At 72.9% G+C, this 57,205-nt stretch carries 52 protein-coding genes and 1 riboswitch (2 of these 53 running past the window's edge); of the genes, 18 read left to right on the plus strand and 34 right to left on the minus strand.

Translation table 11 applies throughout. The annotated features are described in order from the left end of the window. On the plus strand, positions 1–19 hold the end of the coding sequence (ileS, locus tag BUE44_RS12455; protein WP_073497261.1) for an isoleucine--tRNA ligase. The gene continues 3,152 nt to the left of window position 1, outside the view; 19 of the gene's 3,171 nt are visible here — the last part of the coding sequence; its start codon lies off the left edge, out of view; its stop codon occupies positions 17–19. A 76-nt stretch (positions 20–95) separates the two neighbouring features. Here ileS and BUE44_RS12460 read toward each other — a convergent pair whose 3' ends face one another. From BUE44_RS12460 to mraZ, 17 genes are all read right to left on the minus strand, one after another. Beyond that, positions 96–1,328 (minus strand): DivIVA domain-containing protein, encoded by a 1,233-nt coding sequence (locus tag BUE44_RS12460; RefSeq protein ID WP_073497263.1) that lies wholly within the window; start codon positions 1,326–1,328, stop codon positions 96–98. 46 nt (positions 1,329–1,374) lie between these two features. Beyond that, the gene (locus tag BUE44_RS12465; protein WP_073497265.1) at positions 1,375–1,662 is read right to left on the minus strand and encodes a YggT family protein; all 288 of its coding nucleotides are present in this window, start codon (positions 1,660–1,662) and stop codon (positions 1,375–1,377) included. Positions 1,663–1,721: 59 nt separating this feature from the next. Further along, entirely contained in the window at positions 1,722–2,339 is a 618-nt protein-coding gene (locus BUE44_RS12470; RefSeq protein ID WP_073497267.1) for a cell division protein SepF, read from the minus strand. A 95-nt stretch (positions 2,340–2,434) separates the two neighbouring features. Continuing rightward, on the minus strand, positions 2,435–3,169 hold the full coding sequence (locus BUE44_RS12475; protein ID WP_073497269.1) for a YggS family pyridoxal phosphate-dependent enzyme: 735 nt from the start codon (positions 3,167–3,169) through the stop codon (positions 2,435–2,437). Next, a complete protein-coding gene (gene pgeF / locus BUE44_RS12480; RefSeq protein ID WP_073497271.1) occupies positions 3,166–3,903 on the minus strand; it encodes a peptidoglycan editing factor PgeF in 738 nt (245 codons plus the stop codon). Before pgeF ends, BUE44_RS12475 begins: the two co-directional genes overlap by 4 nt. A 10-nt stretch (positions 3,904–3,913) precedes the next feature. Further along, positions 3,914–5,146, minus strand: coding sequence for a cell division protein FtsZ (gene ftsZ / locus BUE44_RS12485; protein WP_073497274.1), 1,233 nt, complete (start codon positions 5,144–5,146; stop codon positions 3,914–3,916). Positions 5,147–5,408: 262 nt separating this feature from the next. Beyond that, positions 5,409–6,236, minus strand: coding sequence for a cell division protein FtsQ/DivIB (locus tag BUE44_RS12490; RefSeq protein ID WP_073497276.1), 828 nt, complete (start codon positions 6,234–6,236; stop codon positions 5,409–5,411). A gap of 33 nt (positions 6,237–6,269) precedes the next feature. After that, a complete protein-coding gene (gene murG, locus BUE44_RS12495) occupies positions 6,270–7,364 on the minus strand; it encodes an undecaprenyldiphospho-muramoylpentapeptide beta-N-acetylglucosaminyltransferase (RefSeq protein WP_073497278.1) in 1,095 nt (364 codons plus the stop codon). Positions 7,365–7,370: 6 nt separating this feature from the next. Continuing rightward, entirely contained in the window at positions 7,371–8,684 is a 1,314-nt protein-coding gene (ftsW, locus tag BUE44_RS12500) for a putative lipid II flippase FtsW (protein ID WP_073497280.1), read from the minus strand. Between the two features lie 54 nt (positions 8,685–8,738). Next, positions 8,739–10,184 carry a UDP-N-acetylmuramoyl-L-alanine--D-glutamate ligase gene (gene murD, locus BUE44_RS12505; RefSeq protein ID WP_073497541.1) on the minus strand — a complete coding sequence of 482 codons (1,446 nt, stop codon included), beginning with the start codon at positions 10,182–10,184 and terminating at the stop codon, positions 8,739–8,741. Next, on the minus strand, positions 10,181–11,245 hold the full coding sequence (mraY, locus tag BUE44_RS12510) for a phospho-N-acetylmuramoyl-pentapeptide-transferase (RefSeq protein ID WP_073497282.1): 1,065 nt from the start codon (positions 11,243–11,245) through the stop codon (positions 10,181–10,183). Before mraY ends, murD begins: the two co-directional genes overlap by 4 nt. Next, complete coding sequence (locus tag BUE44_RS12515) at positions 11,242–12,684, minus strand: UDP-N-acetylmuramoyl-tripeptide--D-alanyl-D-alanine ligase (protein ID WP_073497284.1); 1,443 nt, start codon at positions 12,682–12,684, stop codon at positions 11,242–11,244. Before BUE44_RS12515 ends, mraY begins: the two co-directional genes overlap by 4 nt. Then, positions 12,681–14,459, minus strand: coding sequence for a UDP-N-acetylmuramoyl-L-alanyl-D-glutamate--2,6-diaminopimelate ligase (locus BUE44_RS12520; protein WP_235002077.1), 1,779 nt, complete (start codon positions 14,457–14,459; stop codon positions 12,681–12,683). Before BUE44_RS12520 ends, BUE44_RS12515 begins: the two co-directional genes overlap by 4 nt. Before the next feature lie 2 nt (positions 14,460–14,461). After that, the gene (locus tag BUE44_RS12525; protein ID WP_322939982.1) at positions 14,462–16,261 is read right to left on the minus strand and encodes a peptidoglycan D,D-transpeptidase FtsI family protein; all 1,800 of its coding nucleotides are present in this window, start codon (positions 16,259–16,261) and stop codon (positions 14,462–14,464) included. Between the two features lie 287 nt (positions 16,262–16,548). Continuing rightward, on the minus strand, positions 16,549–16,965 hold the full coding sequence (locus BUE44_RS12530; RefSeq protein ID WP_079189681.1) for a hypothetical protein: 417 nt from the start codon (positions 16,963–16,965) through the stop codon (positions 16,549–16,551). After that, positions 16,962–17,939 carry a 16S rRNA (cytosine(1402)-N(4))-methyltransferase RsmH gene (gene rsmH / locus BUE44_RS12535; protein WP_073497289.1) on the minus strand — a complete coding sequence of 326 codons (978 nt, stop codon included), beginning with the start codon at positions 17,937–17,939 and terminating at the stop codon, positions 16,962–16,964. Before rsmH ends, BUE44_RS12530 begins: the two co-directional genes overlap by 4 nt. A gap of 213 nt (positions 17,940–18,152) precedes the next feature. Beyond that, entirely contained in the window at positions 18,153–18,584 is a 432-nt protein-coding gene (mraZ, locus tag BUE44_RS12540; RefSeq protein ID WP_073497291.1) for a division/cell wall cluster transcriptional repressor MraZ, read from the minus strand. A 230-nt stretch (positions 18,585–18,814) separates the two neighbouring features. On the opposite strand from mraZ, the gene BUE44_RS12545 reads away from it, so the two are divergent. The 4 genes from BUE44_RS12545 to BUE44_RS12560 all read left to right on the plus strand — a co-directional run bounded on the left by BUE44_RS12545 (position 18,815) and on the right by BUE44_RS12560 (position 24,405). After that, entirely contained in the window at positions 18,815–19,357 is a 543-nt protein-coding gene (locus BUE44_RS12545) for a beta-class carbonic anhydrase (protein WP_073497293.1), read from the plus strand. Positions 19,358–19,505: 148 nt separating this feature from the next. Beyond that, positions 19,506–20,513 carry an AAA family ATPase gene (locus BUE44_RS12550; RefSeq protein ID WP_073497295.1) on the plus strand — a complete coding sequence of 336 codons (1,008 nt, stop codon included), beginning with the start codon at positions 19,506–19,508 and terminating at the stop codon, positions 20,511–20,513. After that, positions 20,513–21,997, plus strand: coding sequence for a DUF58 domain-containing protein (locus BUE44_RS12555; protein ID WP_073497297.1), 1,485 nt, complete (start codon positions 20,513–20,515; stop codon positions 21,995–21,997). The genes BUE44_RS12550 and BUE44_RS12555 overlap by 1 nt, the downstream gene beginning before the upstream one ends. After that, positions 21,994–24,405, plus strand: coding sequence for a transglutaminase TgpA family protein (locus BUE44_RS12560; protein WP_073497299.1), 2,412 nt, complete (start codon positions 21,994–21,996; stop codon positions 24,403–24,405). The genes BUE44_RS12555 and BUE44_RS12560 overlap by 4 nt, the downstream gene beginning before the upstream one ends. 220 nt (positions 24,406–24,625) lie before the next feature. On the opposite strand, the gene BUE44_RS12565 is transcribed toward BUE44_RS12560, so the two are convergent. The 3 genes from BUE44_RS12565 to BUE44_RS12575 all read right to left on the minus strand — a co-directional run bounded on the left by BUE44_RS12565 (position 24,626) and on the right by BUE44_RS12575 (position 26,829). Further along, positions 24,626–25,036: a DUF3040 domain-containing protein gene (locus BUE44_RS12565; RefSeq protein WP_073497301.1), complete on the minus strand. Its 411-nt coding sequence runs from the start codon at positions 25,034–25,036 to the stop codon at positions 24,626–24,628. A gap of 257 nt (positions 25,037–25,293) precedes the next feature. Beyond that, positions 25,294–26,064, minus strand: coding sequence for a class I SAM-dependent methyltransferase (locus BUE44_RS12570; RefSeq protein WP_073497303.1), 771 nt, complete (start codon positions 26,062–26,064; stop codon positions 25,294–25,296). A gap of 291 nt (positions 26,065–26,355) precedes the next feature. Continuing rightward, positions 26,356–26,829, minus strand: coding sequence for an SAV_6107 family HEPN domain-containing protein (locus BUE44_RS12575; RefSeq protein WP_407640020.1), 474 nt, complete (start codon positions 26,827–26,829; stop codon positions 26,356–26,358). 143 nt (positions 26,830–26,972) lie between these two features. On the opposite strand from BUE44_RS12575, the gene BUE44_RS12580 reads away from it, so the two are divergent. From BUE44_RS12580 to BUE44_RS12595, 4 genes are all read left to right on the plus strand, one after another. Beyond that, positions 26,973–27,602, plus strand: coding sequence for a TetR/AcrR family transcriptional regulator (locus BUE44_RS12580; RefSeq protein WP_073497305.1), 630 nt, complete (start codon positions 26,973–26,975; stop codon positions 27,600–27,602). Between the two features lie 342 nt (positions 27,603–27,944). Then, on the plus strand, positions 27,945–28,553 hold the full coding sequence (locus tag BUE44_RS12585; protein ID WP_073497307.1) for a DUF4126 domain-containing protein: 609 nt from the start codon (positions 27,945–27,947) through the stop codon (positions 28,551–28,553). A 28-nt stretch (positions 28,554–28,581) separates the two neighbouring features. Continuing rightward, complete coding sequence (locus tag BUE44_RS12590) at positions 28,582–30,117, plus strand: phytoene desaturase family protein (protein ID WP_073497309.1); 1,536 nt, start codon at positions 28,582–28,584, stop codon at positions 30,115–30,117. Positions 30,118–30,280: 163 nt separating this feature from the next. Continuing rightward, positions 30,281–32,554, plus strand: coding sequence for a terpene synthase family protein (locus tag BUE44_RS12595; RefSeq protein WP_073497311.1), 2,274 nt, complete (start codon positions 30,281–30,283; stop codon positions 32,552–32,554). A gap of 22 nt (positions 32,555–32,576) precedes the next feature. On the opposite strand, the gene BUE44_RS12600 is transcribed toward BUE44_RS12595, so the two are convergent. The 5 genes from BUE44_RS12600 to BUE44_RS12620 all read right to left on the minus strand — a co-directional run bounded on the left by BUE44_RS12600 (position 32,577) and on the right by BUE44_RS12620 (position 37,116). Beyond that, positions 32,577–33,584 carry a hypothetical protein gene (locus BUE44_RS12600; RefSeq protein WP_073497313.1) on the minus strand — a complete coding sequence of 336 codons (1,008 nt, stop codon included), beginning with the start codon at positions 33,582–33,584 and terminating at the stop codon, positions 32,577–32,579. A gap of 35 nt (positions 33,585–33,619) precedes the next feature. Beyond that, positions 33,620–34,537: a methylenetetrahydrofolate reductase [NAD(P)H] gene (gene metF / locus BUE44_RS12605; RefSeq protein WP_073497315.1), complete on the minus strand. Its 918-nt coding sequence runs from the start codon at positions 34,535–34,537 to the stop codon at positions 33,620–33,622. Between the two features lie 149 nt (positions 34,538–34,686). Further along, entirely contained in the window at positions 34,687–35,343 is a 657-nt protein-coding gene (gene thiE / locus BUE44_RS12610; protein ID WP_073497317.1) for a thiamine phosphate synthase, read from the minus strand. A 47-nt stretch (positions 35,344–35,390) separates the two neighbouring features. Further along, the gene (locus BUE44_RS12615; protein ID WP_073497319.1) at positions 35,391–35,765 is read right to left on the minus strand and encodes an Rv2175c family DNA-binding protein; all 375 of its coding nucleotides are present in this window, start codon (positions 35,763–35,765) and stop codon (positions 35,391–35,393) included. Positions 35,766–35,895: 130 nt separating this feature from the next. Beyond that, a complete protein-coding gene (locus BUE44_RS12620) occupies positions 35,896–37,116 on the minus strand; it encodes an NAD(P)/FAD-dependent oxidoreductase (RefSeq protein WP_073497321.1) in 1,221 nt (406 codons plus the stop codon). Between the two features lie 391 nt (positions 37,117–37,507). Then, a riboswitch (TPP riboswitch) is annotated at positions 37,508–37,617 on the plus strand. Between BUE44_RS12620 and thiO the strand changes: the two genes are divergently transcribed. The 4 genes from thiO (at position 37,615) to pknB (ending at position 41,893) form a co-directional block, all read left to right on the plus strand. After that, a complete protein-coding gene (gene thiO, locus BUE44_RS12625; RefSeq protein ID WP_073497323.1) occupies positions 37,615–38,781 on the plus strand; it encodes a glycine oxidase ThiO in 1,167 nt (388 codons plus the stop codon). (Overlaps the previous riboswitch by 3 nt.) Next, entirely contained in the window at positions 38,778–38,984 is a 207-nt protein-coding gene (gene thiS, locus BUE44_RS12630; RefSeq protein ID WP_407640021.1) for a sulfur carrier protein ThiS, read from the plus strand. The genes thiO and thiS overlap by 4 nt, the downstream gene beginning before the upstream one ends. Positions 38,985–38,987: 3 nt before the next feature. Next, a complete protein-coding gene (locus BUE44_RS12635; RefSeq protein WP_073497325.1) occupies positions 38,988–39,782 on the plus strand; it encodes a thiazole synthase in 795 nt (264 codons plus the stop codon). Between the two features lie 176 nt (positions 39,783–39,958). Next, the gene (gene pknB, locus BUE44_RS12640) at positions 39,959–41,893 is read left to right on the plus strand and encodes a Stk1 family PASTA domain-containing Ser/Thr kinase (RefSeq protein WP_073497327.1); all 1,935 of its coding nucleotides are present in this window, start codon (positions 39,959–39,961) and stop codon (positions 41,891–41,893) included. Positions 41,894–41,933: 40 nt separating this feature from the next. Here the strand turns inward: pknB and BUE44_RS12645 are convergent, their stop codons facing one another. Then, complete coding sequence (locus BUE44_RS12645; RefSeq protein WP_073497329.1) at positions 41,934–42,548, minus strand: sulfite oxidase-like oxidoreductase; 615 nt, start codon at positions 42,546–42,548, stop codon at positions 41,934–41,936. A 145-nt stretch (positions 42,549–42,693) separates the two neighbouring features. On the opposite strand from BUE44_RS12645, the gene bfr reads away from it, so the two are divergent. Then, positions 42,694–43,173, plus strand: coding sequence for a bacterioferritin (gene bfr, locus BUE44_RS12650; protein WP_073497331.1), 480 nt, complete (start codon positions 42,694–42,696; stop codon positions 43,171–43,173). A gap of 32 nt (positions 43,174–43,205) precedes the next feature. Here the strand turns inward: bfr and BUE44_RS12655 are convergent, their stop codons facing one another. Further along, positions 43,206–43,463, minus strand: a complete 258-nt coding sequence (locus tag BUE44_RS12655) for a (2Fe-2S)-binding protein (protein ID WP_073497548.1) — start codon at positions 43,461–43,463, stop codon at positions 43,206–43,208. A gap of 164 nt (positions 43,464–43,627) precedes the next feature. Beyond that, positions 43,628–44,977, minus strand: coding sequence for a class II 3-deoxy-7-phosphoheptulonate synthase (locus BUE44_RS12660; RefSeq protein WP_073497333.1), 1,350 nt, complete (start codon positions 44,975–44,977; stop codon positions 43,628–43,630). A 191-nt stretch (positions 44,978–45,168) separates the two neighbouring features. Here BUE44_RS12660 and BUE44_RS12665 point away from each other — a divergent pair, with 191 nt between their 5' ends. Together BUE44_RS12665 and BUE44_RS12670 are read left to right on the plus strand one after the other, a co-directional pair. Continuing rightward, positions 45,169–47,232, plus strand: coding sequence for an N-acetylmuramoyl-L-alanine amidase (locus tag BUE44_RS12665; protein WP_235002081.1), 2,064 nt, complete (start codon positions 45,169–45,171; stop codon positions 47,230–47,232). Between the two features lie 188 nt (positions 47,233–47,420). Next, on the plus strand, positions 47,421–49,343 hold the full coding sequence (locus BUE44_RS12670) for an anthranilate synthase family protein (RefSeq protein ID WP_073497337.1): 1,923 nt from the start codon (positions 47,421–47,423) through the stop codon (positions 49,341–49,343). 50 nt (positions 49,344–49,393) lie between these two features. On the opposite strand, the gene BUE44_RS12675 is transcribed toward BUE44_RS12670, so the two are convergent. The 5 genes from BUE44_RS12675 to BUE44_RS12695 all read right to left on the minus strand — a co-directional run bounded on the left by BUE44_RS12675 (position 49,394) and on the right by BUE44_RS12695 (position 54,071). Continuing rightward, the gene (locus BUE44_RS12675; RefSeq protein WP_073497340.1) at positions 49,394–50,068 is read right to left on the minus strand and encodes a uridine kinase family protein; all 675 of its coding nucleotides are present in this window, start codon (positions 50,066–50,068) and stop codon (positions 49,394–49,396) included. Positions 50,069–50,282: 214 nt separating this feature from the next. Beyond that, complete coding sequence (locus BUE44_RS12680; RefSeq protein ID WP_073497341.1) at positions 50,283–51,311, minus strand: 6-phosphofructokinase; 1,029 nt, start codon at positions 51,309–51,311, stop codon at positions 50,283–50,285. A 70-nt stretch (positions 51,312–51,381) separates the two neighbouring features. Continuing rightward, positions 51,382–52,098, minus strand: coding sequence for a response regulator (locus BUE44_RS12685; protein ID WP_073497343.1), 717 nt, complete (start codon positions 52,096–52,098; stop codon positions 51,382–51,384). Further along, complete coding sequence (macS, locus tag BUE44_RS12690) at positions 52,095–53,279, minus strand: MacS family sensor histidine kinase (protein WP_407640022.1); 1,185 nt, start codon at positions 53,277–53,279, stop codon at positions 52,095–52,097. Before macS ends, BUE44_RS12685 begins: the two co-directional genes overlap by 4 nt. 93 nt (positions 53,280–53,372) lie before the next feature. Beyond that, complete coding sequence (locus tag BUE44_RS12695) at positions 53,373–54,071, minus strand: lysophospholipid acyltransferase family protein (protein ID WP_073497551.1); 699 nt, start codon at positions 54,069–54,071, stop codon at positions 53,373–53,375. A 185-nt stretch (positions 54,072–54,256) separates the two neighbouring features. Between BUE44_RS12695 and BUE44_RS12700 the strand changes: the two genes are divergently transcribed. Both BUE44_RS12700 and BUE44_RS12705 read left to right on the plus strand, forming a co-directional pair. Continuing rightward, positions 54,257–55,051 carry an alpha/beta hydrolase gene (locus BUE44_RS12700; RefSeq protein ID WP_073497346.1) on the plus strand — a complete coding sequence of 265 codons (795 nt, stop codon included), beginning with the start codon at positions 54,257–54,259 and terminating at the stop codon, positions 55,049–55,051. After that, positions 55,044–55,586, plus strand: a complete 543-nt coding sequence (locus tag BUE44_RS12705; RefSeq protein ID WP_073497349.1) for a hypothetical protein — start codon at positions 55,044–55,046, stop codon at positions 55,584–55,586. The genes BUE44_RS12700 and BUE44_RS12705 overlap by 8 nt, the downstream gene beginning before the upstream one ends. Positions 55,587–55,642: 56 nt before the next feature. Here BUE44_RS12705 and BUE44_RS12710 read toward each other — a convergent pair whose 3' ends face one another. Further along, on the minus strand, positions 55,643–57,205 hold the 3' portion of the coding sequence (locus tag BUE44_RS12710; protein WP_073497351.1) for an AMP-dependent synthetase/ligase. Its footprint extends 234 nt past the window's final position; the window shows 1,563 of its 1,797 coding nt (coding positions 235–1,797); its start codon lies beyond the right edge, outside the window; its stop codon occupies positions 55,643–55,645.

Raw genomic sequence — 57,205 nt, forward strand, 5'->3', positions numbered from 1 at the left:
CCACCTGCGCAAGGCCTAGGGCAGCCAAAAGGGCCGGGCCTCGCCGGGGGAAGGAATCCCCGGGAGGCCCGGCCCTACTAGCGTGCCGTCAGCGGCTAGTTGTCGTCCTCGTCGATGAGGAAGCCGCGCATCGGCGTCGGAGCCTGCTGGAGCGGCGAGGGGCCGCCCTGCGGGCGGACCGGAGCCATCGGCTGGGTCATCGCGGGCTGCATCTGCTGCTGGCCGCCGTACGTCGGGCCGGGGGTGTGGCCGCCCATGCCCTGGCCGCCGCCGTAGGAGGGCGCGGAGGCGTTGTGCCCCATCGCCCCGGCGCCGGCGGGAGCCATACCGCTCATGCCGTTGCTCATCGAGCCGTTACCCATGGACCCGTTGCCCATGGACCCGTTGCCCATCGACCCGTTGCCCATGGAGCTGCCCATCCCGGAGGAGGACGGCAGGGACGGCGCCGGCGGGGTGGTGCGCGGCGGGGCGAGCGAGTCGTCCGCCTGGTTCTCCAGCTGGCGCAGCTGGGACTCCAGGTAGGACTTCAGCCGCGTGCGGTACTCCCGCTCGAAGCCGCGCAGGTCCTCGACCTTGCGCTCCAGCGTGGCGCGGGCGGACTCCAGCGAGCCCATCGCCACGCGGTGCTTCTCCTGGGCGTCCCGCTCCAGCGCGTCGGCCTTGGCGCGGGCGTCCCGCTCCAGACCCTCGGCGCGGCTGCGGGCCTCACCGACGATCTTGTTGGCCTCGGACCGCGCCTCGGCGATGGCCTGGTCGGCGGTCTGCTGGGCGAGCGAGAGCACGCGGGCGGCACTGTCGCCGCCGGGGCCCTGCTGCTGCATCGGGTGCCCCTGCTGCTGCATCGGGTGCTGGCCCATCGGGCCGGGACCCTGCTGCTGCATCGGGTGCTGGCCCATCGGGCCGGGACCCTGCTGCTGCATCGGGTGCTGCCCCATCGGGCCGGGACCCTGCTGCTGCATCGGATGCTGGCCGGGACCGGGGCCGTGCTGCTGCGAGCTGGGGCCGGGCGGCAGCTGCGGCATGCCGCCCTGCTGCTGCGGCGGGCCCATCTGCTGCGGCATCTGCTGCTGCACCGGCTGCGGTCCCGATATGGCCGCGGGGACCGGCCGGTCCTGCGGTTCCTGCTTGCGCATGCCCTGCTGGTTCTGGGCGGCGGCACGAGTGGCTGCGGCCAGCTTGGCCCGCAGGTCCTCGTTCTCGCGGAGCAGTCGGGTCAGCTCCGACTCCACCTCGTCGAGGAAGGCGTCGACCTCATCCTCGTCATAGCCCTCTCGGAGGCGGACGGTCGTGAACTGCTTGTTCCGAACGTCCTCGGGGGTCAACGGCATCTCTTCACCTCAACGTGATCGTCGACATATCGGGAGCTGGCACCGTTCACATGAAGCTCCCAACAACGTAGATCAGGATGTAAACGATGATCATCAATACGAAGAAGGACAGGTCGAGCGCCACGCCCCCGAGGCGCAGCGGCGGGATGAACCGCCGCAGAAGCTTGAGTGGCGGATCGGTGACAGTGTAGGTGCCCTCCAGAACCACCACCATCGGCTTCCCAGGGTGCCACGAACGGGCGAACTGGAAGACGTAATCCATCACCAATCGGAAGATCAGCACGAAGAGGAAGCAGTACAACGCGATGTACAGCACCTGGAGTGCGACACTCATCGCGCTTCCCTCTCCCCTGCTCCTCGGCCTGTTGGCCGGTCCCTACGGTTGCGTTTCGCTCAGCTCTGGTTGAAGAACCCGCCCTCGGCGATCCGGGCCTTGTCCTCCGCCGTGACATCGACGTTAGCAGGCGAGAGCAGAAAGACCTTCTGCGTCACCCGCTCGATGCTCCCGTGGAGGCCGAAGACGAGACCGGCGGCGAAGTCGACAAGTCGCTTCGCATCCGTGTCGTCCATCTCCGTCAAGTTCATGATCACCGGGGTGCCTTCGCGGAAGTGTTCCCCGATCGTACGGGCTTCGTTGTAGGTCCGGGGGTGAAGTGTCGTGATCCGGTAGGGCTCGCGCTCTGACACGACCTTGGGCATGATCACCGCTGCGTTCTTCTCCAGGCTGTGACGTTCGGGTGTGATGGACGCCACGGGGGCGATCCGCGGTTCGCGGGGTGCCGGGGCGTGCACGAGCCGCGGCGGCTCGACCTGCTGCGGCTGGTGCTGGCTCGGTGGCACGTGCTGGCTGGGCGGGCGGCGGGGGGCGCGCTCCTGCTCGGTGACGGCGCGCGCGGGCGGCGCGGCCATCTCCGGCTCGAACTCGTCATCCGGGTCGAAGCCCGGGCCGTCGTATCCGTCGTCCTCCACGAGGCCGAGGTAGACCGCCATCTTGCGCATCGCGCCGGCCATGCTCTGCGTCCTCTCAGCGGGGTTGCGGTCCTCGGCCGCCGTCGGGGACGACCGCCACACCATATTTATGCTGTGGTCCGACTTGTTTGGTGACGTTACCGGAGCCCGGGACGGACTCCGAGTACCGCCGTTCCGACGCGTACATGTGTCGCTCCGGCCGTCACCGCGTCATCGAGGTCCTGGCTCATCCCCGCCGAGACCATGGTGGCAGCCGGATGAGTCTCGCGCAGGCGGGATGAGATTTCCATCAACCGGTCGAAGGCGGCACGGGGTTGGCCCGCGTATGCTCCGGCCAGCGGCGCCACCGTCATCAGCCCGTCGAGCCGCAGCCCGGGAGCCGCCGCGAGAGCGTCGGCCAGCGCGGGCACCGCGTCGGGTGCCACCCCGCCGCGCTCCCCGCGATCCCCCGCCTCCGCGTCCAGGGCGACCTGGACGAGGCAACCGACCTGCCGCTGAACGGCGGTGGCCGCCGAGGACAGTGCGGTGACCAGCCGGAGCCGGTCGACGGAGTGCACATGATCAGCGTAACCGACCACGGAACGGGCCTTGTTGGTCTGCAACTGGCCCACGAAGTGCCAGCTGAGCGGCAGATCGGCCGACTCGGCGGCCTTCGCGGCGGCCTCCTGGTCGCGGTTCTCGGCGACCTCGCGCACGCCGAGCCCGGCCAACAGCCTTACGTCGCTTGCCGGGTAGGTCTTGGTGACCACGATCAGGGTCACCTCCCCGCGGTCCCGCCCCGCGGCCCGGCAGGCGTCGGCGATGCGCTGCTCGACCCGGGCGAGGTTCGCCGCGAGCTGCTCGCCACGGCCGGTTTGCTGCGAGCCGCTCACTCGGTGCCGTCCAGCCACACGTAGCCGGCCAGCCGGCCGGTGAGCCGGTCGCGCCGGTAGGAGAAGTGGTCGGCGGACTCCAGGGTGCAGGCCACCGGTCCCTCGACCGTGCGCACCCCGGCGCGCAGCAGCTGGGCGCGCACTCCGGCGGCCACGTCGACCGCCGGAGTGCCCCAACTCGTCTCGGCGTACGCCGCCGCTTCGACCGCGGCGACCTCGTCCCGCAGCGCGGCGGGCACTTCATAGCATTTGCCGCAGATCGACGGGCCGAGTACGGCCGTCGTCCTGGCCGGGTCCGCACCGAGTGTGATCATCGTCTCAATGGTGGCGGTGGCGATCCCGGCGACCATGCCGGGCCGCCCGGCGTGGGCGGCGGCGGCCACCCCGGCGACCGGATCGGCGAGCAGCACCGGGACGCAGTCCGCGGTGAGCACGCCAAGGGTGAGGTCGGCGCGGTCGGTGACCAGCGCGTCGACCCGCGGTGCGGGGGCGGCGCCCCACGGTTCGCGCACGACGGCGACCTCGCTGCCGTGCACCTGGTCCATCCACACCGCCCGGCCGGGGTCGCGGCCGAGCGCGCGGGCGGCCAGGTCGCGGTTGCCGCGGACGGCGTCCGGGTCGTCGCCCACCGCCCCGCCGAGGTTGAGGCTGTCGTACGGAACGGCGCTCACCCCGCCCCACCGGTCGGTGAAGGCGAAGTGCGCGCCGTTCGCTGAAGTGCGGTGTCCTATCACGTCCTGGCGGTCACTTCAGGAAGTCGGGGACGTCGAGCTCTTCCGCCGCGCTGTCCTGGTACGGCCGGGCCGGCGGCACGACCGGGGTGGCCGGGGTGGCCGGGGCCTCGGCGACCGGTTCCGAGTCCCGCTCGCCGGGTGCGGCGGACGGGACGCTGCCCAGGCCCCCGAAGGAGGGCGTGGGACGCGGGAGGTCGCCGGGGGCGCCGGTCCTCGCGCCACCCGCGGCCGGGGCGTCGTCGCGACCCGTGTAGGGCGAGTTGAGCGCCTTGTCGCGGCTGCCCTTGGGGGGCGGCTGGCCGCCGTCGAAGCCGGCCGCGATGACGGTGACCCGGACCTCGTCGCCGAGCGCGTCGTCGATGACCGCGCCGAAGATGATATTGGCCTCCGGGTGGGCGGCCTCGCTGACCAGTTGGGCCGCCTCGTTGATCTCGAACAGGCCGAGGTCGGAGCCGCCGGAGATGGACAGCAGCACCCCGCGGGCGCCGTCGATGGACGCTTCGAGCAGCGGCGAGGAGATCGCCATCTCGGCGGCGGCGACGGCCCGGTCGTCACCGCGGGCGGAGCCGATGCCCATGAGGGCGGAACCGGCTTCCGACATCACGGACTTCACGTCGGCGAAGTCCAGGTTGATCAGGCCCGGGGTGGTGATCAGGTCGGTGATGCCCTGCACGCCGGACAGCAGCACCTGGTCGGCGGAGCGGAAGGCGTCGAGCACGCTGACCTGGCGGTCGGAGATGGACAGCAGCCGGTCGTTGGGGATCACGATGAGGGTGTCGACGTTCTCGCGCAGCCCCGCGATGCCGTCCTCGGCCTGGTTGGCGCGGCGGCGGCCCTCGAAGGTGAAGGGGCGGGTGACCACCCCGATGGTCAGGGCGCCCAGCGAGCGGGCGATGTTGGCGACCACGGGGGCGCCACCGGTGCCGGTGCCGCCGCCCTCACCGGCGGTGACGAAGACCATGTCGGCGCCCTTGAGCACCTCTTCGATCTCCTCGCGGTGGTCCTCGGCGGCCTTGCGGCCGACGTCGGGGTTCGCACCGGCGCCGAGGCCCCGGGTCAGCTCGCGGCCGACGTCGAGCTTGACGTCGGCGTCGCTCATCAGCAGGGCCTGCGCATCGGTGTTGATCGCGATGAACTCGACGCCCTTGAGACCGACCTCGATCATCCGGTTGATGGCGTTGACGCCACCGCCGCCGATGCCGACGACCTTGATGACTGCGAGGTAGTTCTGCGGTGCTGCCACGTCGAAGGCCTCTCGCCTCGATTTACGAATCGTGTGGGACGGTCGGTACGCTCGCCGGGGCCGTTCCGAACCCTGACCCTGAGGTTTAGGGTTACCAGTATGCCTGTCCCATGTGTTCCTTTGGGACGAGACACTAAGTCGACAAGCGGTGATGGTTCAACGAACACGCCGAACCTCCCGTTTTTCTTTTGACCCTATGTGATCACGCAGGCGCTCCGTGAGCCGGGGGTCGAATACTACCGAAGCGGACGTCCCGAACACATCAACTTACCGAAGCCGCAGGTGCGGTGGGGGCGCTGACGTCGTAGTGCGTGGCGTGCGGCTCGGCCTTCATCAGCGCGGTGAGCACCGCAGCCTTGCGGGCGCCGTCCTCCTGGCTGCCCCACATCACCTCGCGGCCGCCGGTGAGTTCGACGGTGATCGCGTCGTAGGAACGCACCCGGATCGCGGTCGCCCGGCCGGTGAGCGATTCCGGCAGCCGTCCGGCGACGGTAATCGCGGCCTGCAGAAGTCTCTTTGTTCCGAAATGCCGATAGCTCGCCGTCTGATCCGGCGTCAATTGCACGACCGGCACTCCGCGCGGCCGCTGATCGACGGTGGCGAACCTGACGCCTTCCTTGTCGACTTCGATGAACTTCGCGCCGCTTTTCAGGATCGCCGACGGAGTGCGTTCGGTCACCTCGACCCGGATGGTGTGCGGCCACGACCGGTGCACCGACGCGTCGCGCAGCCGGGGCAGCGCCTTGAGCAGCCGCTTCCTGACCGCGCCGGTGTCCACCGACATCAGCGGGCCGCCGAGCGGTACTGCGGCGGCCCGCTGGATCTGCTGCTCGGTCAGCACCTGGGCGCCACCGACCGCGACCTTGTCCGCCCGCAGCCACGAGGAGCCGTAGACCGCCCAGGTGCCGCCGCCGATCAGCATGGTGAGCACGACCAGCGCGACCAGGAGCGTACGCCTGTCGGGCGCGGTCAGCCGCGGGCGCCGCGGACCCGCGGCGCCCGGGCCGGCCGCCGCGCGCGGTACGCGCGGACGGTCCTGGTCGCCGCGCTCCGCGGGTCTGGCTCCGGTACCGGCTCCCGGTCCTGTCACGTCGGCCTCCCGTGTGTTGACGCCCGGCGGTGTCTATCGTGCCCGGCGCGCGGCCACCGCCTCGTACACCATGCCGACGAGCAGGTCGTCCGCGTCGCGGCGGCCGAACTCGGCGGCGGCGCGGGACATGTCGTACAGGCGGTGCGGATCGGTGAGCACCGGGAGCACATTGCCGAGCACCCATTCCGGGGTGAGCTCCGCGTCGTCCACCAGCAGGCCGCCGCCGGCCTTGACCACCGGCTGCGCGTTGAGCCGCTGCTCGCCGTTGCCGATCGGCAGCGGCACGTAGGCGGCGGGCAGGCCGACCGCGGACAGTTCCGCGACCGTCATGGCGCCGGCGCGGCAGAGCATCATGTCGGCGGCGGCGTAGGCGAGATCCATCCGGTCGACGTAGGGCACCGGGCGGTAGGGCGGCATGCCGGGCATGTTGTCGGCCCTGGGCAGCTCGTTCTTGGGGCCCACCGCGTGCAGGATCTGCACCCCGGACTGCTGCAGCCTGGGGGCGACGGCGGCGATCACCTCGTTGAGCCTGCGGGCGCCCTGCGAGCCGCCGGAGACCAGCAGGGTGGGCAGGTTCTGGTCGAGGCCGAAGGCGTGCCTGGCCTCGGGGCGGACCGCGGCGCGGTCCAGGGTGGCGATGGAGCGGCGCAGCGGGATGCCGATGTAGCGGGCGTCGCGCAGCTTGCTGTCCGGGGTGGAGACGGCGACCGCGTGGGCGTACCGCGAGCCGATCTTGTTGGCGAGCCCCGGGCGGGCGTTGGCCTCGTGCACCACGATCGGCACGCCGAGCCGCTTGGCGGCCAGGTAGCCGGGCAGCGCGACGTAGCCGCCGAAGCCGACGACGCAGTCCGCCTTGGTGCGCTCCAGGATCTGCTCGGCCGCCTTGATGGTGCCGCGCAGCCGTCCGGGGACGGTGATCAGCTCGGGAGTGGGCCTGCGCGGCAGCGGAACGGCGGGGATGAGCGCCAGTTCATAGCCGCGTTCCGGCACCAGCCTGGTCTCCAGGCCCTTCTCGGTGCCGAGGGCGGTGATGCCCACGGTCGGGTCCTGCCTGCGCAGGGCATCGGCGAGCGCGAGCGCAGGCTCGATGTGGCCGGCGGTCCCCCCGCCGGCGAGTACGACATGCACCGAAATTCACCGCTCTCCGGACGGCCGTCGGGTGACGTACCGTCGCATCGTCCGTGTCATTGCCCGGCTCGGGGACTTGCGCCCGCTCCGCCGCCCCCGCACGGCCAGCGCGGCTCGTGCCGCCGGCTCGTTCTTGGCGAAGGAGATCAGCAGCCCGACCGCGAACATGGTCGGCAGGAGGGCTGAACCTCCGTAGGAGAACAGCGGGAGCGGGACTCCGGCGATCGGCAGCAGGCCGAGCACCGCACCGATGTTGATCACGGCCTGAGCTGTGATCCAGGTGGTCACGCCACCCGCTGCGAACCTGACGAAGGGGTCCTCCGTACGACCGGCCACGCGGATACCCGCGTAGCCTAGTGCCGCGAAGAGGGCGAGTACCGACAGTGTCCCCGCAAGGCCCAGTTCCTCCCCTGTCACGGCGAAGATGAAGTCGGTGTGCGGTTCGGGGAGTTCGCCCCATTTCTCCACGCTCGCCCCGAGTCCGGATCCGAACCAGCCGCCGGAGGCGAGGGCGTAGATCCCGTGCACGGCCTGCCAGCAGCCGTTGCCGGGGTCGGAGGCGGCGATGCAGTGCAGCCGGTCCATCCGGTTGGGGCTGGTGACGACGGCGAGCCCGGCCAGGACGGTGGCGCCGCCGAGCACCCCGGCGAACAGCCGGGTCGGCGCCCCGGCCAGCCACAGCATGCCGAAGAGGATCGCGGTGAGGATCATCGTGGTGCCCATGTCGCCGCCGAGCATGATGAGTCCGAGCAGCAGCACGGTCACCGGGATCAGCGGCACCAGCAGGTGCTTCCACTGCACCAGCAGGCCCCTGTCGCCCTTGCGGGCCAGCAGGTCGGCGCCCCACAGCACCAGCGCGAGCTTGCCGAACTCGCTGGGCTGCAGCTGGAAGGGGCCGCCCACCGAGATCCAGTTGGTGTTGCCGTTGACCGACTGCCCTATCCCCGGCACCTGCACCAGGCACATCAGGAAGACCGAGCCGAGCAGCAGCGGGTAGGCCAGCGCCCGGTGCGCCCTGACCGGCAGCCTGGCGGCGGCGTAGAGCAGCACCGAGCCGATCGCGACCGCGAGCAGCTGCTTGCGGAAGTAGTACGTGGACGGCAGCCCGTAGCGCAGCGCCTGGATCATCGACGCCGAGTAGACCATCACCAGGCCGAGCACGGTGATCAGCAGGGCGCCGCCGAGGATCACGTAGTAGGCGGTCAGCGGCCGGTCCCAGGCCTCCCGCAGCCGTCCTGGCAGCCTGGCGGCCCCGCGCAGGGCGCTGGGCGCCCTGGCGGGGCGTGCGGCGCCGCGCGGGGTGGAGCCGTGTGCCGTCATGCGTCCCCTCCGTCGGTGCGGTGCGCCGCGGCCCGCGGGAGGCGGCCGCGGCGGCTAGGAGCGCGCCGCGGAGTCCGGCAGCGCGGCGCGCACGGCGTCCGCGAACAGGTCGCCGCGCTGGTTGTAGTTGCTGAACATGTCCATCGACGCGCAGGCGGGTGCCAGCAGGACCGTGTCGCCCGCCGCGGCCAACTCCCGCGCCGCGTCCACCGCCGCGGACATCGCCCCAGTGTCGGTCCGTTCCAGGTCCACCACCGGCACCTGGGGGGCGTGTCGCGCCAGGGCTTCGCGGATCAGCGCGCGGTCGGCGCCGAAGAGCACCGCCCCGCGCAGCCGCCCGGCGGCCGCGGCCACCAGCTCGTCGAACTCGGCGCCCTTGGCCAGTCCCCCGGCGATCCACACCACGTGCTCGTACGCCGTCAGCGACGCCTGCGCCGCATGGGTGTTGGTGGCCTTGGAGTCGTCGACGTAGGTCACCCCGTCGATCACCGCGACCTCCTCGATGCGGTGCGCGTCGGGGCGGAAGGCGCGCAGGCCCTCGCGGACCGCGCCGGCCGGCACCCCGTAGGCACGGGCCAGGGCGGCGGCCGCCAGCGCGTTGGCGATGTTGTGCGGGGCCGGCGGCCGGACGTCGGCGGTCTCGGCCAGCTCCTGGGCGCTGTTGCGGCGGTCGGGGACGAAGGCCCGGTCCACCAGCAGCCCGTCGACCACGCCAAGCTCGGACATCCGCGGCGCGTCCAGGGTGAAGCCGACCGCCCGGCAGCCCTCCTCGACGTCGGCCTCCTCGACCAGGCGCTCGGTCTGCGGGTCGGCGGCGTTGTAGACGCAGGCGACCTTGTTGCCGTGGTAGATACGGCCCTTGTCGGCGGCGTAGGCGGCCATCGAGCCGTGCCAGTCCAGGTGGTCGGGCGCCAGGTTGAGCACCGCCGCGGAGTGCGGGCGGATGCCCGGCGCCCAGTGCAGCTGGTAGCTGGACAGCTCCACGGCCAGGACGTCGTACTGCTGCTCGCCGAGGACCACGTCGAGGAGCGAGACGCCGATGTTGCCGACCGCGGCCGTGCGCAGGCCCGCCGCGGTGAGGATGGCGGCGAGCATCCGGGTCGTGGTGGTCTTGCCGTTGGTGCCGGTGACGGCGAGCCAGGGCGCCGCGTCGGGGCCGCGCAGCCGCCAGGCCAGTTCGACGTCGCCGATGATCTCGACGCCCGCCTGCCCGGCGGCGGCGAACAGCGGGCTCGACGGCTTCCAGCCGGGCGTGGTGACGACCAGCTCGGTGCCCTCGGGCAGGCTGTCTCCGTCGCCGAGGCGCACCGTGATGCCCAGCGCCTCCAGCTCCGCCGCCTCGGCCCGCTGCCGCTCCCCCGCGACGCCGTTGACCACGGTGACGTGGGCGCCGAGCGCGTGCAGCACCTTGGCGGCGGGCACTCCGGACACGCCGAGCCCGGCGACGGTGACCCGTACGTCCTTGAAGGCGCCGTCCCCGGACCCGCCGCCGGCCGTCATGACGCGGCCACCCACGCGGCGTAGAAGACACCGAGTCCGACGGCCATGCACATGCCCTGGATGATCCAGAACCTGACCACGACCAGCACTTCGCTCCAGCCCTTCAGCTCGAAGTGGTGCTGCAGCGGTGCCATCCGGAAGACCCGCTTGCCGGTCAGCCGGAAGGAGCCGACCTGGATGATCACCGACATGGTGATCAGGACGAACAGGCCGCCGAGGATGGCGAGCAGCAGCTCGGTGCGCGAGCAGATCGCCAGGCCGGCGAGCGCGCCGCCCAGCGCGAGCGAACCGGTGTCGCCCATGAAGACCTTGGCCGGCGAGGTGTTCCACCACAGGAAGCCGAAGCAGGCGCCCATCAGGGCCGCGGAGACCACCGCGAGGTCGAGCGGGTCGCGGACCTCGTAGCAGGCGCCGTTGGCGCTGACCTGGGCGCCGCACCACTGGCCGTACTGCCACACGCCGATGACGGTGTAGGCGGCGAAGACCATCACCGAGGCGCCGGTGGCCAGGCCGTCGAGGCCGTCGGTCAGGTTCACGCCGTTGGACATCGCCAGGATCATGAACAGCGCCCAGATCACGAAGATCACCGGGCCGATCGACCAGCCGAAGTCCGTGGTGAAGGACAGCTTCGTGGACGCCGGGGTCTGGTTGCGCGAGTCGGAGAAGTTCAGCGCGAGCACGGCGAAGGTGACGCCGACGATGAGCTGGCCGGCCATCTTGGCCTTGGCCCGAAGGCCAAGACTGCGCTGCTTGACGAGCTTGATGTAGTCGTCGAGGAAGCCGACCAGCCCCATGCCGGCGGTCAGGAAGAGCACCAGCACGCCGGACATGCTCGGCTTGTCGCCGGTGATGAGCTTCGTCGAGGCGTACGCGACCAGCGTGGCCAGGATGAAGGCGATACCGCCCATGGTGGGCGTGCCGCGCTTGCTGTGGTGGGTCTGCGGGCCGTCGTCCCGGATCATCTGCCCGTATCCCTTGCGGGCCAGCAGGCGGATCAGCAGGGGGGTGCCGATCAGCGACAGGAACAGCGCGATCACCCCGGAGACCAGGATCTGCTTCATCGCGCGGCACCCTCACGGGCCGCCGTACCGCCGGGATCGCCTTCGGTCAGCGCCAGGGCGACGGCCTCCAGGCCGACCGACCGTGATGCCTTCACCAGCACGACGTCACCCGGGCGCACCTCTGCGCGCAACAGGTCGATCGCCGCCTCCGCGTCGGACACGTGCACCGACTCCTCACCCCACGAACCCTCGTTATAGGCGCCCATTTGCAGCCACGCGGCTTCCGTACCGCCGACCGCAACGAGCTTGCTGACGTTGAGCCGGACGACCAGCCGCCCCACCGCGTCGTGCTCGGCTAGTGCTTCCCCGCCCAGTTCGGCCATCTTTCCCAGCACCGCCCACGTCCGTCCCCCCGCGGCCTGTGCGGACCGGCCCATCGCGGCGAGTGTGCGCAGGGCTGCCCTCATGGATTCGGGGTTCGCGTTGTAGGCGTCGTTGACGACCGTCACGCCGTCGGGGCGCTCGGTGACCTCCATCCGCCAGTGCGAGAGCGGTCCTGCCGCGCAGAGCGCGGTGGCGATCTCCCCGGCGGGCATGCCGAGTTCACTGGCGACGGCGGCTGCGGCGAGCGCGTTCGACACGTGGTGCTCACCGTACAGGCGCAAGGTCACGTCGGCGCACCCGGTGGGTGTTCGCAGGGAGAACACCGCCTGACCTCGGTCGTTGAGCCGGACGCCGGTGGCCCGCACGGAGGCCTGCTCGCTCTCCCCGAAGAGCACCACCCGGGCCTTGGTGCGCTCCGCCATGGCCAGCACCAGCGGATCGTCGGCGTTCAGTACGGCGATGCCGCCCTCGTCCTGACCCGGCAGCGACTCGACCAGTTCGCCCTTGGCCTGGGCGATCTGCTCGCGGCCGCCGAACTCGCCGATGTGGGCGCTGCCGACGTTCAGCACCACGCCGATGCGCGGCGGCGTCAGACCGGTCAGGTACGCGATGTGGCCGATGCCGCGGGCGCCCATCTCCAGCACCAGGTGCCGGGTGCCCTCGTCGGCCTGCAGCGCGGTCAGCGGCAGGCCGATCTCGTTGTTGAGCGACCCGGGGGTGTAGACGGTCGGTGCGAGGCGTTCCAGGAGCTGCGCCAGCAGGTCCTTGGTGCTGGTCTTGCCCGCCGAGCCGGTGAGCGCCACCACGGTCGCGCCGAGCGACTCGATGACGTGCCGGGCCAGCGCGCCGAGCGCGGCCTGCACGTCGTCCACCACGATCGCGGGCACGCCGAGGGGGCGGGACGCCAGCACCGCGACCGCGCCGTCCCGCACCGCCCCACCGGCGAAGTCGTGGCCGTCGACCCGCTCGCCGACGAAGGCCACGAACAGCGAGCCCGGCACCACCTCGCGGGAGTCCCTGACCACCGGCCCGGTGACCAGCAGCGTGTCGTCCGGTATGTCGTACGTGCTCCCGCCGACCGCGCGTGCGACCTCGGCGAGGGAAAGGGGGATCACTTTGCTTTCCGGTCCTTCTCGATCGCGGCGCGCAGCACCTCTCGGTCGTCGAAGGGGCGCACCTCTCCGGCGATGTCCTGGCCCTGCTCGTGGCCCTTGCCCGCCACCAGCACGATGTCGCCCGGCTCGGCCGCGGCGACGGCGGCGGCCACCGCGGCGGCCCTGTCGGGCTCGACGACGACATGGGCGCGCTGCTCGGCCGGCACCTGCGCGGCCCCGGCCAGCATCGCGCTGAGGATCGCCAGCGGGTCCTCGGAGCGCGGGTTGTCCGAGGTCAGCACGGCGGTGTCGGCGAGCCGGGCCAGCGCGGCGCCCATCGGGCCGCGCTTGGTGGTGTCGCGGTCGCCGCCGCAGCCCAGCACGGCGTGGATACGGCCGCGGGTGGTGGTGCGCAGCGCCCGCAGCACCGACTCCACGGCGTCGGTCTTGTGCGCGTAGTCGACCACCGCGAGATACGGCTGCCCGGCGTCGACCCGCTCCAGCCTGCCCGGCACCCCGGGGACGGCCGCGACGCCGTCGGCGGCGCTGCGCGGGTCCAGGCCGGCGGCGGCCAGCGCGGTGATCGCGGCGAGGGTGTTGGCGACGTTGAAGGGCCCCGGCAGCGGCGCGGTGGCCCGCAGCCGCTCGCCCTTGGGGCCGAGCACCGTGAAGGTGCTGCCCATCAGGTCCGCCTCGACGTCCTCGGCCCGCCAGTCGGCGTCGAGCCGGCCCTGCGCCGAGAAGGTCACCAGCGGCACGGTGGCCTCGGCGACCAGCCGGCGGCCGTACTCGTCGTCCAGGTTGACCACGCCGAGCCGGCTGCGGCGCGGGGTGAACAGCTGCGCCTTGGCCTGGAAGTAGTCCTCCATGCCGGTGTGGAATTCCATGTGCTCGGGGCTGAGGTTGGTGAAGACGGCCACGTCGAAGACGGCGCCGTCGACCCGGCCGAGCACCAGCGCGTGGCTGGAGACCTCCATGACGACCGAGCCGACCCCGCGTTCGCGCATCACCGCGAAGAGCGCCTGCAGGTCGGTGGCCTCCGGGGTGGTGCGCTCGCTCTTGACGCGCTCCTCGCCGATGCGGGTCTCGACGGTGCCGACGAGACCCGTGGCGGCGCCGGTGGCGGCCCGCAGGCCGCCCTCGACCAGGTAGGCGGTGGTGGTCTTGCCCGAGGTGCCGGTGATGCCGATCTGCAGCAGCGCCTCGCCGGGCTCGTCGTAGACGGCCGCGGCCAGCGCGCCCGTCACCGACCTGGGCTCCGGGACGGTGAGCACCGGCAGGCCGGTCCCGGCGGCGCGCCGCTCGCCCGCCGGGTCGGTGAGCACGGCCGCGGCTCCGGCGGCGGCCGCCTGGGCGGCGAAGTCGGCGCCGTGGAAGCGGGCGCCGGGCAGGGCGGTGTAGAGGTCGCCGGGGCGGACCGCGCGCGAGTCGTGGGTGATGCCGGTGACCGCGGTGTCACCGCCGGGGTCCGGCAGGCCGAGCCGCCGGGCGAGGTCCGCCAGCGGTTGGGGGCGGACCCGGGTCGGGCGCGGCAGGCCCGGCTGGGCGAGGGTGGTGGCTTGATCAGGGTTGGGCACGGCGGTGAGGTTACCGGGCTGGCCGGGCTCCGGGCCAAAACGGGCCGGGTACGGCTGCCGCGGGTCGCGGTCGGTGCCCGCCGGGCGCGGCCGGCCCCGGTCGCGGGCCGTACCGCCGGGGGCGGCGCCGTGCCGGTCGCGGTCGGTGTCGTGACGGTCGGGGACGGTGTCGTGACGGTCGGGGACGGTGTCGTGACGGTCACGGTCGGTGCCTGTCATGGTCACCGCGCCTTGGTGCCGGCCGCGGGGGCCGCCGGGGCGGCGGGCTCGGCCGGGTCGAAGGTGATCGGCAGCTGCGGCGCGGGCACGCCGGACGGCGGCACCTGGAGCGTCTTGAGGGCGAATTCCATCACCTGCTTGAAGACCGGGCCGCAGATCGAGCCGCCGAAGTAGCTGCCCCTGGTGGGGTTCTGGATGACGCACGAGACGGTGACCCGCGGGTTGTCGGCCGGCGCGAAGCCCATGAAGGACGCGGTGTAGCCCTTGTAGGTGCCCGTTTTCGGGTCAACCCGGTTGGCCGTACCGGTCTTGCCCGCGACCCGGTAGCCGTCGATCCGGGCGTGGATGCCGGTGCCCTGCTCGTTGCCGACCACCGACTCCAGCATGGTGGAGAGGGTCTTCGCGGTCTGCGCGCTGACCACCCGGGTCTTCTTCGGCGGCGCGGCGGGCACGAAGCGGCCGTCCGGTCCGGTGATGCCGCGGATCAGGCTGGGCTCGACCCTGACCCCGCCGTTGGCGATCGTCGCGTAGACCGAGGTGGCCTGCAGCGCGTTCAGCGACAGGCCCTGGCCGAACGGGATCGTGTACTGCTGCGAGGCGTTCCAGTCCTGCGGCTGGGCCAGGATGCCGGGGGTCTCGCCGGGGAAGCCGACGCCGGTGGGCTCGCCGATCCCGAACTTCTTCAGGTACGAGTAGAGCACCCGGTTGGCCTGCGGCTGGGTCTTGCCGAGCAGCCCGGACGCCTCGATGGTGCCGATGTTGCTGGACTTGGCGAGCACGCCGTTCAGCGTCAGGTACCAGGTGCCGTGGTCGACGTCGTCGTGGAAGACCCGGTCGGCCCGCGGCAGCGTGCCGGGCACGGTCACCCGGGTGGTGGGCGTCGCGGTGCCGGTGTCGATGATCGCGGCCATCGACATCAGCTTGCTGACGCTGCCCGGTTCGTACGCGTCCTGCACGGCTGCGTTGCCGAGCGCCGCGGGGTCGGCGTGGGAGAGGTCGGCCGGGTCGAAACCGGGGGCGTCGGCCATCGCCAGCACCTCGCCGGTCCTGTTGTCCATCACGGTGACGTAGCCGCGGTCGGCCCTGGACTTGCTCACCTGGGCGCTGATCGCGCTCTGCGCGGCCCACTGGATGTCCCTGTCCAAGGTCAGCTCCACGTCGGAGCCCGGCACCGCGGGGTGCTCCTGGACGCCGGCGGTGGGGACCTGGCGGCCGTTGGACTGGGCGTAGCGGATCTTGCCGTTCTTGCCGGCGAGCTGCTTGTCGAGCATCGACTCCAGGCCGCCGCCGCCGGTGCCCTTGCTGTTGACGAAGCCGAGCACGCCCGCGGCCAGGTCGCCGCCCGGGTAGACCCGCTTGGTGTGCGGCTCGCTGAAGACCCCGGCCAGCACGTCCGCGCCCGGCTGCTTGACCGCCTTGGCGGCGAGCGCCTTCTTCAGGTCGGAGATCTGGTTCCAGGCCTGCGGGGTCTGCTGGCGGGCCAGGATCTGGTAACGGGAGCCCGGCGTGGACAGCTGCCGGGCGATGGTCGTCGCGTCCCCGCCGACGATCGGCGCCAGCAGCTCCGCCGCCTGCGCGGGCGCGTCCTTCACCTCGGCCTGCTCCGGGGTGAACAGATACGGGTCCGCGGTGATGTCGTACGCGTCCACGGTGGTGGCCAGGGCCACGCCCGAGCGGTCGGTGATCGTGCCGCGGTCGGCGGTGACGTCATGGGTGACCCAGCGGTTCACCGCCGCCTTCGAGGCGTACGCCGACGCGTCGACCGCCTGCACCTGGAGCAGGCGCACGACGAACACGCCCATGACCACCGTCAGGGCCAGCGCGACGAGGCGGAGCCTCGGTCGCGGTGTGCCCAGCCGCACCGTGCGGGGGCGCCGCGGCCGCCGCGGCGGCGGCACGGGCCGCCGCACGGGGCGCGGCGCGCCCGCACGCCCCTGCGCGGGCCGCGGCCGCCCCGCAGGCGGGCGGGGGGCGCTCACGCCCGCGTCCCGGCGCGGGAGCGGCCACCGGCGGCGCGGGCGGCCGCGCGCTCAGCCGCGGCCCGCTCGGGGGCGGGCGGGCGCAACAGGACCGTGCGGGTCATCGCGGGTCACCTACCGGGGGAAGTCGTCGGGGTGGCCGGGGGCTGGGTCGGGCTCGGGGTCGAGGTCGGCGGAGGCGCCGGCCGGGACGAGGGTGGCGGGGCCGTGGCCCGCTCGGGGGTGCCGCGGACCGAACCGTCGGGGTCCAGGAAGGCCGGGTTCCCGCCCGGGACCATCCCGAGCTCCCGGGCCTTGCGCTCCAGCGTCCCCGGAGCCCCGTACTGATCGACCTCCTGTTGCAGCTGCTGCTGCTCGTCCGTGTAACCCGTGGTCTCCTTCTCCCACTTGTTCAGCTGGAAGGAGTCCTGGTTCACCGCGGCATTGAGCAGCAGCAGGGAGATCAGGCCGCCGGCGAGAAGGGTCACGACAAGGACGACGAAGGGCGTACGGGCCGCGGTTGCGGTCCGGCCGCGCCCCGGCCTCACCTGGCCTCCTCGCGGATCCGCTCGGCGCCGCGCAGCCGGGCCGGCGCTGCCCTGCGGTTCTCGGCGACCTCGTCCTCGCTCGGCAGCTCGGCGCCGCGGGTGAGCAGCCGCAGCCGCGGCTGGTACTGCTCGGGCACCACCGGCAGCCCCGGCGGGGCCGTGTTCGCCGCGCCGGCCGCGAAGACCTGCTTGACCAGCCGGTCCTCCAGGGAGTGGTAGGCGAGCACGGCGATCCTGCCGCCGACGGCGAGCGCCGAGACCGCCGCGGGAATGGCCCGCTCCAGCACGGAGAGCTCGCCGTTGACCTCGATCCGCAGCGCCTGGAAGGTGCGCTTGGCCGGGTTGCCGCCGGTGCGCTTGGCGGCCTGCGGCAGCGCGTTCCTGATCAGCTCGACCAGCCTGGCGCTGTTGCGGAAAGGCTCCGCGTCCCGCTCCCGCACGACGGCGTCCACGATCTTGCGGGCGAACTTCTCCTCGCCGTAGGTGCGCAGGATGCGGACCAGCTCGCCGGGCGGGTAGGTGTTCAGCACCTCGGCCGCGCTGATCCCGGTGGTCTGGTCCATCCGCATGTCCAGCGGGGCGTCCTGGGCGTAGGCGAAGCCGCGGTCGGCCTCGTCCAGCTGCATGGAGGACACGCCGAGGTCGAACAGCACGCCCTGCACGCGCGGCACGGACAGGCCGGCCAGGACGTCGGGCAACTCGTCGTAGACCGCGTGGACCAGGGTGGCGCGGTCGCCGAAGCGGGCGAGCCGGCGGCCGGAGAGCTTCAGCGCCTCCGGGTCGCGGTCCAGGGCGATCAGCCGGGCGGCGGGGAAGGTGCTCAGCAGCGCCTCGCTGTGCCCGCCGAGGCCCAGCGTGGCGTCCACGACCACGGCGCCCGGCTCGGCCAGGGCGGGCCCCAGCAGGTCGAGGCAGCGCCGCAGCATCACCGGGACGTGCCGCGGCTCCGGTGGCTGCGGGGAGGTGTCGCTCATGGGGCCGGCCCTTCTCGGACGGTGCTGGCGCGCGGCCGGCCCTGGGTGGCGGCCGGCGGATGGACGTAGGACCTGGTCCCCGCCCGCTCGGCAGAAACGTTCCCCTGGCACCGGGGAAGTGGTGCCAGCGCAACGGTGGAGCGGGAGGAGGCCGAGCCGTACGTCCGCGCGGGTGGTTCGCAAGGGGGATGCGCGCGGTGCGGGGGGCCGCGCTCACAGTAATCCGGGCGGAACCTCCTGTGACAGGGCCGAAAAGGTGTCCTCCTGGGCCGCCAGGTAATCGGCCCAGGCCGTCGCCGACCAGATCTCCACCCGGGTGTTGGCACCGATGACGGCGCAGTCCCGCTCCAGCCCGGCATACTCCCGCAGCGGCTGCGGGACGGTGACCCGGCCCTGCTTGTCGGGGATCTCGTCGTGCGCCCCGGCGAACAGCAACCGGAGGTAGTCGCGGGCGGACTTCGAGGTCAGCGGGGCCGCGGACAGCTGCTCGGTGGCCACCTTGAAGCCCTCGACGGGCCATACGCACAGGCACCGCTCCTGGCCGCGGGTGATCACCAGCCCCTCGGCCAGCGGCTCCCGGAAGCGGGCGGGGAGCACCAGGCGATGCTTGTCGTCCAGCCGAGGGGTGTACGTCCCGAGGAACATCGCACCTCCCGCAGACGCCGCTTTTCACGCACCACTTCGCGCCACTTTACTCCACACTGCCCCACGGTCAACGTTGGCCCGGCGCGGGCGCGTCACCCTGCCGGGCGACCCCCGCGAAGCCCCCGCCGACCCGTGTGGGTTACATCACAGGCGTGGGATTGACCCATATTTAGCTTTTCGTCGGGACTCACGACAGGTGATCGCCCGGTGCGGGCCTTAACGTCGGAACCATGTCGATATTCGCCGCAGACGGCCCGTCCGAGGCCTCGGCCGCCACCGCCTCCGTCACCGACCGACTGGTCGACGCCAACCAGCAGTACGCCGCCGCCTTCCAGGACCCCGGCATGGATGCCAGGCCGGTGCTCAAAGTCGCCGTGGTGGCCTGCATGGACGCCCGCATCGACCTGCACAGGGCGCTCGGCCTCGCGCTCGGTGACTGCCACACCATCCGCAATGCCGGCGGCGTGGTCACCGACGACACGATCCGCTCGCTCACCATCAGCCAGCGCGCCCTGGGCACCCGCTCGGTCGTGCTGATCCATCACACGAACTGCGGCATGCAGAGCATCACCGAGGACTTCCGCACCGAGCTGGAGGCCGAGGTCGGCCAGCGGCCGACCTGGGCGGTGGAGTCCTTCACCGACATCGACCAGGACGTCCGGCAGTCCATGACCAGGGTCAGGACCTCCCCTTTCCTCGCCCACACCGACGACGTCCGGGGTTTCGTCTTCGACGTCAACACCGGCCTGCTGCGCGAAATCACGAACAAGTAACGGCAGTCGAGTGACGTGGAGTGCCGCGTAAGGGAAGAATGCACAGTGCGGCACCGCTTCGTCATCGGCGAGCGCGGCCACACGCACATTCGGGGAGGGCCGGTCCAGGGATGACCGTGTCCCGCGGAACATGGCCTAGGAGTACCGGGTGACCACGTTTGAGGCACGAGCAAGCCTGAGTGATCTGACCACGACCGCGGACCGGGTTCGCCGCAGTGTGGAGAGCGTGATCGAGGGCAAGCCCGAGGTCGTCCGGGTGGCGCTGACCGTGCTGCTGGCGGAGGGGCACCTGCTGATCGAGGACGTGCCGGGCGTCGGCAAGACGATGCTGTCCAAGGCGCTGGCACGTTCGATCGACTGCTCGGTCCGGCGTATCCAGTTCACGCCGGACCTGCTGCCCTCCGACATCACCGGAGTGAGCGTCTTCGACCAGCAGCAGCGGGACTTCGAGTTCAAGCCGGGCGCGATCTTCGCGCAGATCGTGGTGGGCGACGAGATCAACCGCGCCTCGCCCAAGACGCAGTCGGCGCTGCTGGAGTCGATGGAGGAGCGCCAGGTCACCGTCGACGGCACCACCTACGAACTGCCCAGCCCCTTCATGGTGATCGCCACCCAGAACCCGGTGGAGATGGAGGGCACCTACCCGCTGCCCGAGGCGCAGCGCGACCGCTTCACCGCGCGGGTGTCCATCGGCTATCCCAGCCCGGAGGCCGAACTGGAGATGCTGGACGTGCACGGCGGGGTCTCCCCGCTCGACGACCTCCAGCCGGTCGCGCACGCCCACGAGATCGTCAAGCTCATCGAGGCGGTCCGCCAGGTGCACGTCGCCGACCCGGTGCGGCGCTACGCGGTGTCCCTGGTCGGCGCCACCCGCGACCACCCCGACCTGCGGCTCGGCGCCTCCCCCCGGGCCACCCTGCACCTGATCAGGGCGGCCAGGGCCACCGCGGCACTGGACGGCAGGGACTTCGTGCTGCCGGACGACGTGCAGGCGCTGGCCTCCGCGGTCCTGGCGCACCGCCTGCTGCCGACCGCGCAGGCCCAGCTCAACCGGCGCACCCCCGAGCAGGTCGTGGCCGAGATCCTGCACCGCGTCCCGGTCCCCGATCCGTCGGCGGGCCGCCGCCCGGGCATGCCGGGCGCCCGGGGCCTGTGATGGCCACCCCCGCCCCCGGTGGTCCGCCCCCGCTGCCGCCGCGACCGCCGGGGGCCGGCGGTGCCGACGCACCGGGCGGCGAGCCGCGCTCGGGCGCCGGCGGCTTCCGTACCGCGCTCGGCGGGCTCACCACCCGCGGCCGGTCCTTCGTGGCGGCCGGCATCGCCGCGGCGATATGCGCGTACGTCCTCGGGCAGCCCGACCTGCTGCGGGTCGGGCTGCTGCTGGCGATCCTGCCGCTGGTGTGCGTCGCGGTGCTCTACCGCACCCGCTACCGCGTCGCGGGCAGCCGCCGGCTCTCGCCGTCCCGGGTGCCCGCGATGTCGGAGGCCCGGGTGCACCTGCGGGTCGACAACGTCTCGCGGATGCCCACCGGCCTGCTGATGCTCCAGGACCGGGTGCCGTACGTCCTCGGCCCGCGCCCGCGCTTCGTGCTGGACCGGGTCGAGCCCGGCGGTCACCGCGAGGTGTCCTACCGGGTGCGCTCCGACCTGCGCGGCCGCTACCCGCTCGGGCCGCTGCAACTGCGGCTCACCGACCCGTTCGGCATGTGCGAGCTGACCCGCTCGTTCAGCGCCCACGACACCCTCACCGTCGTCCCGCGGGTCGAGGCGCTGCCGCCGGTGCGGCTGGCGGGCGAGGCCAACGGCTACGGCGAGAGCCGCACCAGGGCGCTGGCCTTCGCCGGTGAGGACGACGTCATCCCGCGCGGCTACCGGCACGGCGACGACCTGCGCCGGGTGCACTGGCGCTCGACGGCCAAATACGGCGAGCTGATGGTGCGCCGCGAGGAGCAGCCGCACCGGGCGCGCTGCACGGTGCTGCTCGACACCCGCGCCTGGGCCTACTTCGGCTCCGGTCCTGACTCGGCCTTCGAGTGGGCGGTGTCCGCGGCCGCCTCGGTGTCCACCCACATGCTGGAGCGCGGCTACGCGGTCCGGCTGCTGACCGACACCGGCACCAGCGTGCCGGGCCCCGAGGGCGGGTTCGGCGGCGACTCCTCCCCCTCCCTCGGCGGGGGCTCCCCCACCGACATGGCGCTGGTGCTGCTCGACACCCTCGCGGTGGTGGCCCACTCGGACGGCGAGACGCTCTCGGCCGCGTACGAGGCGCTGCGCTCGGCGACCGAGGGCCTGATAGTGGCCTTCCTCGGCGACCTGGACGAGGAACAGGCCGCGGGCGTGGCGAGGATCAGGCAGCGGACCGGCGGCGCGGTCGCCTTCGTTTTGGACAGCGACGACTGGGTGGCCCGGGACGCGACCGGCCGGCTGGTGCCGGCAGGCGACGCGGACGCCGTACCGGCCGGCGAGCAGGACGGCACCGGGCGCGCGGTGCGGATGCTGCGCGAGGCAGGCTGGACGGTGGTCGAGGTCGCCGCCGGCGACGCGCTGCCGGAACTGTGGCAGCGGGCCGACCGCTACCGCACGCGGGAGGAGTCCCCTGACACCCCGCAGGGACGGCACGAGGCGGGGGCGACGACATGAGCGGACGTGCGCGGCTGACGGTGTTCGCGGCGCTGGCCTCGCTGATGGCCGCGGCGGCGCTGCTGCCGCTGGCCAGCCCGCGCGGCTGGTACGCCAAGGCGGTGCTGTGCGTGGTCCTGCAGGCCGGGGTGGGCGCCGGTGCCCGCCGGGTGCCGCTGGCCAGGCCGCTGACGGTCCTCGCCCAACTGGTGGTCTCGCTGCTGGTGCTGACCGCGATGTTCACCCCGCACCAGGCGCTCGGCGGGGTGCTGCCGGGCCCGCAGGCCTTCCGCCAGCTCGGGCAGCTGGTCCAGGACGGGATGACCGACGTCACCAACTTCGCGATCCCGGCGCCTGTCACCCCCGGCATCAGGTTCCTGCTGGTCGCCGGGGTGCTGCTGATCGCGCTCGCGGTCGACGCCATAGCGGTGACGTACAACAGCGCGGCGCCCGCCGGGCTGCCGCTGCTCGCGCTCTACGCGGTCGCCGCCGGCCTGGAGGACGGCGGCAGCCAGTGGCTGTACTTCCTGATCGCCGCCAGCGGCTATCTGCTGCTGCTGCTCGCCGAGGGCCGCGACCGGCTCTCCCGCTGGGGCCGGGTCTTCGGCGGCGCCCCGCGGCAGGGCAACTGGGCGGGGCCGGCCGGCGCGGCGGGCGGCGGCGCGCCGCTGGCGCCCGTGCGCACCGGGCGCCGGATCGGGGCGATGGCGCTGGGCATCGCCGTGGTGCTGCCCGTCGTCCTGCCCTCGCTCAGCGGCGGCCTGCTGGGCTCCACGGGCGGCGGCAGCGGCAACGGTCTGGGCGGCGGTGTCGGCAATGCCACGTCGGTGCGTCCCGAGGTCGCGCTGCAGGACTACCTCAACCAGCCGGACAACCGCGAGGTGTTGACCTACAGGACCAACTCCCCCGACGCCACCGGGATGTACCTGCGGATCCTGTCGCTCGACCAGTTCGACGGCACGCAGTGGTCGGCCTCCAAGGACGACAAGGTGGACATCCCCGACGTGCTGCCGACGCCGCAGGGCCAGGCGGGGGACGTGAAGTACACCGAGGTCGACACCTCGGTGGCGGTGGACCGGGATTACGCGCAGGGCTGGCTGCCGATGCCCTATCCGGCGCTGCGGGTGCGGGCCGACGGGGACTGGCGCTACGAGCCCGAGGGCCGGATGGTCGTCGGGGACCACGGGCAGACCACCGCGGGGCTGCAGTACCAGGTCGGCAGCATGCAGCTGGAGCCGACCGCCGCGCAGCTCGCGGCGGCGCCGCCGGCCGCCGGGAAGATCGCCGAGCAGTACGAGAAGGTGCCCGACTCGCTGCCCGCGGTCGTGGCGGCCACCGCCCGGCAGGTGACGCAGTCGGCGACCACCGACTACGAGCGGGCGCTCGACCTCCAGCGGTACTTCACCTCCGGGCAGTTCGTCTACGACACCGAGGCCAAGTCCGGTACGGGCGTCGACGCGATCGCCCGGTTCCTGCAGACCAAGCGGGGCTTCTGCGTGCACTTCGCCTTCACCATGGCGACGATGGCCCGCACCCTGCACATCCCCGCGCGGGTCGCGGTCGGCTTCACGCCCGGCTCGCTCACCACCGACGGCACCATGTCGGTCGGGCTCAAGGACGCTCACGCCTGGCCCGAGCTGTACTTCGAGGGCATCGGCTGGACCCGCTTCGAGCCGACGCCCTACCGGGGCACGGCGCCGTCCTACACGCTGTCGACCAGCACCGCGGGCGGCGGCGACACCTCCGACCCCACGCAGCACGGCACCGGCAGCACCGCCCGCCCGACGCCCACGACCTCCTCGCAGTGCGCCGCGCAGCACGACCTCGGCCCGGCCGCGTGCGCCTCGGCGGCCGCCGCGGGCAGCGGCGGCTCGGGCGGCTCCGGCTTCGGCGGGCTGCGGCTCGCGGGGCTCGTACTCATCGCGCTGCTGGTGCTCGCGGTGCCCACGCTGCCACTGCTGTGGCGACGACGGGTACGGGCAGGGCGGCTGAGAGGCGGCAGGGAGAAAGCGGACGGGCTCGTGCTGTCCGCATGGCACGAGGTGCTCGACACCGGGTGGGACTACGGCATCCAGCCCGACGGGTCCGAGACCCCGCGGCGGGCGATGTCCCGCATGGTCACGGAGGGCCGGCTCAGCGGGCCCGCCGCCGAGGCGGCGACCTCGCTGGCCTCCGCGGTGGAGCGCACGCTGTACGCGCCACAGCCGCAGGCGGCCACCGGTCTCGCGGCCGACGTCCACGCGGTCCGCGCGGGCCTGCACGCCTCGGCCGGCCGCGGCGCGCGGCTGCGCGCCCGCTTCTTCCCCCGCTCCTTCGTCCGCGTCCTGTGGAGCGCGTCCGCCACAACGGCGTCGGTGTCCGCGAGCCTCTCCCGCACCATGGAGCGCCTCACGGCTCCCTTGCGCCGCCGCCTGACCCGCACGTCCTGACCCGCCGCCCCCTGCCGGGCGCCCCACCCAGGGGCGGCCGGCAGGGGGCGCTGCGGGCGTGCCGGACACCCCAGCCGGACGGGATCTGTCGATGCGTGCCTGCGCCCCGCACCTACCGCTTTGCCGACGGCAAGCGCACCGCCTTACGTGGAGGCACCACACAACCGCCCGCGCAGCGAATCGGCGCGGGCGTACGAAATGGGGTGGAGCGAGCCGGAGGCTACTGGCCCTGCTGGTCGCGGCGGCGCTGCCACCGCTCCTCGATGCGGTCCATGACCTTGCCCTTGCGGGGCTGGTGGCGGCCGAGCCGGCCGCCTCGGCCGGGGACGGCGGCAGTCGGCGGTGCGGGATCGCCCGGCCTGCCGGCCTTGCGCCAGCCGGTGACCGCGAGGACCGCGCAGATGAGCATGACGAGGAAGCCTGCCACGCCGACCCAGACGAGCTTGGCGATCATGCCGCCCATGAGCAGCGCGACACCGACCAGGAACCCTGCGACCGCCAGGTAGACCCGGCGCCGGGTGAATGTGCGCAACCCGGTTCCCTCGAGCGCCGACGCGAACTTGGGATCTTCGGCGTACAGCGCTCGCTCCATCTGCTCGAGCATGCGCTGCTCGTGCTCCGAGAGCGGCACGGAGACCTCCTACTCGTCGGTCGCGGGAGGCGACCGGTCCGACCCTTTCAGGATAGGCAGGGAATCGCCCCCGTGAAACCCACCCCGATGCGCCAACCCGACGGGTGCTTCATTCCCCGTCCACTGTCGCGTCATGCCAGCATACGGTCAGGAATGGCGTGACGGGCGGGGCTGTGACGCGGTCCCTGTGTGCCGTCCCGCACGCGGGGGCCCCACGGGGGCTCGGCGGCCCCCGTGCCCCGCTGCGCGGTCACCGGTCAGTCGCGCTCGGCGAGCACGTGCAGCTGGGTCGCGACCGCGTGGAAACCGGGGTCCTCCGCGGCCGCCAGCTCCAGTCTGAGCAGCGCGTCCCGCGCGCCCGCCTCGGTGTCGACCAGCACTCCCGGCACCAGGTCGGCGAAGATCCGCACCCCGTGCACGGCGGCGGCCCGCAGCCCGGCGTCGGCGACCAGCCGGGTCAGCTCCTCCGCGGTGAAGCGGCGGGGCAGCGAGTCGCCGTCGCCCCACCGCCCGTCGGGGTCGCCCAGGGCGCGCTGCGCCTCGGCGAAATGCCCGGCGAGCGCCCTGGCCAGGACCGCGCCGCCGCGGCCCGCCGCGAGCAGGCTGAGCGCGCCGCCCGCACGCAGGGCGCCGGCGACGTGGCGGACGCCCTCGGCGGGGTCGTCGACGTATTCCAGCGCCCCGTGGCAGAGAACCATGTCGTACGCGCCGGGGGTGACCACGTCCAGCAGCCCCTGGGCGTCGCCCTGCACTCCGCTGACCCGCTCGGTGACGCCGGCCTCGGCGGCCCGCCGCTCCAGGCCGAACAGCGCGTCGGGGCTGGGGTCGACGACGGTGACCCGGTGGCCGAGGCGGGCGACGGGCACCGCGAAGTTGCCGGTGCCGCCGCCGATGTCGAGCACGTCGAGAACAGCGGTGTCCGCCGCCTTCGCCCGCCGCTCCAGCGCGTCACGCAGCACTTCCCAGACCACAGCGGTACGCAGGCTGGCTCGGGGGCGCATGGGGTCCACCCCTCCTTGACGGGACATGGCGGACGGCTCCTCGCGGCTGCGGGTGACTGGTGCGGCCCCAACTCTAGGGCCTGTCCGGCGGATCTTGGCGGATCAGCCTGCGGCGTCCGGTGCCGTACATCGCAAGGCGGAGAATCGTCCTCGTACCGGGTCGTACAAGGATGATTCGACAACGCTGGGGGCACCTCCCGCCGAAGGCAGGGGGAGAGGTGCGGTGCCGGGCGTCGCAGGCCCGGCAAGATCCGCCGGACAGGCCCTAGGGCCTGGAACTCCGGGGCCGGCCGTCACGGGCAGCGGGCCGCGCGCCGGTTACTCGGCCGCGGGGGCCGGTATCAGCGGCGGGGCGCCGTCGAGCGGGGGGCGGAGCAGCAGCATGCGCTCCACCAGGCGCAGGAACATCGTGACGGAGCGGACCAGGTCGTCGGCCTCCCGGGGGCCCGCCGCACCGGCTATGCCGGCGTCCGCCCTGGCCCTGCGGTCGGCGCCGGCGGCGAACAGCGCGCCCCATTCGGACAGCTCCGGTGCGATCTCCGGCAGCACCTCCCACACGCTGCGGATCCTGCGGCGCCGCCGCGGGGTGTCCTCGGGCCTGCCGCGGGCGGCGAGGACCGCGGCGGCGGTGCGCAGGGCGGCGAGGTGGGCGGTGGCATACCTCTCGTGCGGGGCGTCGAGGGCGGCGGCCTCGGTGAGTCCGTGGTGCGCCTGGGTGAGCAGGTCGAGGGCGGCGGGTGACGCGGCGGCGCGGCGCAGCACAGGGTGGACGTCGCTGAGCGGAACTGCCATGGCGAGCCTCACTTTCTCCGTACGTGTGTCCGTATACCCCATACTGGGGCCGACCACTGACAATCGGCTCTGACCTGCGAATACCATCTCTTCCTCGATGATCGGGTCACCTCGCCCCACTGCGGGCGGGCAGAATCGGTGCCATGAGCACCGCACGACGCCAGGCAACCCGCCGCAAGCTCTACGCGGCTGCCGTCACTCTCATCGCCGAGCAGGGTTTCTCCGCCACCACCGTCGACGAGATCGCCGAGCGGGCCGGGGTCGCCAAGGGCACCGTCTACTACAACTTCGCGAGCAAGAACGACCTGTTCGAGGAGCTGCTGCGGGACGGTGTGGGCCGGTTGCGGGACGCGCTGCGCCAGGCCGCCACCGCCGCCACGGCGCGCGGCGGCGGCGGGGTGGACGCGCTGGACGCGATGATCCACGCCGGCCTGGGCTTCATCGTGCGCTACCCGTCGTTCACCCAGCTCTACGTGGCCGAGCTGTGGCGGACCAACCGGGCCTGGCAGGACACCTTGATGCTGGTGCGGCGGCAGGCGGTCGCGGTGGTCGAGGAGGTGCTGAGCGCGGCGGTGGCGGCGGGCGAGCTGAGCGAGGACACCGACGTCCAACTGACGGCGTCCGCGCTGTTCGGCATGGTGCTGGTGGCGGCCCTCGACTGGCAGGCGTTCCAGCCGGAACGCAGCATCGACGACGTGCACGCGGCACTGTCGCGGCTGCTCCAGGGCCGGATCGGGGGCGCGGCGCTCGACTCCGCGGCGCCGCGGCCCTGAGGCCCGGTCCTGGCGGCCGGGGGAAGCCGGGGGCCGGGAGGCGCCGGAAAAGTCGAGTGCGCTGTCCTGGCACGAGCCGGTCCCCCACCGAGCCGTGCCGGGACAGCGCCTCCCCCATGCAACCCCCGTTCACGACCGGGCAGCCGTCGTACCGCCGCCCCGTGTCGGCGGTGCGGTCGGCCTGCCCGTCCGCGGCTCCACTCTCCCGTGCCCGCCGGGCGGCGACCATCCGTGCGGATACTCAATGGCGCGTCTAGGTAGTGATACTCAGATTCCGGCGGTTTCACTCGCCTTCCCCCGGTTCCGCTCACCGTCCGGACTGTTCTGGCTAGAGTTCCGGTCATGTCCGTACTCCCGCTGGTCTTCACCAGTGGCTGGGCGAGCGGGATCAACGCCTACGCCGTCGTGCTGCTGCTGGGCCTGATGGGCGCCACCGGGGCCACCGACGAGGTCCCGCAGGCGCTGCAGCGCCCCGACGTGCTGGTGGCTGCCGCCCTGCTCTTCCTCTGCGAGGCCGTCGCAGACAAGATCCCTTACATCGACACGGCGTGGGACGCGGTGCACACCGCCGTCCGGCCGGTCGCGGGCGCGGTGGTGGCCGCGCTGCTCGCCGGCCACGACGGCTCGCTGCCGCAGCTCGCGGCGGCCGCGGTCGGCGGTTCCACCGCACTGGCCAGCCATCTGGTGAAGGCCGGCACCAGGATGGCGGTCAACACCTCGCCGGAGCCGTTCAGCAACATCGTGGTGAGCCTCGCCGAGGACCTGGGGGTGGGGACGCTGATGGTCTTCGCCCTTTTCCACCCGGTGGCGGCGGCGCTGATCGCCGGCACGTTGCTGGCGCTCGGCCTTGCCACGGTGGGCTTCCTCTTCTCCCGCATCCGGCGCTTCTGGCGCCGCCGCCGCGAGCGCCGCGCGTCCCGCGGCGGACCCGGCACCCCGGCCGCCGCCTGAGCCCGCGCGCGCCGCTACAGTCCGTGGCATGGCACGGATTGCGGTGATCGGCGCGGGCATGGCGTCGCTGGCGGCGGCTGCCCGGCTCGCCGTCGGGGGCCACCGGGTGGTGGTGCTCGAACGCACCGGCACGTACGGCGGCGGTGTCGGCCGGCTGGCCAGGGACGGCTTCGCCTTCGACACCGGACCCGGCCTGCTGACGCTGCCCGCGGTCTACCGCGACCTGTTCGTGAAGACCGGGAAGCGGGCCCTGGAGGACTGCGTCGACCTGGTCGCGGTGGACCCGGCGGGACGCCATGTCTTCGCCGACGGCACGGACCTCACGCTGCCGAACGCCTCGCGGTCGGGCACGATCGCCGCCATGGACGCGGCCTTCGGGCCCGGCAGCGGTGAGCGCTGGAGCGACCTCATGGTCAGGGCGCGGGAGACCTGGGAGGTGATGCGGCGGCCGATGCTGGAGGAGGCGCTGCCCGCCGACCCGTCGCACTTCGCCCGCGATCCGTATCCGGCGGTCAGGCGCGGCTTCGGCCCCCGCCGCCACCGGCCGACGCTGGCCAGGACCGCCGCCGCGGAGCTGCGCGACCCGCGGCTGGCGGCGCTGCTGGAGAGCCACCTGCTGGTCCAGGGTGTCGATCCGCGTGAGGCCCCGGCGTCGGCGGCCGTCCTGCCGTATCTGGAGGAGGCCTTCGGCGTCTGGTACGTACGCGGCGGCATGCGGGAGCTGGCGCGCGCGGTCCACGAGCGGTGCCTGGAGCGCCGGGTGGAATTCCGCTTCGACGCGCGCGTGACCGGCCTGCTGGTGGCGGACGGCCGTACGGCTGGCGTGCGGCTCGCCGACGGCAGCGAGGTGGCCGCCGACCTCGTGGTGGCCGGCGCGCCCGCGCCGGCCCTCCCCGCGGACGCGGGGGGCCGGGACGCCGGCGAATCCCCGTGGCCCTTCCCCGGGCCGCGCGACGAGGCGAGCCGCCTGACGGTGCATCTGGCGCTGCGCGGCTCGCGCCCCTCGGGCACCGCGCACCGCACGGTGGTGCACGCGGCGGACCGGGGCCGGGCGCTGGAGTGGCTCACCGCCCGCCGCCCCGCGCCGCTGCCGCCGCACGGCGCGCTGACGGTGACCGTGCTGCGGCCCGACGACCCGGCGACGCGTCCCGACGACGGCCACGAGGCGGTGACGCTGACCGCGCCGGTGCCCGCGCACGAGGCGGCGCCCAAGCGGGCGCGGACGCTGGACTGGAACGGGCCGGGGGCCGCCGACTCCTTCGCCGAGCTGATGGTGGCCGCCGCGGAGGCGGCCGTGCCGGGGCTGCGCGCGCGTGAGTTGTGGCGGGAGGTCCGCACCCCGGTGGACATCGAGCGGGAGACCGGGGCAGCGCGCGGCGCGGTGCCCGCGCCGTCGCTGGCCGGGGCCGGCGGCATCCTGCTGCGGTCCGCGAACCGGTCGCCCCTCCCCGGGCTCTACCTCGTCGGCGGCTGGGCCCATCCCGGCGGCGGGCTGCCGCACGCGGGCATGTCGGCGGCGATCACGGCCGACCTGGTCGCCGGCGGCCCCGGCGGCAGCCGCTGAGCGGGTCGCGTCACACATGACCACCTCCCAAGATCGTTAATCGGGCTCCCGCCCGAATTCAGCAGATCGGGCGGTTGTGTCCGCAGGTCCTCCCGGAGTGGACTGTCGATCACTTAGCGTGATCACAGGCCCTTTGATCTCCTGAGTGGAAGGCCTTGCCGACATGTCTCAGCCCTTCGAGCTCCCGCGGTTCTACGTCCCTTATCCGGCCCGCCTCAATCCGCATCTGGACCGTGCGCGCGTGCACACCAAGGCGTGGGCACGCGAGATGGACATGCTGGAGGGGTCGGGCATCTGGGAGGAGTCCGACCTCGACGCGCACGACTACGCGCTGCTGTGCGCCTACACCCACCCGGACGCCTCGGGCCCCGAGTTGGACCTGGTCACCGACTGGTATGTGTGGGTGTTCTTCTTCGACGACCACTTCCTCGACATCTACAAGCGCAGCCAGGACATGGCGGGCGCGAAGGCCTATCTGGACCGGCTGCCCGCCTTCATGCCGGTGGACCTCGGGCAGCCGGTGCCCGAGCCGACCAACCAGGTGGAGGCCGGCCTCGCCGACCTGTGGGCGCGCACCGTCCCCACGATGTCCGTCAGCTGGCGGCGGCGCTTCGCGGAGAGCACCAAGGCACTGCTCGACGAGTCGCTGTGGGAGCTGGACAACATCAGCGCGGGCCGGGTGTCCAACCCGATCGAGTACATCGAGATGCGCCGCAAGGTGGGCGGTGCGCCCTGGTCGGCGAATCTCATCGAGCACGCGGCGGCGGCCGAGGTGCCCGCGGTGATCGCCGCGAGCCGCCCGATGCGGGTGCTGCGGGACACCTTCGCCGACGGGGTCCACCTGCGCAACGACCTGTTTTCCTACCAGCGGGAGACCGAGCAGGAGGGCGAGCTGGCCAATGCGGTGCTGGTGCTGGAGAAGTTCCTCGGCATCGGCACCCAGGAGGCCGCCGAGCGGGTCAACCAGCTGCTGACCTCCCGGCTCCAGCAGTTCGAGCACACCGCCTTCACCGAGGTCGAGCCGCTGGCCGACCGGCACGGCCTGGGCCCGAAGGAGCGGCGCGACGTCTTCGCCTACGTCAAGGGCCTGCAGGACTGGCAGTCCGGCGGCCACGAGTGGCACATGCGCTCCAGCCGCTACATGAACGGGGCGAAGGACGGCGCCGCCGGTGAGGTGACCGGCGCGGGCGGCGGACTCGGCGGACCGACCGGGCTCGGCACCTCGGCGGCCGGGGTGATCGGCTCGCTGGCCGCGACCATGCCGCAGCGGCTGCGCGGCTTCAGCCATGTGCCGCACCAGCAGGTGGGCGCGGTGCCGCTGCCGGACATCCCGATGCCGTTCACGACCCGGCTGAGCCCGCACCTGGACACCGCCCGCACGCACAACCTCGCCTGGGGCAAGCGGATGGGGATGCTGGACCCGGAGCCCGGCTTCCCGGTCCCCGGCGGCCTGTGGAATCCCGACAAGCTGGTGGCCTTCGACTTCGCGCTGTGCGCGGCCGGCATCCATCCCGACGCCGACCAGGACGGCCTGGACCTGACCACCGACTGGCTGACCTGGGGCACCTACGGCGACGACTACTACCCGCTGGTGTTCGGCCGGGCTCCCGACATGGCGATGGCGCGGCACGCCACCGACCGCTTCGGCCTGTTCATGCCGCTGGGCGCGGAACCCGCGCCGCCGCCGCTGACCGCGCTGGAGCGGGGCCTCGCCGACCTGTGGCAGCGCACCGCGGGACCCATGGCACCGGACGCCCGGCGCACCTTCCGCACCGCCGTCGAGGAGATGACCGAGAGCTGGCTGTGGGAGCTGGCCAACCAGAAGCAGAACCGGATCCCCGACCCGGTCGACTACATCGAGATGCGCCGCAAGACCTTCGGCTCCGACCTGACCATGAGCCTGTCCCGGATCGGCCACGGCGGCACCCTCTCGCCCGAGGTCTACCGCTCCCGCCCGGTGCGGGCCATGGAGTCCGCCGCGGCCGACTTCGCCTGCCTGCTCAACGACGTGTTCTCGTACCAGAAGGAGATCCAGTTCGAGGGCGAGATACACAACGCGGTGCTGGTGGTCCAGAAGTTCCTCGACTGCGGCCCCGAGGAGGGCATGCGGGTGGTCGGCGGGCTGATGGCCGCCAGGATGGCCGAGTTCCAGTACATCACCGAGACGCAACTGCCCGCGCTCTTCGAGGAGTTCCAGCTCGACGGGGCCGCGCGGCGGGCACTGGAGGACCATGCGCAGGAGTTGCGGGACTGGATGGCCGGCATCCTGACCTGGCACAGCGGCTGCCACCGCTACGAGGAGGCGGCACTGCTGCGGCACTTCCCCTCGGCGGCACCGCCTGCCGCCCCCGCCCCGGCGCCGGGACCGTCCTGGGCCTTCCCGGACGGGCTCGGTACGGCGGCGGCACGGCTGCCCGCGCTGCTGGGCCGCCGCTGAGGGCCCGGCGCGGCCCGCCGGCTCAGTAGCGGTAGGGGTCGTAGGGGTCGGCGTACTGCGGTTGCTGCTGCTGCTGCTCGTAGGTCTGCTGGTCGTAGGACTGCTGCTCGTACGGCTGCTGGTGCTGCTGGTGGTTCTGCTGCGGGTCGGACTCGTAGGTCCCCTGCTGGTGCGGGATGTAGGTCGGCGGCTGCTCCTGCTGGTAGCCGTAGCCGTACGGGTCGGCCGGCGACTGGGGCTGGCCGGTCCAGTCGCCGGTGGTCTGGACGTAGTCGTAGCCGGCGGCGGGCTGCTGGTAGCCGCCCTGGTCGTAGCCGTAGTCCTGCTGCTGCCCGCCGTAGGAGGCCGCGGCGGCCTGGTCGCCGGCCCAGCCGGAGGAGTCGCCGTAGCCGCCGTGCTGGCTGCCCTGACCGTGCTGGCCGTTCTGGCCGTTCTGGTAGCCGTAGGAGGCCGCCGCGGGCTGCGGGCCGGTGCCCCAGTCCTGGTAGCCCTGGGTGCCGTAGCCCTCGTAGCCGCCGTCGGTGTACGGGTCGGCGGGGTAGGGCTGCTGGTTCCCGTAGAGCGGGTATTCGCCGCTGTCCTCGTGCAGCGGGACCGGCTGGTAGACGTCGTCCGCGGCGCCGGCCGCCGGGTCGGCGATCTGCTCGGCGGCGACCGCATGGTCCGCGCCGGGGCCGCTGCCGACCGCCGCGAAGTCGTCCTCCTCGACCGGGCCGACCTCGATGACGGGCTCGGTGCGCGGGGCACCGCCCTTGCGGCGGCGGCTTGAGCCGGGTTGCCCGCCCAGCGCCCAGCCGGTGGAGAAGCCGCGCTTGTACGACAGGGTGACGAGGGTCTGCCCGGCGCCGAACGCCAGGGCGCCCAGCACGATCACCGCGATCTGGCCCACCGCGACGCCGACGACCACCCCGAGGAAGCCGCAGAAGGCCAGCACCCGCCAGCGAAGCCGCGCCTTGTACTGGAGCAGCACTTCGCCGAGCAGCCACAGCGCGACGATGCCGAACGCGATGTAGAGCACCGACAGGCCCATGTGCCCACTTCCTCACCCGGGAGCCGCAGCGCGCGTCACGCCCGCTGGTGCAGCCCCAGATTCTCGTAGATCTCCAGAGATGCTGTGGAGTGGTTAAGAGTAATGAAGTGCAGCCCCGGAATGTCCTCGGCCATCAGACGCCGGCACATCTGGGTGGCGAACTCGATGCCGATCGCCCGGACCGCCGCCGGATCGTCCTGCACGGCGAGGATCCGCTCCGCCAGGTCGGGCGGAAAGGGGGCGTTGCCGAGCTGCGAGAACCGCTCGATCTGCTTGACGTTGGTGACCGGCATCACTTCGGGGATGATCGGGGTGCTGCAGCCCGCCGCGTCGACCCGGTCGCGCAGCCGCAGGTAGTCGTCCGCGTCGAAGAACATCTGGGTGATGGCGAAGTCCGCGCCCGCACGGCACTTGTCGATGAAGTGCCGGGTGTCCTCGGCCGGGTCGGTGGAGCGCGGGTGCATCTCGGTGAAGGCCGCCACGCCCACGCAGAAGTCGCCGGACTCCTTGATGAGCGCGACCAGTTCCGCCGCGTAGGCCAGCCCCTGCGGGTGCGGGACCCACTCGGCGAGCGGGTCGCCGGGCGGGTCGCCGCGCACGGCGAGGATGTTGCGGATCCCGGCGTCGGCATACTGCCCGATGATGTTGCGCAGTTCGGCCACCGAGTGGTTCACCGCCGTCAGGTGCGCGCACGGGGTGAGGGTGGTGTCGGAGACGATCCGGTCGGTGGCCCGGACGGTGCCCTCGCGGGACGAGCCGCCGGCGCCGTAGGTGACCGACACGAAGGTCGGCTGGACCGCCTCGATCCGGCGGATCGCGTTCCACAGCGTCCGCTCGCCCTTCTCGGTCCTGGGCGCGGCGAACTCGAACGAGTACGACCGGTGACCGGAGGCGAGCAGCTCACGGATGGTGATCGCTCGGTCGGGTCGCGTGGACGAGATTCCCAGGGCCATGAATGCAGGCTAACCGTGTACGGCGACCGTGCGTCACCGTACCGGCGAATATGCCCGGCTACGTCCGTTTCCCTGTCCACCCTGTGGACAGGCTGCGCCGTCCCGCCGTCCTCGCGGACCCCGTCCGGGACGGCGGCCACGCGCCCGGCTCAGCCGTCGTACGAGCGGACCGCCGCCGCGAGTTCCCTCGCCGCCGCGTGCGGGTCGGCGGCCTCGGTGACGGCCCGGACGACCACGATGCGGCGGGCGCCGGCGTCCAGCACCTGCCCGACGTTGCCCGCGTCGATGCCGCCGATCGCGAACCACGGGCGGTCCGTGCCGAGCCCGGCCGCATAGCGCACCAGGGCGGGGCCGGGGGCGGGGCGGCCCGGCTTGGTGGGGGTCGGCCACACGGGCCCGGTGCAGAAGTAGTCGGCGCCCGGCTCGACCGCGGCCGCCGCCACCTCGCCCTCGGCGTGGCAGGACCGGCCGATGACCACCCGGTCGCCCAGCAGGGCGCGCGCGGCCGGCACCGGCAGGTCGCCCTGCCCCAGGTGCAGGACGTCGGCGCCGGCCGCGTGGGCGACATCGGCCCGGTCGTTGACCGCGAGCAGCCTGCCGTGCCGGCGGCACGCGTCCGCCAGCACGGCGAGCGCGGCAAGCTCCTCGCGGGCCTCGATGCCCTTGTCCCGCAGCTGGATCACGTCCACCCCGCCGGAGAGTGCCGCGTCGGCGAACTCCGCGAGGTCGCCGCGCCCGCTCCTGGCGTCGGTGCACAGATAGAGCCTGGCCGCCGCCAACCGCTCCCGGGCGCTGCTGCTGGTCATACGGTCGGCTCCCTGGGGGGCATGCGGCGGCCGCTGCCGCCGGCGGGCTACACGGCGAGCGCCTGCGCGCGGCGCTTCACCTCGGTCCCGCGATTCTCGCGCAGCGCCTGGGCGGGGGTGCCGGGCAGGGTGTCATCTGCGGTGAAGAGCCACTCCAGGGCCTCCTCGTCCGAGAACCCGTCGTCCTTGAGGACGGTGAGCGTGCCGGACAGGCCCTTGATGATCTTCCCCTCACCGATGAAGTCGCTCGGCACCATCAAGACCCTGTTCTCCCCGCGGCGGACCGCGATGAGCTGGCCCTCCTTGATGAGCGGCCGGATCCGGGTGATGTCGAGGCCCAGGCGCTCGGCGACCTCGGGCAGGGTGAGCCATGAGGGGACGAGTGCATCGATGTGTGCGTCAACCGACGAGAAAACTGTCACGGGACAAGCCTGCCACCTGCCACCGACAAGCGCTGCAGAGCGCCGCCGTCCGGGGCCGTCGGCGGCCCGGTCCAGCCGCCCGGTCCGGGCCGCCCGACCGATCCCCCGACCGATCCCCCGCCCCGGCCGCTCAGTCCGGCCGCTCCGCCGACATCAGCGGTACCGACGAGTCCGCCGCCACCGCCGGGTCCAGCACCGCGGACCGGCGGATCAGCTTGCGGGCCTGCGCCAGGTCGCGCGGCCGGTCCACCACGAGCACCGCGACCAGCCGGCCGTCGCGCAGCCAGCACGCCGACCAGGACGCGGTGGCCGGATCGCCGCGCAGCAGCAGCGTGTCGGTGTCGCGGTGGTGCCCGACGTACTGCACGAACCGCCCGAACTGCTCGGACCAGAAGTACGGCACCGGGTCGTAGCGCTCGTCCCCGCCCAGCACGTTGGCCGCGGCCGTCCGCGGGCCCTGCAGCGCGTTGTCCCAGTGGTGGATCAGCAGCCGCTCGCCGTAGCGGGCCGACGGGAAGGACGCGCAGTCGCCGACCGCGAGGACGCCGGGGGCGGTCGTACGCAGCCGGTCGTCGGCAAGCACCGCGCCGTCGCCGCCCAGCTGCACGCCGGATCCGGCCAGCCAGCCCGTCGCCGGGCGGGCGCCGATGCCCACCACGACGGCGTCGGCAGCCAGCCGGCTGCCGTCCGCCATGACCACGGCGCCGGGCTCCAGCGCGGACACCGGCAGACCGGTGCGCAACTCGACGCCCGCCTCCTCGTACCAGGTCCGCATGGGGGCGGTGACCAGCGCGGGCAGCGCGCCGGCCAGCGGCCGGTCCGCCGCCTCCACGACGGTCACCTCGCAGCCGGCCTGGCGGGCGGCGGTCGCGAACTCCGCGCCGATCCAGCCGGCGCCGACCACCACGACCCGCTGCCGCGCGTCCAGCACCGGGCGCAGCGCGGCCGCGTCGTCCAGCGTCCGCAGCAGGTGGACCCCGGGCAGGCCCGCGGTCCCGGGCAGGGCGACCGGATACGCGCCGGTCGCCACCACGAGGTGCTCGTACCTGAGCGGTCCGGCGTCCGTGACCACCTCGCGGTCCGCCGTGCGGAGCGCCTGGGCGCGCACGCCGATGCGCAGGTCGACGCCGAGCGCTTCGAAGTCCACGTCGAAGCGCACGTCGACCGCCGGGCTGCCGGCCTGTCCCAGCAGGACCGCCTTGGACAGCGGTGGACGGTCGTACGGCGGGTGCGGCTCGTCGCCGAGCAGCGTGATCCCCTCCCGCCATCCCAGCTCCCGCAAGGCCACGGCGGTCTGCACTCCGGCCATTCCGGCCCCGACGATCACCACGACAGCGCTGCGCTCGCTCACCCGCTCACGGTAACCCGAGCCGGTCCCTGCGGGGTGCTGTTACGCCCGCACGGTGCGGCTCCGTGGGCGGCCGCGCCGCCCCCGGGGGGGCTGGCCCCCGTACGCCGGCTGCCCGCGCCGCCGTCGTGGCCGCTCGCGCAGTTCCCCGCGCCCCCGACGGGCTGCCCCTCCGGTGCGCTGCTTGGCCGCGCCGACATCGTGGCCGCTCGCGCAGTTCCCCGCGCCCCCGACGGGCTGCCCCCCGCGGTACGACGCTTGGCCGCGCCGCCGTCGTGGCCGCTCGCGCAGTTCCCCGCGCCCCCGACGGGCTGCCCCCTCCGGGGCGGTAGGTGGGGGGAGATTCCGGGGTGGACGCGGTGGGGTGGGGTGGGGGGATAAGGTGAGCCGCGCAAGTGAACTCGCGGGAGCCCGGCGGAACCGGGCTGAGAGGGTGGCTGGGGGCCGCCGACCGTAGAACCTGATCCGGGTCATGCCGGCGAAGGGAGGAGCGGTAGTTCCATGCGGACTCACAATTGCGACGTGCTGGTCGTCGGCGGCGGGATCATCGGCCTGGTGACGGCGTGGCGCGCGGCCCAGCGCGGTCTGCGGACCGCGGTCGCGGACCCCGCACCCGGCGGCGGCGCCGCCCACGTGGCGGCGGGGATGCTCGCGGCGGTGACCGAGCTGCAGTACGGCGAGCAGACCCTGCTGGACCTGAACCTCGCGTCGGCGGACCGCTATCCGGACTTCGTCGCGGAGTTGACCGCGGCCACGGGGCTGGACACGGGTTACCGCCCGTGCGGCACGCTGGCCGTGGCGCTGGACGCCGACGACCGGGCGCAGTTGCGCGACCTGCACGCCTTCCAGACCTCGCTCGGTCTTGAGGCGCAGTGGCTGAGCGGCCGGGACTGCCGCCGGCTGGAGCCGATGCTGGCCCCCGGCGTGCGCGGCGGGCTGCGGGTCGACGGCGACCACCAGGTCGATCCGCGCCGGCTGGCGGCCGCGCTGCTGCGGGCGGCCGAGCTGGCCGGGGTGGCCTTCCTGCGGTCCGCGGTGGCCCGCGTGGAGTGCGCCGCCGACCGGCTGACGGGTGCGGTGCTGGCCGACGGCACCTCGGTCGCCGCCGGCCGCACGGTGCTGGCGGCGGGCTGCGAGAGCGGCCGGATCGCCGGGATACCGCCGGACGTCCTGCCGCCGGTGCGGCCGGTGAAGGGCCAGATCCTGCGGCTGCGTGTCCCGCCGGCGCACGCGCCGTTCCTGTCGCGCACGGTACGGGCGGTGGTACGCGGCAGCCACGTCTACCTGGTGCCGCGGGAGAACGGCGAGCTGGTGCTGGGCGCGACCAGCGAGGAGTCCGGCTGGGACACGGCGGTCACCGCCGGGGGGGTCTACGAACTCCTGCGTGACGCGCACGACGTGGTGCCCGGCATCACCGAACTCCCGCTCACCGAGACGCTGGCGGGACTGCGCCCCGCCACCCCCGACAACGCGCCGCTGCTCGGCCGTACCGCTCTCGACGGGCTGCTGCTGGCCACCGGACACCACCGCAACGGCGTGCTGCTCACCCCGGTCACCGGGGACGCCATGGCCGAGGTGCTGACCTCCGACACCGGCGAACTCCCGCCCTACGCCGCTGCCTTCGGGGCGCTGCGGTTCGGGCCGGCGCGGCAGGAGCTGACCGTATGACGATCACCGTCCACCTCAACGGCGAGCCCCGCACCGTCGCCGCCCCGGTCGCCCTCGACGCCCTGGTCGCCACCCTGACGTCCGCCCCCTCGGGCGTGGCCGCCGCCCTCAACGACACGGTCGTCCCCCGCACCCGCTGGTCCGCCACCCCCCTCGCCGACGGCGACCGGGTGGAAGTCCTCACCGCGGTCCAGGGGGGCTGAGCCGTGGCGGACGACCTGTTGCGGATCGGCGGAGTCGAATTCTCCTCGCGGCTGATCATGGGAACGGGCGGGGCGCCCAGCCTGGAGGTGCTGGAGCGGGCGCTCGTCGCGTCGGGTACCGAGGTGACGACGGTCGCGATGCGGCGGCTCGACCCGACGACGAAGGGCTCGGTGCTGTCGGTGCTGGCCCGGCACGGGATCCGGGCGCTGCCGAACACCGCGGGCTGCTTCACGGCCGGCGAGGCCGTCCTGACCGCGCGGCTCGCGAGGGAGGCGCTGGGCACCGACTGGGTCAAGCTCGAAGTCATCGCGGACGAGCGGACGTTGCTGCCCGACCCGGTCGAACTGCTGGACGCTGCCGAGACCTTGGTCGACGACGGCTTCACCGTACTGCCGTACACCAGCGACGACCCGGTGCTGGCCCGCAAGCTGGAGGACGTCGGCTGCGCCGCCGTCATGCCGCTGGGCTCCCCCATCGGGTCGGGCCTCGGCATCCGCAATCCGCACAATTTCCAGCTGATCACCGAGCGCGCCGGCGTCCCGGTCATCCTGGACGCGGGCGCCGGCACGGCCTCGGACGTGGCGCTGGCCATGGAGTTGGGCTGCGCGGCGGTCATGCTGGCCTCCGCCGTCACCCGCGCCCAGCACCCGGCCCTGATGGCCGAGGCCATGCGCCACGCGGTCACCGCCGGCCGCCTGGCCCACCGCGCCGGCCGCATCCCCCGCCGCCACCACGCCCTCCCCTCCTCCCCGACGACCGGCCTCCCCACCTCCCACCCCGAAATGCCCGCTTTCTGACCGCCCCACCCGCCGGACGGACCCCCGCGCTGCGGACCGGAGCACGCGAAGCGCCCACGAGGACCGCACGAAAAGGTCCTCCTTCGTCACGGTTCGGTTCCGGAACACCACGGCACGGCCACAGTCCTGGCGTGGAGCAGCGGCCGTGTCGGGGGCGGATCGTAGAATCGGACGTCGTGGACACCACCGTGCAGGATCCGCTGGTCGGGCAGACGCTCGACGGGCGTTACCGCGTCGAGGCGCGTATCGCCGTCGGCGGGATGGCCACGGTCTACCGGGCCGTGGACACCCGCCTCGACCGCATGCTCGCGTTGAAGGTGATGCATCCGGGGCTGGCGGCGGACACCGAGTTCGTGGAGCGGTTCATCCGGGAGGCCAAGGCGGTCGCGCGGCTGTCGCACACCAATGTCGTGGGGGTCTTCGACCAGGGCACCGACGGGACGTACGTCTACCTGGCCATGGAGTATGTCGCCGGGTGCACGCTGCGGGACGTGCTGCGGGAGCGCGGGGCGCTGTCGCCGCGGGCGGCGCTGGACATCCTGGAGCCGGTGCTCGCCGCGCTGGGTGCGGCGCACCGCGCGGGGCTCGTGCACCGGGACATGAAGCCGGAGAACGTGCTGATCGGGGACGACGGCCAGGTCAAGGTCGCCGACTTCGGGCTGGTCAGGACGGTGGACACGCAGACGAGCGTGTCGGGAGCGCTGCTCGGCACGGTGTCGTACCTGGCGCCGGAGCAGATCGGGCACGGCACGGTGGACCAGCGCACCGACGTGTACGCGTGCGGCGTGATGCTGTACGAGATGCTGACCGGCGCGAAGCCGTATGCGGGCGACACGCCGATGCAGGTGATCGTGCAGCGGCTGAACGAGGACGTGCCGCGGCCGTCCGCGGCCGTACCGGGGCTGCCGGCGGGGCTGGACGCGCTGGTGGAGCGGGCGGCGGCGCGGGACGCTGCGCGGCGGCCGGCCGACGCGGCGGCGATGTTCGCCGAGGTACGGGGGGTGCGGGCCGCGCTGAGCCCGCGGGAGCTGGACGCGCGGCCATACGAGGACGCGGTGCCGCCGGTGGGTTCCGAGGAGCCGACCAGCGTCGTGATCAGGCCGCCCGCCCCGGCGCAGGGCGCGGGCGAGGACGCCCTGAACCGGACGACCCGGCTGATGATGCCGCCACCGGACCTGGCGGAGATGCCGGCACCGCCGGCCGCGCCGCCCGCCGCCGGAGCGAGGGTACGCAGGAGCCGCAGGGGCCCGCTGGCAGTGCTGGTGGCCCTGCTGGTCATCATCGGCGTGGGCGCCGGTGTCTGGTACATCAGCGAGGGGCAGTTCACCCGGGTCCCGGGCGTGCTGGCGCTGCCTCAGACCCAGGCGCAGCACAAGCTCAGCTCGGCCGGCCTGGACACCCGGGTCGAGCAGGACTTCTCGCTGACCGTGCCGCGCGGCAGCGTGATCTCAACCGACCCCGAGCCCGGCAGGCGGATCCGCAGCAACGGCACGGTGACGCTGCGGGTGTCCAAGGGGCCGCAGGAGATCCGGGTGCCCGACGTCAAGGGCCACACCCTGGCCGACGCCCGGCGGCAGCTCAAGGCGGCGGGGCTGACCCCCGGCACGGTGCGGAAGTCGTTCGACGACTCGGTCCCGCAGGGCCAGGTCGTCGGGACGGACCCGGCGTCCGGTGCGGAGCGCTCCCCCGGCACCCCGGTGACCCTGACCGTCTCGCGCGGTTCGCCGGTGGACGTGCCGGACGTGATCGGCGAGTCGGTCACCGACGCGCAGCAGGATCTGCAGGGCGCGGGCTTCACGGTGGTCCTGGCGCCGGAGAAGGTCTTCTCCGACGAGGCCGACAAGGACACCGTCGCCCTGGAGTCCCCGGACCGGGACAGCCAGGCGGCGGCGGGCGACACGGTGACGATCACCGTGTCCAGGGGCCAGCAGCTCTTCCCGGTGCCCGACGTCAAGGGCAAGAAGGCGGGTGACGCCCAGCAGATCCTCAAGGACGCCGGCTTCGACGTGCGGGTGATCGACATCTTCTTCGGCGACACCGTGTTCAGCGAGTCCCCCGGCGGCGGCAGCCAGGCGCCGAAGGGCGCCACGGTCACCCTCTGGGTGCGCTGAGCCCTTCCGCGCCCACCCGCGGAGATCCAAACGACAGGCCCTAGATCTCCGGGCCTTCGCCCGGCTCCTCCTGGTAGGAGTAGCGCTGCTCGCTCCAGGCGTCGCCGATGTTGTGATAGCCGCGTTCCTCCCAGAAACCGCGGCGGTCCGCCGTCATGTATTCGACGCCGCGGACCCACTTGGGGCCTTTCCAGGCGTAGAGCCCGGGAACGATGAGCCGCACCGGGAAGCCGTGTTCCGCGGTGAGGGGCTGGCCGCCCTTGTGGGTGGCGAATAGGGACTGGTCGTCGAGGAAGTCCTCGATCCGCAGGTTGGAGCTGAATCCGTATTCGGCCCAGACCATCACATGGGTCACGTCGGCGGCGGGCGGCGCGAGCTTCACGACGGTCGAGGTGGCGACGCCGCCCCATTCGATGCCGAGCATCGAGAATTTCGTGACGCAGTGGAAGTCGGCGACGACCGTGTCATAGGGCAGCGCGGAGAAATCCGCGTGATTCCAGCAGGTCTTGTCGCCGTCCGCGGTGGCGCCGAAGACGCGGAACTCCCAGCGGTCGGGTTTGAAGCGCGGCACCGGGCCGTAGTGCGTCACGGGCCAGCCCCGCTGGAGCCGCTGGCCCGGCGGCAGCTCCCCCTCGCGACGCTCGTACCGACCCATGTGTCCATGGTGACAGACCGGACGAGGTGCTCATGACCCGGGCGGACACGGCGGTCACTGACGGTAAGGACTCGCTTACTGGATCGCGTCACCGTGCGGTGCGAGGATGCGCGCACCACTCGTCGATACGGAAGGACGGCGTCGCATGCAGGGCGACCCCGAGGTCATCGAGTTCCTCAACGAACAGCTGACCGCTGAGCTGACCGCGATCAACCAGTACTTTCTGCACGCGAAGATGCAGGAGAACTTCGGCTGGCTGAAGCTCGCGAAGTACACCAGGTCGGAGTCGTTCGACGAGATGAAGCACGCCGAGATGCTGACCGACCGCATTCTCCTTCTCGAAGGCCTGCCGAACTACCAGCGGCTCTTCCATGTCAGGGTCGGGCAGACCGTCACCGAGATGTTCCAGGCCGACCGGCAGGTGGAGGTCGAGGCGATCGACCGGCTGCGCCGCGGTATCGAGGTCATGCACGCCAAGGCCGACTTCACGTCGAAGAACATCTTCGAATCGATCCTGGCCGACGAGGAGCACCACATCGACTATCTCGACACGCAGTTGGAGCTGGTGGAGAAGCTGGGCGAGCCGCTGTACCTCGCGCAGCTGATCGAGCAGCCGGACAGCTGAGCGCCTTGGCACCGTCCCCGCGGGGCAGCGGCTCAGGCCGCGCGCGCGTCCGGCTCCTCGGCCCGTACCAGCACCGCCGGCACCGCGGCGGCGCTCCCGGCCGGCTGCGGCTCCGAACGGGTCGGGTAGCCCGACCCGCGGCCGAGCAGGCTCTGGATGCGCTTGACGCACGACCCGCAGTCGGTGCCCGCCTTGCAGGCGGAGGCTATCTGCCGGGGGGTGCAGCGACCGGCGTCGGCGTGCTGCTTGACCTGCTGCTCGGTGATGCCGAAGCAGGAGCAGACGTACACGCGGGTCACCGCCGATCCGGGGCCATGAGGAGCTGAGGTAACCCTTACCTTACCTGCCGGTCCTGGCGGAGAAAAGCGACAAGGGGCGCGGATCGATGTGATCCGCACCCCTTCCGTACGAGCGCACACGAGCGTTCACCCGGGCTCGCGAGCGCCGACGAGCGCTACTGCCCGCGGTACATCTCCGCGACCAGGAAGGCCAGGTCGAGCGACTGGCTGCGGTTGAGCCGCGGGTCGCAGGCCGTCTCGTACCGCTGGTGCAGGTCGTCCACGAAGATCTCGTCGCCGCCGCCGACGCACTCGGTGACGTCGTCGCCGGTCAGCTCGACGTGGATGCCGCCGGGGTGGGTGCCGAGCGCGTGGTGGACCTCGAAGAAGCCCTTGACCTCGTCCAGCACGTCGTCGAAGCGCCGGGTCTTGTGGCCCGACGCGGCCTCGAAGGTGTTGCCGTGCATCGGGTCGCTGATCCAGACGACCTGCGCGCCGGACGCGGAGACCTTCTCCACGAGCGTCGGCAGCTTGTCGCGGACCTTGTCCGCGCCCATCCGCACGATGAAGGTGAGCCGGCCGGGGTCGCGGTCCGGGTCGAGCCGGTCGATGTAGGTCAGCGCCTCCTCCGGCGTGGTGCCGGGGCCGAGCTTCACACCGATCGGGTTGCTGATCCGGGAGGCGAACTCGATGTGCGCGCCGTCCAGCTGCCGGGTGCGCTCGCCGATCCAGACCATGTGGCCGGACACGTCGTAGAGCTTGCCGGTACGCGAGTCGGTACGGGTCAGCGCCGTCTCGTAGTCGAGCAGCAGCGCCTCGTGGGAGGCGTAGAACTCGACGGTGCGGAATTCCGCCGGGTCGGTGCCGCAGGCCGCCATGAAGTTCAGCGCGTTGTCGATCTCGCGGGCCAGCGCCTCGTAGCGCTGCCCGGACGGCGAGGACTTCACGAAGTCCTGGTTCCAGGCGTGCACCTGGCGCAGGTCGGCGTAACCGCCGGTGGTGAAGGCGCGCACCAGGTTCAGCGTGGACGCGGACGCGTGGTACATCCGCTTGAGCCGCTCGGGGTCCGGGGTGCGGGCCTGCGCGGTGAATTCGAAGCCGTTGACGGAGTCGCCGCGGTAGGTCGGCAGCGTCACCCCGTCGCGGGTCTCGGTCGGCTTGGACCGCGGCTTGCTGTACTGCCCGGCGATCCGCCCGACCTTGACCACCGGCACCGAGGCGGCGTAGGTGAGGACCGCTCCCATCTGGAGCAGCGTCTTCAGCTTGTTGCGGATCTGGTCGGCGCCGACCGCGTCGAACGCCTCGGCGCAGTCACCGCCCTGGAGGAGGAAGGCCTCACCCCTGGCGACCGACGCCAAGCGGCTGCGCAGCTGGTCGCACTCCCCGGCGAAGACGAGCGGCGGATACGAGGCGAGGTCGGCGATCACGTCGCGCAGAGCCTCGGAGTCGGGCCACTCGGGCTGCTGCGCCGCGGGAAGAGCGTGCCAGGTGTTGCCCCCGGCGTGGATGTCTGCGTTCACGGTCACAGGCCCCACATTACGGGGTCGTGTCATCTGCTTTCCGACCCGCTCAATGGATGAGACATGCCGTCACAGGAGCAACACGGAAATCACCGGCCCGCCTGTTAACGTCATCCCGCTTCAGAGCCGACGCCGCCCTGGCGCAGGCTCCCCGGGAGGACGCGCCCCTGGCGCGCGCGAAAACCGAGGGCAGCACCTTGACAAACAGACATCGCAAACGGAAGTCCACCATCGCCTACGGAGCGGGAGCCGCCGTGCTCGCCGCCGTGGCGGCCTTCGCCACGGTCGCGCAGGCGAGCCCGTCCTCGGGCGGCACGGCCGACGCGAGGGCGGGCCTGGCGCGTAACGCGCTGCAAACCGACTTCGCCGCCGCGGCGGCCGAATTCCACGTACCGCAGAGCGTGCTGATGGCGGTGTCCTACCGGCAGACCCTGTGGGAGTCGCACCAGGGCCGGCCGAGCACCACCGGCAACTACAACGTGATGGGCCTCACCCAGGTCACCGCCGCCGACATCGGGCAGCCCTCGGACGCGGAACGGCTCTCGCACCTGAACATGAGCGGCGACCCGGCCGTCTCCCGGCACTTCGACGCCGCCCGGGCGCTGGGCGGCGACCCCGGGAAGGTCGACACCACCGACCCGCGGCTGCACACCCTGGACGCCGCGGCGAAGCTGATCGGCGCCGCCACCTCCGAGGTGCGCTCCGACCCGCGGCAGAGCGTACGGGCCGGCGCCGCGCTGCTGGCGCAGTACGAGAAGGCCGCGTCCGGCTCGCTGCCGGCCGACCCGGGCCGCTGGTGGGCCGGTATCGCCCGCTACAGCCAGTCCCCCGACCGCGCCGGCGCCGCGCAGTTCGTGCGGCGGGTCTACGACACGGTGAAGTCCGGCGCGGCCCGGCTGACCGCGGACGGCCAGGCGGTGACGCTGGCCGCCGACCCGTCGGTGGCCCCGGTCGAGCCGGGCAAGGTGCCGCTGGCGGCGTCCACCACACCGCCGCCTGTGACCAGCGACACCGTCACAGCCGACTGCCCGACGTCGCTGAGCTGCACCTTCGTGGCCGCGGGCTTCAAGCAGAACAGCACTACGCCGGACGACTTCGGCAACTACAACGTCTCGGACCGCCCCGCCAACGGCGAGGACGTGCGCTACCTCGTCATCCACGACATGGAGGGCACCTTCGACGGCAGCATCAAGGAGTTCCAGGACCCCACCGCCTACGCCAGCGCCCACTACCTGGTCGCCGACGACGGCCGCGTCACCCAGATGGTGCAGCTCAAGGACGAGGCGTGGCACTCGGCGAACAAGACCGTGAACATGCACTCGGTCGGCGTGGAGCACGAGGGCTGGGCGATCAAGACCGGTGACTGGTTCACCGAGCAGGAGTACGACTCCTCGGCCGTCCTGGTGAAATACCTGGCCCAGAAATTCGGCATCCCGCTGGATCGCGAGCATGTCATCGGCCACGACGAGGTGCCGGGAGTGCTGGACGCCAAGGTCTCCGCGCAGCACTGGGACCCGGGTCCGTACTGGGACTGGAACCACTACATGTCGCTGCTGGGCGCCCCCGACGGCGCGGGCGGCGCGGGCGGCCCGGTGGCGACCGGCCAGCTGGTCCGTGTCGTGCCGCCGTACACCACCGCGAACCAGCCGACGCTGACCAACGGCGGCGCCGCGGTCCCCGCGCACCCGGCGAACTTCGTCTACCTCTACACCTCGCCGTCCACGGGCGCCGCGCTGCCGGCCGACCCCTACCTGGGCGCCGTGAAGTGGAGCGACGGCGCGAACTGGGCCGACAAGGTCCCCGCGGGCGGCGCCTACGTGGTCGCCGGCGTGCAGGCCGACTGGACGGCGATCTGGTATCAGGGCCGCGCGCTGTGGTTCCAGAACCCGGGCGGGCAGTTCACCTCGGTCCTCGCCGCGACCCCGGTCATCACCCCGAAGTCCGGCACGATCCCGGTCTACGGCCGGGCCTACCCCGAGGACGCGGCCTACGCGGGCACCGGCGTGCCCGTACAGGACCAGAACACCGCCTCGCTGACGAAGTACACGATCCCGGCGGGCCAGTCCTACGCCCAGGCGGGCCCCGAGGAGGTCGGCGACTACTGGTACGCGGGCACCTTCGCCGGCACCGCGGCCGGTGACCGCACCCTGGTCAAGGGCACCGACGCGTTCTACCCGATCCGCTACAACCACCGGATCGCCTGGGTGCGGGCGGGCGACGTCAACCGTTCCGCCCTGACACGAGGCGCCCCCGTGCGCTAGGGTCGCCGGCATGACCGCGCTTCAGAACTCACCGACGACGCACCAGGACTGGTGGTGGACCGCTCATCCGGCGGCCCGCTGAATCGCGCATCAGCAGCACTTCGCGAAGGCCGCCCGCAGGGGCGGCCTTCGGCGTTTCCCGGCCTGGTCGCCGCCCCTTCCCCGCCGTCAAGGAAGGACACCCGACCGTGCCAGAGACTCCCGACGCCGTACGGCTCGTCACCCGCCTGCTCACCCCGGGGCACCCGCCCTTCGCCCTGCTGCACCGCAGGACGCCGGGCCGGCCCGAGGGGGTCGCGGAGGTGCTCACCGGACCCGTCACGGCCGTCGAGCGCCTCGCCGACATCGCGCTGCCCGCCGGCGCGGCCGACGGCGGCGCGCACACCGACGCCCTCGCCCTGATCCCCTTCCGGCAGATCCGCGAACGCGGCTTCGACGTCCGCGACGACGGCACCCCGCTGCTGGTCCTGCACCCCGAGGAGAGCGCCGAAGTCCCGCTCGACGACCTCCTCGACGCGCTGCCCGACGTCCCCGTGCGGGTCGAGAACGGCGCCTTCGACGTCGGTGACGACGCCTACGCGGACATCGTCGGGCGGGTCATCGAGGACGAGATCGGCCAGGGCGAGGGCGCCAACTTCGTGATCCGCCGCACCTTCCGCGGCAGCATCCCGGACTACGGGCCCGCCGCCGCGCTGGCCCTCTTCGCCCGGCTGCTGCGCGGCGAACGCGGCGCGTACTGGACGTATGTGGTGCACACCGCGGAGCGCACCCTGGTCGGCGCCAGCCCCGAGGTCCATGTGCGGATGTCGGGCAACACCGTCGTGATGAACCCGATCAGCGGCACCTACCGCTACCCGGCGCAGGGCCCCGACGCCGCCGGGCTGCTGGACTTCCTGGCCGACCCCAAGGAGGCCGAGGAGCTGACCATGGTGGTGGACGAGGAACTGAAGATGATGTGCACCGTCTGCGACCTCGGCGGGGTCGTGGTCGGCCCGCGGCTGAAGGAGATGGCGCACCTGGCGCACACCGAGTACGAGCTGCGCGGGCGCTCCACCCGCGACGTGCGCGAGGTGCTGCGCGAGACGATGTTCGCCGCGACCGTGACCGGCTCGCCGGTGCAGAACGCCTGCCGGGTCATCGAGCGCCACGAGCCCGGCGGGCGCGGCTACTACGCCGGCGCCCTGGCCCTCATCGGCCGCGACGCGGGCGGCGCCCAGACGCTGGACTCCCCCATCCTGATCCGCACCGCCGACATCTCCCCCGGCGGCGAGCTGCGCGTCCCGGTCGGCGCGACGCTCGTACGGCACTCCCGGCCGCATTCCGAGGTCGCCGAGACCCACGCCAAGGCCGCGGGCGTGCTCACCGCGCTCGGGGTGCGCCAGGCCCCGCCGCGTACCCCCGGGGCTCCCAGGCCGCGGCTGGCCGACGACATCCGCGTACGAGCCGCCCTCGACGCCCGCCGGGCGCACCTGGCGCCGTTCTGGCTGCGGATGCAGGTCGAGCACCCCGAGCCGACCGCGCACGCCCTGGTGGTCGACGGCGAGGACACCTTCACCGCGATGCTGGCCCACCTGCTGCGCTCCTCGGGCCACGCGGTGACCGTGCGCCGCTACGACGACCCGGGGCTGCGGGCCGCGGCGCTGCGCCACCGGGGCCCGGTGGTGCTGGGCCCGGGACCCGGCGACCCGGCCGACACCGCCGACCCCAAGATGCGCTTCCTGCGGGCGCTGGCCGCCGACCTGGTCCGCGACCACCCGCACGGGCTGCTCGGGGTCTGCCTGGGCCACGAGCTGCTGGCCGCGGAGCTGGGCCTGGACCTGGTCCGCAAGGACGAGCCCTTCCAGGGCGCCCAGCGCACAATCGACCTCTTCGGCCGCGAGGAGACGGTCGGCTTCTACAACTCCTTCACCGCCCGCTGCGACGGGACCGCGGCCGAGGAGCTGGCGATGCACCGGGTCGAGCTGAGCCGCGACCCGGGCACCGGCGACATCCACGCGATGCGCGGCCCCGGCTTCGCGGGCGTGCAGTTCCACCCGGAGTCGGTGCTGACGCTGAACGGCTCGCGGATCGCGGCGGAGCTGCTGGCGCAGGTGCTGCTGCCGGCGCGCTGAGTCCTGCCGTCCGGATCTCCGCGACACCGCGGAGATCCGGACCCCGGACCCTAGACCGGCACGGCGTCGCTCCCCGCGCACGCGGGGCTGATCCCCGCGTGGTGGCCGGGCGACAGCGCCATGCCGCCCGCTGTCCGCACGCGCGGGGGCTCCGACCGGGCCGGTTCGCCGAGGACCGGTCCGATCAGCCGGCGCACCGCCGCCAGCAGGTCGGACTCCGGCGCCGTGCCGTCCAGCACCAGGTCCGCCCGGCTGCGGGACGGGGCGACGTATTCCGCGTGGCTCTCGCGCCCGTGGGCCAGGTAGTTGCGCAGCGACAGGGCGGGGTCCTGGCGCTGGACCTCGATCTTGCGGAGGATCTTCCTGGCCAGCCGGATGTCGTCCGGCGTGTCGACGTACACCCGCCAGGCGGCCCGGGCGGCGACCGCGGGCAGGGTCAGGGCGAACAGGCCCTCGACCACCACCAGGCGGTGCCGCCCGGACCCGGCGGCCGCGTCGATCGCGGCGGTCACCGCGGTCTCGTCGATGGACCCCGGGTGGTTCCAGTCCAGGGTCTCCGCGCCGGTCGCGCTGAGCGTCCTGACCCCGCGCAGCGGATCGTGCGCGGGGACGTAGAAGTCGTCCAGATGGATCAGTCCGACGGTGTCGGGATGGTGCAGCGCCAGCGCTTCGGCAAGGGTGGACTTGCCGGACGCGGTGCCGCCCGCGACCGCCAGTACGGGCACGCGGAGACCTCCCGCCCACCACCCGCGGTCGCCCCTGTCCGGAAGCACTCCGCGCGTCACTTCTTCACCCGCCATACCGGGCGCTCCTCATGTGCTCAAGGGGGAAACGAAGCGGCCGGACAAGCCGGGTGCAGGGAGAATAGGTCGCGGGGATCACTTGCGGCAAGCGCTGTCGGTGTACGTCTTCCCGGCGGCGTCCGCGGCGCCGGCGGAGCTACCCGAAGAAGACCCCCGCCTCCGCGTAGAGCGACGGGTCGACGGTCTTGATCCTGGAGGTCGCGTCGCCGATCGGCACCCGGACGATGTCGGTGGAGCGCAGCGCGACCATCTTGCCGAAGTCGCCGTCCCTGACGGCCTCGACGGCGTGCAGGCCGAAGCGGGTGGCGAGCCAGCGGTCGAAGGCGCTGGGGGTGCCGCCGCGCTGGACGTGGCCGAGGACGGTGGTCCTGGCCTCCTTGCCGGTGCGCTTCTCGATCTGGTTGGCGAGCCACTCGCCGACGCCGGACAGCCGGACGTGCCCGAAGGAGTCCAGGGTGCCGTCCTTGAGGACCATGTCGCCGTCGCGCGGCATCGCGCCCTCGGCGACGACCACGATCGGCGCGTAGCGGATCTTGAAGCGGCTCTCGACCCAGGCGCACACCTGGTCGAGGTCGAAGCGCTGTTCCGGTATGAGGATCACGTTGGCGCCGCCGGCCAGGCCCGAGTGCAGCGCGATCCAGCCCGCGTGCCGGCCCATCACCTCGACCACCAGGACCCGCATGTGCGACTCGGCGGTGGTGTGCAGCCGGTCGATGGCCTCGGTGGCGATGTTGACGGCGGTGTCGAAACCGAAGGTGTAGTCGGTCGCCGAGAGGTCGTTGTCGATGGTCTTGGGGACCCCCACCACTTTTACGCCGTGTTCCTGGTGGAGGGTGGCCGCGACGCCGAGGGTGTCCTCGCCGCCGATCGCGATGAGCGCGTCGATGCCCTCGGCCGCCAGGTTCTCCTGGACCCGGCGCGCTCCGCCCTCGATCTTGAGCGGGTTGGTGCGCGAGGAGCCGAGTATGGTGCCGCCGCGCGGCAGTATGCCGCGGACCGCCGGGATGTCGAGCCGTACGGTGTCCCCTTCCAGGGGGCCACGCCAACCGTCCCTGAAGCCGGTGAAGTCGTACCCGTACTCCTGGACGCCTTTACGCACGATGCCGCGGATGACCGCATTGAGGCCGGGGCAGTCTCCGCCGCCAGTCAGAACTCCGACTCGCATGGACTCTTCCCTTCGTCGCAAGCCAGCTGTGCCGGATGTGACAACCTCCGCCAAGCTAGCGTGACTTGGGTCACATGGCGCCGTCCTTGCGAGCCTGCGGGCCGTCGTCCAGACCGGCTTCGATCGCGTATCGGACAAGCTCGACGCGATTGTGCAGCTGGAGTTTGCCGAGGGTGTTCTGCACGTGGTTCTGCACGGTCCGGTGCGATATGACCAGGCGCTGGGCGATCTGCTTGTAGCTCAGCCCCTTCGCGACCAGCCGCAGCACCTCGGTCTCCCGCTCGGTCAGCCGGGGCGCGGCAGCGCCGCCCGGGGCGGCCGGCGGCGGCACGGTCGCCAGCCGGCGGTACTCGCCGAGCACCAGCCCCGCCAGGCCCGGAGTGAAGACCGGGTCGCCCACCGCGGTCCTGCGAACCGCGTCGACCAGCTCCTCGCGGCCCGCGGACTTCAGCAGGTAGCCGGTCGCCCCGGATTTGACCGCTTCCAGTACGTCGGTGTGCTCGCCGCTCGCGGACAGCACCAGGACCCGCATCGCGGGGTCGCCCGCCACGACCTCCTTGCAGACCCGCACCCCTGACGCGCCGGGCAGGTTGAGGTCGAGCACCAGCACCTGCGGGCGGGCGGCCTTGGCACGGCGGATCGCCTCGGGGCCGTCGCCCGCGGTCGCCACCACCGTGAAGCCGGCCTCGGCCAGGTCGCGGGCGACCGCCTCGCGCCACATCGGGTGGTCGTCCACCACCATCACCGTGACCGCCGGGCGGTCGCCGTGGTCGTCGCCGACCGTCATGCGGTACCTCCTGCGTTGGCGGCGGCCGGTGCCGCCGCGTCCTGTACGAGCGCGGCCCTGGGCAGCCGCAGCTCGACCTCCGTGCCCTGCCCCGGCAGCGAGAGCAGCACCGCTGTCCCGCCGAGGTCCCGCAGCCGGCCGCGGATCGACTGGGCCACCCCGAGCCGCCCCTCGTCCGCCGCGGCGGCCAGCCGGCCCTCGGGGATGCCGGGGCCGTCGTCCCGTACGGTCACCAGCACCGCGTCCGGTTCGTCCTCGACCAGGATCCAGGCGTGCGCCCGCTCACCGGCGTGCCGCCGTACGTTGTCCAGCGCGGCCGCCACCGCGGCGGACAGCTGGGCGGCGGCCGCCGGGTCGAGCAGCACGGGGGTGCCGGGCGCGGACAGCGTCACCCGGGACGACGCGTACGGCGCGAGCAGCGTGCGCAGGTCGTGCGGCCCCGGCGGGGCGCCGTCCGCGGCGCTCGGCGCCGGGATGGGGGCGCCGCTGACCAGGGTGCGCAGCGCGGCCTCCTGCTCACCGGCCATCCGGCCCAGCTCCGCGGCCTCGCCGCCGGCCTGGTTGCCGCGCCGCTGGACCATCGCCAGCACCTGGAGCACGCCGTCGTGGATGTCCCTGGCCAGCCGTTCCCGCTCCCGGGTGGCGGCCTCGATCTGCAGCGCCCGGGCCAGGGTGCGCTCGCTCATCCTGGCGACCTCGACCACGTAGCCGATGCCCATGCTCGCCACCCAGATCAGCAGCACGTTGTGCAGGGTGTCGCGGGCCGCGCTGCGCCGCTCGATCAGGTCGGCGGCGGCCACCAGCGAGGAGGCGACGGCGGCCCACCGCCAGCCGCCCTTGATCGCGAACGCCAGCACCGACCCGGCCGTCCAGATGGACGGCAGCGTGAAGGACCCCGAGTCGATCCGCGCCTGGGTGTCCACGACCGCCGTCAGCAGGATGCCGGTGAGCGCCAGCGTCAGGTCGGCGGTGAGGAACCGCACGGTGCACCGCCGGGCCGACATCACCCGCCCGAGCGTGGCGAGCGTCCACACCGCCAGCACCGCGACATAGGCGCCGCCGAGCAGGGGGTGCCGCCTGTCGTCGTACGAGAAGCAGTACAGCGCGACCGCGTAACCGGCCGTCAGGACGCGGTACGCCACCAGTGCCCGCCACAGCGGCTGCTCCACGGACATGCCCATCCGCGCCCCCTCCCCCTGCCAGGCCGCCAAGCCTAGCCCGCACCCCGCGGCAGGGGGCCGCCCCCAAGGGCGGCGCCCCTGCCGCGAAAAGCGTTACTCGGGCTGGGCGGCGGCCTTGGCCGCCTCGGCCAGGGCGCGCTTGGCGGCGGTGGCGTAGATGTCCACGTACTCCTGGCCGGAGAGCTTCATGATCTCGTACATGACCTCGTCGGTGATCGAGCGCAGGATGAAGCGGTCGCCCTCCATGCCGTCGTAGCGGGAGAAGTCCAGCGGCTTGCCGATCCTGATGCCGGGTCGGACCGAGAACTTCGGCACGACCTTCCCCACCGGCTGCACCTTCTCGGTGTCGATCATCGCCACCGGGATCACCGGCGCCTTGCTGGCGAGGGCGACCCGGGCCAGGCCGCCCGGCTTGCCCCGGTAGAGGCGGCCGTCGGGCGAGCGGGTGCCCTCGGGGTAGATCCCGAACAGCTCGCCGCGCGCCAGCACGGCGACCCCGCTCTTGACCGCGGCCTCCCCGGCGCCGCGGGCGCCGGACCGGTCGACGGGGAGCTGGCCGACGCCCTTGAAGAAGGCGGCGGTCAGCTTTCCCTTGACACCCGGTGAGGTGAAATATTCCTCCTTCGCGATGAAGGTGACCTTCCGGTCGAGCACCGCGGGCAGGAAGAAGGAGTCCGAGAACGACAGGTGGTTGCTCGCGAGGATCGCGGGACCGTCGTCCGGAATGTGCTCGAGGCCTTCGACCCAGGGTCGGAAGGCCGCCTTGAGGGGCGAGCCGATGGCGATCTTCATCGCGCCGTAGAACAACCTCGGACCTCCTGTAGCCGACGCACAGACCTTAACGCCAGCGGGCGGCTCCGGCTGGTTCCGATGGGGCTTACCGCTTGGTATCGCGGCCGCGTACGCTGAACGTCCGACCTCCGTGTACCTCGTGTACCCGCGCAGGCGAGTCCACGCCCTCGAACAGGAGACCCACGGTGCCGCTCATGCCCGGAGCCGAGCCGTACCGCCATGACGGCGGCGAGATCGGCGTGCTGCTCTGTCACGGATTCACCGGTTCCCCGCAGTCCATGCGCCCCTGGGGCGAGTACCTGGCGGAGCGCGGACTGACCGTGTCCGTACCGCTGCTGCCGGGACACGGCACCCGCTGGCAGGACATGCAGGTGACCGGCTGGCAGGACTGGTACGCCGAGGTGGACCGGGCCCTGGGTGAGCTGGCGGGGCGCTGCTCGCAGGTCTTCGTGGGCGGCCTGTCGATGGGCGGCACGCTCGCGCTGCGGCTGGCGGCCAGGCACGGCGCCGAGATCAGCGGCCTGGTCCTGGTCAACCCGTCGGTGAAGGCCGACAGCCCGAAGCTGAAGGCGGTAGCCGCGCTGAGCAAGGTGGTGCCGTCGGTGAAGGGCATCGCCAGCGACATCGCCATGGACGGCGGCGCCGAGATCGGCTACGACCGCACGCCGCTGCGCGCGGTGCATTCGCTGACCCGCCTGTGGCAGCTGGTCAGATCGGCGCTGCCGCAGGTCACGCAGCCGCTGCTGCTGCTGCACAGCCGGGTCGACCATGTGGTGCACCCGTCGAACTCGGCCGTGGTGCTCGCCTCGGTGTCGTCCACGGACGTCACCGAGAAGGTGCTGGAGCGCAGCTTCCACGTGGCGACGCTCGACCATGACGCGGAGCGGATCTTCGCGGAGTCGTATGCCTTCATCGAGCGGCTGTCTGCCGGTGGGGGCACGGTGGGCGACGCGGTGAAGGAGGGGACGGCCGGTGGCTGACCGCGAGGACGAGGGCACCGCGCCGAGCGAGGACGAGCCGCCCCGCCCGCCGCTGGACGAGGAGGCGGCCTGGGCCGCGCTGATCGCCGGCTACGACGACGCCCCGGAGCCGGGTACGGCCGCGGCCTGGCCGGAGGCGGAGAACGTCCCGTTGCCGCCGGCCGATCCGGACCCGACCGATCCCGCGGCGGTGAGCACGGCGCCGCCGCCGGCGGACCGCACCATCGTGATCCACCCGGTGATCAGGGGTCCGCGGGACTACGAGCCGGCCGAGGACGACGAGGACGCGCATTTCGTGCCGCCCGAGCCGCCGCCGCTGCCGGACGCCGACGTGACGACGAAGTTCGCCTGGATCGCGGTGCTCGGCGGGCCGCTGCTGCTGCTCGCGTTCGTGCTGGCCCAGGTCGAGCTGACCTGGTGGGCGATCACGGTGGGGGTGGGCGGCTTCCTCGGCGGCTTCGCCACGCTCGTGGCGCGGATGCGCACCGGCGACGAGGACGACGACGACGATCCCGGCCGCGGCGCCGTCGTCTGACGGGCGCCGCGGCGGCCGGCCCGGCAGGACCGCCCGGCGCGACGGGACCGGGCGGCTCAGCGGGTGTAGAGCGCCTCGACGTCGGCCGCGTAGTCGGCGAGCACCACGTTGCGCTTGAGCTTCAGCGACGGCGTCAGGTGCCCGGACTCCTCGGTGAACTGCCCCGGCAGGATACGGAATTTGCGGACCGACTCGGCCTGCGAGACCGCCGCGTTGCCCTCGTCCACCGCGTGCTGGACCGCGGCCAGCAGGTCGGGGTCGGCGGCCAGTTGGGCGACCGTGCCGCCCGTCTTGCCGTGCTGGGCGGCCCACTGGGGCAGGAATTCCTCGTCCAGGGTGATCAGCGCGGCCACGAAGGGCCGGGCGTCGCCGACGACCATGCACTCGGCGACCAGCGCGTCGGCCCTGATCCGGTCCTCGATCACCGCGGGCGCGACGTTCTTGCCGCCGGCGGTGACGAGGATCTCCTTCTTGCGGCCGGTGATGGTCAGGTAGCCGTCCTCGTCCAGCGCGCCGATGTCACCGGTGTGGAACCAGCCGTCGGCCATGGCCTCGGCGGTGGCCGCCTCGTTGTTCCAGTAGCCGGTGAAGAGGTGCTCGCCGTACAGCAGCACCTCGCCGTCGTCGGCGATGCGGACCGTGGAGCCGGGCAGCGGCTGGCCGACGGTGCCGATCTTGGTGCGGTCCCACGGGTTGAAGGCGGTGGCCGCACACGACTCGGTCAGGCCGTAGCCCTCCAGGACGGTGAAGCCGATGCCGCGGTAGAAGTGGCCGAGGCGCTCGCCGAGCGGGGCGCCGCCGGAGACGGCGTGGGTGGCCCTGCCGCCGAGCACCGCCCGCAGCTTGGCGTAGACGAGCCGGTCGAAGACCTTGTGGGTCAGGCGCAGCCGGACCGAGGGGCCGCCGGGGGTGTCCAGGGCGCGGCTGTAGTCGATCGCGGTGGCCGCGGCCTTGTCGAAGACCTTGCCCTTGCCGCCGGCCTGGGCGGTGGCGCGCGCGGTGTTGTAGACCTTCTCGAAGACCCGCGGCACGCCGAGGATCAGGGTGGGCCTGAAGCCCTGGAGGTCGTCGGTGAGGTGCTTGATGTCGGGTACGTGGCCGAGCCTGACCGGCGCCATCACCGCGGCGACCTCGATCAGCCGGCCGAAGACGTGGGCCAGCGGCAGGAAGAGCAGCACCGAGGAGTCGCCGGTGCGGAAGAGCGGGGCGAGGCGTTCCAGGACGTTGCCGCACTCGGCGAAGAAGCTGCGGTGGCTGAGCACGCAGCCCTTGGGACGGCCGGTGGTGCCCGAGGTGTAGACGATGGTCGCGGGCGAGTCGGCGTTCGCGGCGCCGCCGCGCTCGTCGAGCACCGCGTCGGAGATGTCGCCGCCGGCGGCGACCAGCGCGTCGACCGCGCCGGTGTCGATCCGCCAGACGTGCTTGAGCTGCGGCAGCCGCTCGCGTACGGACTCCACCGCCCGCTCGTGCGGGTCGGACTCCACGACCACGGCGACGGCGCCGGAGTCGGCGAGGATCCATTCGAGCTGGGAGGCCGACGACGTCTCGTAGACCGGCACGGTGACCGCGCCGGCGCACCAGACGGCGAAGTCGAGCAGCGTCCACTCGTAGCGGGTCCT

Origin of the sequence: Actinacidiphila paucisporea, from assembly GCF_900142575.1 — a bacterium.
GTDB lineage: Bacteria > Actinomycetota > Actinomycetes > Streptomycetales > Streptomycetaceae > Actinacidiphila > Actinacidiphila paucisporea.

Coding starts and splice junctions, on each gene's coding strand:
- BUE44_RS12460 (WP_073497263.1), bottom strand. CDS start 1,328: ATGCCGTTGACCCCCGAGGACGTTCGGAACAAGCAGTTCACGACCGTC.
- BUE44_RS12465 (WP_073497265.1), bottom strand. CDS start 1,662: ATGAGTGTCGCACTCCAGGTGCTGTACATCGCGTTGTACTGCTTCCTC.
- BUE44_RS12470 (WP_073497267.1), bottom strand. CDS start 2,339: ATGGCCGGCGCGATGCGCAAGATGGCGGTCTACCTCGGCCTCGTGGAG.
- ftsW (WP_073497280.1), bottom strand. CDS start 8,684: ATGACGGCACACGGCTCCACCCCGCGCGGCGCCGCACGCCCCGCCAGG.
- murD (WP_073497541.1), bottom strand. CDS start 10,184: ATGACGGCCGGCGGCGGGTCCGGGGACGGCGCCTTCAAGGACGTACGG.
- mraY (WP_073497282.1), bottom strand. CDS start 11,245: ATGAAGCAGATCCTGGTCTCCGGGGTGATCGCGCTGTTCCTGTCGCTG.
- BUE44_RS12520 (WP_235002077.1), bottom strand. CDS start 14,459: ATGACAGGCACCGACCGTGACCGTCACGACACCGTCCCCGACCGTCAC.
- BUE44_RS12525 (WP_322939982.1), bottom strand. CDS start 16,261: ATGGGCGTGTTCGTCGTGCGCCTGCTCCAGGTGCAGGCGGTCGACGCG.
- rsmH (WP_073497289.1), bottom strand. CDS start 17,939: ATGAGCGACACCTCCCCGCAGCCACCGGAGCCGCGGCACGTCCCGGTG.
- mraZ (WP_073497291.1), bottom strand. CDS start 18,584: ATGTTCCTCGGGACGTACACCCCTCGGCTGGACGACAAGCATCGCCTG.
- BUE44_RS12545 (WP_073497293.1), top strand. CDS start 18,815: ATGTCGATATTCGCCGCAGACGGCCCGTCCGAGGCCTCGGCCGCCACC.
- BUE44_RS12555 (WP_073497297.1), top strand. CDS start 20,513: ATGGCCACCCCCGCCCCCGGTGGTCCGCCCCCGCTGCCGCCGCGACCG.
- BUE44_RS12560 (WP_073497299.1), top strand. CDS start 21,994: ATGAGCGGACGTGCGCGGCTGACGGTGTTCGCGGCGCTGGCCTCGCTG.
- BUE44_RS12570 (WP_073497303.1), bottom strand. CDS start 26,064: ATGTCCCGTCAAGGAGGGGTGGACCCCATGCGCCCCCGAGCCAGCCTG.
- BUE44_RS12575 (WP_407640020.1), bottom strand. CDS start 26,829: ATGGCAGTTCCGCTCAGCGACGTCCACCCTGTGCTGCGCCGCGCCGCC.
- BUE44_RS12580 (WP_073497305.1), top strand. CDS start 26,973: ATGAGCACCGCACGACGCCAGGCAACCCGCCGCAAGCTCTACGCGGCT.
- BUE44_RS12585 (WP_073497307.1), top strand. CDS start 27,945: ATGTCCGTACTCCCGCTGGTCTTCACCAGTGGCTGGGCGAGCGGGATC.
- BUE44_RS12590 (WP_073497309.1), top strand. CDS start 28,582: ATGGCACGGATTGCGGTGATCGGCGCGGGCATGGCGTCGCTGGCGGCG.
- BUE44_RS12595 (WP_073497311.1), top strand. CDS start 30,281: ATGTCTCAGCCCTTCGAGCTCCCGCGGTTCTACGTCCCTTATCCGGCC.
- BUE44_RS12600 (WP_073497313.1), bottom strand. CDS start 33,584: ATGGGCCTGTCGGTGCTCTACATCGCGTTCGGCATCGTCGCGCTGTGG.
- metF (WP_073497315.1), bottom strand. CDS start 34,537: ATGGCCCTGGGAATCTCGTCCACGCGACCCGACCGAGCGATCACCATC.
- thiE (WP_073497317.1), bottom strand. CDS start 35,343: ATGACCAGCAGCAGCGCCCGGGAGCGGTTGGCGGCGGCCAGGCTCTAT.
- thiO (WP_073497323.1), top strand. CDS start 37,615: ATGCGGACTCACAATTGCGACGTGCTGGTCGTCGGCGGCGGGATCATC.
- thiS (WP_407640021.1), top strand. CDS start 38,778: ATGACGATCACCGTCCACCTCAACGGCGAGCCCCGCACCGTCGCCGCC.
- BUE44_RS12645 (WP_073497329.1), bottom strand. CDS start 42,548: ATGGGTCGGTACGAGCGTCGCGAGGGGGAGCTGCCGCCGGGCCAGCGG.
- bfr (WP_073497331.1), top strand. CDS start 42,694: ATGCAGGGCGACCCCGAGGTCATCGAGTTCCTCAACGAACAGCTGACC.
- BUE44_RS12680 (WP_073497341.1), bottom strand. CDS start 51,311: ATGCGAGTCGGAGTTCTGACTGGCGGCGGAGACTGCCCCGGCCTCAAT.
- BUE44_RS12685 (WP_073497343.1), bottom strand. CDS start 52,098: ATGACGGTCGGCGACGACCACGGCGACCGCCCGGCGGTCACGGTGATG.
- macS (WP_407640022.1), bottom strand. CDS start 53,279: ATGGGCATGTCCGTGGAGCAGCCGCTGTGGCGGGCACTGGTGGCGTAC.
- BUE44_RS12695 (WP_073497551.1), bottom strand. CDS start 54,071: ATGAAGATCGCCATCGGCTCGCCCCTCAAGGCGGCCTTCCGACCCTGG.